The 45,165-nt window shown below is 68.3% G+C and carries 64 protein-coding genes; 51 read left to right on the top strand and 13 right to left on the bottom strand.

The genetic code is table 11. The features are described from left to right. Positions 1-192: 192 nt before the first annotated feature. From AC3EO4_RS52160 to AC3EO4_RS52145, 4 genes are all read left to right on the top strand, one after another. On the top strand, positions 193-1,050 hold the full coding sequence (locus tag AC3EO4_RS52160) for a helix-turn-helix domain-containing protein (RefSeq protein ID WP_431903719.1): 858 nt from the start codon (positions 193-195) through the stop codon (positions 1,048-1,050). Next, positions 1,051-1,251, top strand: coding sequence for a DUF397 domain-containing protein (locus AC3EO4_RS52155; RefSeq protein ID WP_431903717.1), 201 nt, complete (start codon positions 1,051-1,053; stop codon positions 1,249-1,251). 378 nt (positions 1,252-1,629) lie between these two features. Next, positions 1,630-1,947 (top strand): hypothetical protein, encoded by a 318-nt coding sequence (locus AC3EO4_RS52150; protein WP_431903715.1) that lies wholly within the window; start codon positions 1,630-1,632, stop codon positions 1,945-1,947. A gap of 300 nt (positions 1,948-2,247) precedes the next feature. Then, positions 2,248-2,949, top strand: a complete 702-nt coding sequence (locus tag AC3EO4_RS52145; RefSeq protein ID WP_431903714.1) for a hypothetical protein — start codon at positions 2,248-2,250, stop codon at positions 2,947-2,949. Positions 2,950-2,986: 37 nt separating this feature from the next. Here the strand turns inward: AC3EO4_RS52145 and AC3EO4_RS52140 are convergent, their stop codons facing one another. Further along, positions 2,987-3,472: a hypothetical protein gene (locus AC3EO4_RS52140; RefSeq protein WP_431903711.1), complete on the bottom strand. Its 486-nt coding sequence runs from the start codon at positions 3,470-3,472 to the stop codon at positions 2,987-2,989. 241 nt (positions 3,473-3,713) lie between these two features. Here AC3EO4_RS52140 and AC3EO4_RS52135 point away from each other — a divergent pair, with 241 nt between their 5' ends. The 17 genes from AC3EO4_RS52135 (at position 3,714) to AC3EO4_RS52055 (ending at position 13,064) form a co-directional block, all read left to right on the top strand. Then, the gene (locus AC3EO4_RS52135) at positions 3,714-3,959 is read left to right on the top strand and encodes a helix-turn-helix domain-containing protein (RefSeq protein WP_431903709.1); all 246 of its coding nucleotides are present in this window, start codon (positions 3,714-3,716) and stop codon (positions 3,957-3,959) included. Further along, a complete protein-coding gene (locus tag AC3EO4_RS52130; protein ID WP_431903707.1) occupies positions 3,959-4,162 on the top strand; it encodes a MerR family transcriptional regulator in 204 nt (67 codons plus the stop codon). The genes AC3EO4_RS52135 and AC3EO4_RS52130 overlap by 1 nt, the downstream gene beginning before the upstream one ends. A gap of 128 nt (positions 4,163-4,290) precedes the next feature. Then, entirely contained in the window at positions 4,291-4,590 is a 300-nt protein-coding gene (locus AC3EO4_RS52125; protein ID WP_431903705.1) for a hypothetical protein, read from the top strand. Continuing rightward, a complete protein-coding gene (locus AC3EO4_RS52120; protein ID WP_431903702.1) occupies positions 4,587-4,844 on the top strand; it encodes a hypothetical protein in 258 nt (85 codons plus the stop codon). The genes AC3EO4_RS52125 and AC3EO4_RS52120 overlap by 4 nt, the downstream gene beginning before the upstream one ends. Next, positions 4,841-5,386 (top strand): hypothetical protein, encoded by a 546-nt coding sequence (locus AC3EO4_RS52115; RefSeq protein ID WP_431903700.1) that lies wholly within the window; start codon positions 4,841-4,843, stop codon positions 5,384-5,386. Before AC3EO4_RS52120 ends, AC3EO4_RS52115 begins: the two co-directional genes overlap by 4 nt. Continuing rightward, on the top strand, positions 5,383-5,868 hold the full coding sequence (locus AC3EO4_RS52110; RefSeq protein ID WP_431903697.1) for a hypothetical protein: 486 nt from the start codon (positions 5,383-5,385) through the stop codon (positions 5,866-5,868). Before AC3EO4_RS52115 ends, AC3EO4_RS52110 begins: the two co-directional genes overlap by 4 nt. After that, complete coding sequence (locus AC3EO4_RS52105) at positions 5,861-6,103, top strand: hypothetical protein (RefSeq protein ID WP_431903694.1); 243 nt, start codon at positions 5,861-5,863, stop codon at positions 6,101-6,103. Before AC3EO4_RS52110 ends, AC3EO4_RS52105 begins: the two co-directional genes overlap by 8 nt. Continuing rightward, positions 6,103-6,453: a hypothetical protein gene (locus tag AC3EO4_RS52100; protein ID WP_431903691.1), complete on the top strand. Its 351-nt coding sequence runs from the start codon at positions 6,103-6,105 to the stop codon at positions 6,451-6,453. The genes AC3EO4_RS52105 and AC3EO4_RS52100 overlap by 1 nt, the downstream gene beginning before the upstream one ends. Then, positions 6,450-6,662: a hypothetical protein gene (locus AC3EO4_RS52095; protein ID WP_431903690.1), complete on the top strand. Its 213-nt coding sequence runs from the start codon at positions 6,450-6,452 to the stop codon at positions 6,660-6,662. The genes AC3EO4_RS52100 and AC3EO4_RS52095 overlap by 4 nt, the downstream gene beginning before the upstream one ends. Beyond that, positions 6,655-7,476, top strand: coding sequence for a hypothetical protein (locus AC3EO4_RS52090; protein ID WP_431903687.1), 822 nt, complete (start codon positions 6,655-6,657; stop codon positions 7,474-7,476). The genes AC3EO4_RS52095 and AC3EO4_RS52090 overlap by 8 nt, the downstream gene beginning before the upstream one ends. A 28-nt stretch (positions 7,477-7,504) precedes the next feature. Then, positions 7,505-8,179 carry a hypothetical protein gene (locus AC3EO4_RS52085; RefSeq protein ID WP_431903685.1) on the top strand — a complete coding sequence of 225 codons (675 nt, stop codon included), beginning with the start codon at positions 7,505-7,507 and terminating at the stop codon, positions 8,177-8,179. Between the two features lie 100 nt (positions 8,180-8,279). After that, the gene (locus AC3EO4_RS52080) at positions 8,280-8,669 is read left to right on the top strand and encodes a hypothetical protein (protein ID WP_431903683.1); all 390 of its coding nucleotides are present in this window, start codon (positions 8,280-8,282) and stop codon (positions 8,667-8,669) included. Beyond that, the gene (locus AC3EO4_RS52075) at positions 8,666-11,269 is read left to right on the top strand and encodes a bifunctional DNA primase/polymerase (RefSeq protein ID WP_431903681.1); all 2,604 of its coding nucleotides are present in this window, start codon (positions 8,666-8,668) and stop codon (positions 11,267-11,269) included. Before AC3EO4_RS52080 ends, AC3EO4_RS52075 begins: the two co-directional genes overlap by 4 nt. After that, positions 11,266-11,640 carry a hypothetical protein gene (locus tag AC3EO4_RS52070; protein WP_431903678.1) on the top strand — a complete coding sequence of 125 codons (375 nt, stop codon included), beginning with the start codon at positions 11,266-11,268 and terminating at the stop codon, positions 11,638-11,640. The genes AC3EO4_RS52075 and AC3EO4_RS52070 overlap by 4 nt, the downstream gene beginning before the upstream one ends. A gap of 100 nt (positions 11,641-11,740) precedes the next feature. Then, positions 11,741-11,947, top strand: coding sequence for an HTH domain-containing protein (locus tag AC3EO4_RS52065; RefSeq protein ID WP_431903675.1), 207 nt, complete (start codon positions 11,741-11,743; stop codon positions 11,945-11,947). A gap of 44 nt (positions 11,948-11,991) precedes the next feature. Next, positions 11,992-12,213, top strand: a complete 222-nt coding sequence (locus tag AC3EO4_RS52060) for a hypothetical protein (protein WP_431903673.1) — start codon at positions 11,992-11,994, stop codon at positions 12,211-12,213. Then, positions 12,198-13,064: a hypothetical protein gene (locus AC3EO4_RS52055; protein ID WP_431903671.1), complete on the top strand. Its 867-nt coding sequence runs from the start codon at positions 12,198-12,200 to the stop codon at positions 13,062-13,064. The genes AC3EO4_RS52060 and AC3EO4_RS52055 overlap by 16 nt, the downstream gene beginning before the upstream one ends. A 108-nt stretch (positions 13,065-13,172) precedes the next feature. Here the strand turns inward: AC3EO4_RS52055 and AC3EO4_RS52050 are convergent, their stop codons facing one another. Together AC3EO4_RS52050 and AC3EO4_RS52045 are read right to left on the bottom strand one after the other, a co-directional pair. Then, positions 13,173-13,796: a hypothetical protein gene (locus tag AC3EO4_RS52050; protein ID WP_431903669.1), complete on the bottom strand. Its 624-nt coding sequence runs from the start codon at positions 13,794-13,796 to the stop codon at positions 13,173-13,175. Between the two features lie 414 nt (positions 13,797-14,210). Continuing rightward, entirely contained in the window at positions 14,211-14,558 is a 348-nt protein-coding gene (locus AC3EO4_RS52045) for an HIRAN domain-containing protein (protein WP_431903666.1), read from the bottom strand. Between the two features lie 184 nt (positions 14,559-14,742). On the opposite strand from AC3EO4_RS52045, the gene AC3EO4_RS52040 reads away from it, so the two are divergent. The 27 genes from AC3EO4_RS52040 (at position 14,743) to AC3EO4_RS51910 (ending at position 36,143) form a co-directional block, all read left to right on the top strand. Then, positions 14,743-15,234 (top strand): phage terminase small subunit P27 family, encoded by a 492-nt coding sequence (locus AC3EO4_RS52040; protein WP_431903665.1) that lies wholly within the window; start codon positions 14,743-14,745, stop codon positions 15,232-15,234. Continuing rightward, entirely contained in the window at positions 15,212-16,954 is a 1,743-nt protein-coding gene (locus AC3EO4_RS52035) for a terminase large subunit (RefSeq protein ID WP_431903664.1), read from the top strand. Before AC3EO4_RS52040 ends, AC3EO4_RS52035 begins: the two co-directional genes overlap by 23 nt. 7 nt (positions 16,955-16,961) lie before the next feature. Next, positions 16,962-18,371, top strand: a complete 1,410-nt coding sequence (locus AC3EO4_RS52030) for a phage portal protein (protein WP_431903662.1) — start codon at positions 16,962-16,964, stop codon at positions 18,369-18,371. A gap of 3 nt (positions 18,372-18,374) precedes the next feature. Beyond that, entirely contained in the window at positions 18,375-20,126 is a 1,752-nt protein-coding gene (locus tag AC3EO4_RS52025) for a VG15 protein (protein ID WP_431903659.1), read from the top strand. Further along, positions 20,119-20,343: a hypothetical protein gene (locus AC3EO4_RS52020; RefSeq protein WP_431903656.1), complete on the top strand. Its 225-nt coding sequence runs from the start codon at positions 20,119-20,121 to the stop codon at positions 20,341-20,343. The genes AC3EO4_RS52025 and AC3EO4_RS52020 overlap by 8 nt, the downstream gene beginning before the upstream one ends. 95 nt (positions 20,344-20,438) lie before the next feature. Beyond that, complete coding sequence (locus AC3EO4_RS52015) at positions 20,439-21,059, top strand: hypothetical protein (protein ID WP_431903653.1); 621 nt, start codon at positions 20,439-20,441, stop codon at positions 21,057-21,059. A gap of 52 nt (positions 21,060-21,111) precedes the next feature. Continuing rightward, complete coding sequence (locus AC3EO4_RS52010; protein WP_431903650.1) at positions 21,112-22,068, top strand: SU10 major capsid protein; 957 nt, start codon at positions 21,112-21,114, stop codon at positions 22,066-22,068. A gap of 8 nt (positions 22,069-22,076) precedes the next feature. After that, positions 22,077-22,319, top strand: coding sequence for a hypothetical protein (locus AC3EO4_RS52005; protein ID WP_431903647.1), 243 nt, complete (start codon positions 22,077-22,079; stop codon positions 22,317-22,319). Positions 22,320-22,322: 3 nt separating this feature from the next. Next, on the top strand, positions 22,323-22,700 hold the full coding sequence (locus AC3EO4_RS52000) for a hypothetical protein (RefSeq protein WP_431903644.1): 378 nt from the start codon (positions 22,323-22,325) through the stop codon (positions 22,698-22,700). Continuing rightward, positions 22,697-23,086, top strand: coding sequence for a DUF6093 family protein (locus tag AC3EO4_RS51995; protein WP_431903641.1), 390 nt, complete (start codon positions 22,697-22,699; stop codon positions 23,084-23,086). Before AC3EO4_RS52000 ends, AC3EO4_RS51995 begins: the two co-directional genes overlap by 4 nt. Positions 23,087-23,093: 7 nt before the next feature. Then, the gene (locus tag AC3EO4_RS51990; protein ID WP_431903639.1) at positions 23,094-23,483 is read left to right on the top strand and encodes a hypothetical protein; all 390 of its coding nucleotides are present in this window, start codon (positions 23,094-23,096) and stop codon (positions 23,481-23,483) included. Then, positions 23,480-23,896, top strand: a complete 417-nt coding sequence (locus tag AC3EO4_RS51985; protein ID WP_431903636.1) for a hypothetical protein — start codon at positions 23,480-23,482, stop codon at positions 23,894-23,896. The genes AC3EO4_RS51990 and AC3EO4_RS51985 overlap by 4 nt, the downstream gene beginning before the upstream one ends. 56 nt (positions 23,897-23,952) lie before the next feature. Beyond that, positions 23,953-24,285: a hypothetical protein gene (locus AC3EO4_RS51980; protein WP_431903635.1), complete on the top strand. Its 333-nt coding sequence runs from the start codon at positions 23,953-23,955 to the stop codon at positions 24,283-24,285. 11 nt (positions 24,286-24,296) lie between these two features. Continuing rightward, positions 24,297-24,485: a hypothetical protein gene (locus AC3EO4_RS51975; protein WP_431903633.1), complete on the top strand. Its 189-nt coding sequence runs from the start codon at positions 24,297-24,299 to the stop codon at positions 24,483-24,485. 2 nt (positions 24,486-24,487) lie between these two features. After that, positions 24,488-24,973, top strand: coding sequence for a phage tail tube protein (locus tag AC3EO4_RS51970; RefSeq protein ID WP_431903631.1), 486 nt, complete (start codon positions 24,488-24,490; stop codon positions 24,971-24,973). A 17-nt stretch (positions 24,974-24,990) separates the two neighbouring features. Continuing rightward, positions 24,991-25,533: a hypothetical protein gene (locus AC3EO4_RS51965; RefSeq protein WP_431903629.1), complete on the top strand. Its 543-nt coding sequence runs from the start codon at positions 24,991-24,993 to the stop codon at positions 25,531-25,533. A 56-nt stretch (positions 25,534-25,589) separates the two neighbouring features. After that, positions 25,590-25,961 carry a hypothetical protein gene (locus AC3EO4_RS51960; protein ID WP_431903627.1) on the top strand — a complete coding sequence of 124 codons (372 nt, stop codon included), beginning with the start codon at positions 25,590-25,592 and terminating at the stop codon, positions 25,959-25,961. Between the two features lie 143 nt (positions 25,962-26,104). Then, positions 26,105-29,737 carry a hypothetical protein gene (locus tag AC3EO4_RS51955; RefSeq protein WP_431903624.1) on the top strand — a complete coding sequence of 1,211 codons (3,633 nt, stop codon included), beginning with the start codon at positions 26,105-26,107 and terminating at the stop codon, positions 29,735-29,737. A 10-nt stretch (positions 29,738-29,747) separates the two neighbouring features. After that, the gene (locus tag AC3EO4_RS51950) at positions 29,748-29,966 is read left to right on the top strand and encodes a hypothetical protein (RefSeq protein ID WP_431903621.1); all 219 of its coding nucleotides are present in this window, start codon (positions 29,748-29,750) and stop codon (positions 29,964-29,966) included. 10 nt (positions 29,967-29,976) lie between these two features. Then, a complete protein-coding gene (locus AC3EO4_RS51945) occupies positions 29,977-30,450 on the top strand; it encodes a hypothetical protein (protein ID WP_431903618.1) in 474 nt (157 codons plus the stop codon). Positions 30,451-30,509: 59 nt separating this feature from the next. Continuing rightward, positions 30,510-31,004, top strand: coding sequence for a hypothetical protein (locus AC3EO4_RS51940; protein WP_431903615.1), 495 nt, complete (start codon positions 30,510-30,512; stop codon positions 31,002-31,004). Continuing rightward, positions 31,005-31,715, top strand: coding sequence for a hypothetical protein (locus AC3EO4_RS51935; RefSeq protein WP_431903614.1), 711 nt, complete (start codon positions 31,005-31,007; stop codon positions 31,713-31,715). Positions 31,716-31,725: 10 nt separating this feature from the next. Beyond that, positions 31,726-32,805, top strand: coding sequence for a hypothetical protein (locus AC3EO4_RS51930; RefSeq protein ID WP_431903612.1), 1,080 nt, complete (start codon positions 31,726-31,728; stop codon positions 32,803-32,805). Positions 32,806-32,821: 16 nt separating this feature from the next. Then, positions 32,822-34,666, top strand: coding sequence for a hypothetical protein (locus AC3EO4_RS51925; RefSeq protein WP_431903609.1), 1,845 nt, complete (start codon positions 32,822-32,824; stop codon positions 34,664-34,666). After that, positions 34,663-35,067: a hypothetical protein gene (locus AC3EO4_RS51920; protein ID WP_431903606.1), complete on the top strand. Its 405-nt coding sequence runs from the start codon at positions 34,663-34,665 to the stop codon at positions 35,065-35,067. Before AC3EO4_RS51925 ends, AC3EO4_RS51920 begins: the two co-directional genes overlap by 4 nt. 42 nt (positions 35,068-35,109) lie before the next feature. Further along, the gene (locus AC3EO4_RS51915) at positions 35,110-35,373 is read left to right on the top strand and encodes a hypothetical protein (protein WP_431903604.1); all 264 of its coding nucleotides are present in this window, start codon (positions 35,110-35,112) and stop codon (positions 35,371-35,373) included. Between the two features lie 2 nt (positions 35,374-35,375). Then, positions 35,376-36,143, top strand: a complete 768-nt coding sequence (locus tag AC3EO4_RS51910) for a peptidoglycan recognition protein family protein (protein ID WP_431903602.1) — start codon at positions 35,376-35,378, stop codon at positions 36,141-36,143. A 50-nt stretch (positions 36,144-36,193) separates the two neighbouring features. Here AC3EO4_RS51910 and AC3EO4_RS51905 read toward each other — a convergent pair whose 3' ends face one another. Continuing rightward, positions 36,194-36,667 (bottom strand): hypothetical protein, encoded by a 474-nt coding sequence (locus AC3EO4_RS51905; RefSeq protein WP_431903600.1) that lies wholly within the window; start codon positions 36,665-36,667, stop codon positions 36,194-36,196. 92 nt (positions 36,668-36,759) lie between these two features. Between AC3EO4_RS51905 and AC3EO4_RS51900 the strand changes: the two genes are divergently transcribed. Both AC3EO4_RS51900 and AC3EO4_RS51895 read left to right on the top strand, forming a co-directional pair. Beyond that, entirely contained in the window at positions 36,760-37,032 is a 273-nt protein-coding gene (locus AC3EO4_RS51900; protein WP_431903597.1) for a hypothetical protein, read from the top strand. 73 nt (positions 37,033-37,105) lie between these two features. Next, the gene (locus AC3EO4_RS51895; RefSeq protein WP_431903595.1) at positions 37,106-37,366 is read left to right on the top strand and encodes a hypothetical protein; all 261 of its coding nucleotides are present in this window, start codon (positions 37,106-37,108) and stop codon (positions 37,364-37,366) included. Positions 37,367-37,452: 86 nt separating this feature from the next. Here the strand turns inward: AC3EO4_RS51895 and AC3EO4_RS51890 are convergent, their stop codons facing one another. The 8 genes from AC3EO4_RS51890 to AC3EO4_RS51855 form a co-directional block, all read right to left on the bottom strand. Further along, a complete protein-coding gene (locus tag AC3EO4_RS51890; protein ID WP_431903592.1) occupies positions 37,453-38,226 on the bottom strand; it encodes a hypothetical protein in 774 nt (257 codons plus the stop codon). A 7-nt stretch (positions 38,227-38,233) separates the two neighbouring features. Then, entirely contained in the window at positions 38,234-38,893 is a 660-nt protein-coding gene (locus AC3EO4_RS51885; RefSeq protein WP_431903589.1) for a helix-turn-helix domain-containing protein, read from the bottom strand. Next, positions 38,890-39,696: a TIGR04255 family protein gene (locus AC3EO4_RS51880; protein WP_431903722.1), complete on the bottom strand. Its 807-nt coding sequence runs from the start codon at positions 39,694-39,696 to the stop codon at positions 38,890-38,892. Before AC3EO4_RS51880 ends, AC3EO4_RS51885 begins: the two co-directional genes overlap by 4 nt. Positions 39,697-39,852: 156 nt before the next feature. Next, complete coding sequence (locus tag AC3EO4_RS51875; RefSeq protein WP_431903586.1) at positions 39,853-41,187, bottom strand: glycosyltransferase family 2 protein; 1,335 nt, start codon at positions 41,185-41,187, stop codon at positions 39,853-39,855. Next, a complete protein-coding gene (locus AC3EO4_RS51870) occupies positions 41,171-41,335 on the bottom strand; it encodes a hypothetical protein (protein ID WP_431903585.1) in 165 nt (54 codons plus the stop codon). The genes AC3EO4_RS51875 and AC3EO4_RS51870 overlap by 17 nt, the downstream gene beginning before the upstream one ends. A 285-nt stretch (positions 41,336-41,620) precedes the next feature. Beyond that, entirely contained in the window at positions 41,621-42,088 is a 468-nt protein-coding gene (locus AC3EO4_RS51865; protein ID WP_431903582.1) for a hypothetical protein, read from the bottom strand. Next, the gene (locus tag AC3EO4_RS51860) at positions 42,085-42,270 is read right to left on the bottom strand and encodes a hypothetical protein (protein ID WP_431903580.1); all 186 of its coding nucleotides are present in this window, start codon (positions 42,268-42,270) and stop codon (positions 42,085-42,087) included. Before AC3EO4_RS51860 ends, AC3EO4_RS51865 begins: the two co-directional genes overlap by 4 nt. After that, positions 42,263-42,529 carry a hypothetical protein gene (locus AC3EO4_RS51855; RefSeq protein ID WP_431903577.1) on the bottom strand — a complete coding sequence of 89 codons (267 nt, stop codon included), beginning with the start codon at positions 42,527-42,529 and terminating at the stop codon, positions 42,263-42,265. Before AC3EO4_RS51855 ends, AC3EO4_RS51860 begins: the two co-directional genes overlap by 8 nt. 849 nt (positions 42,530-43,378) lie before the next feature. Here AC3EO4_RS51855 and AC3EO4_RS51850 point away from each other — a divergent pair. Next, positions 43,379-43,636 (top strand): GntR family transcriptional regulator, encoded by a 258-nt coding sequence (locus tag AC3EO4_RS51850; RefSeq protein ID WP_431903574.1) that lies wholly within the window; start codon positions 43,379-43,381, stop codon positions 43,634-43,636. 69 nt (positions 43,637-43,705) lie between these two features. Here the strand turns inward: AC3EO4_RS51850 and AC3EO4_RS51845 are convergent, their stop codons facing one another. After that, on the bottom strand, positions 43,706-44,983 hold the full coding sequence (locus AC3EO4_RS51845; protein WP_431903571.1) for a tyrosine-type recombinase/integrase: 1,278 nt from the start codon (positions 44,981-44,983) through the stop codon (positions 43,706-43,708). Positions 44,984-45,165: the final 182 nt, after the last annotated feature.

Below are 45,165 nucleotides of genomic sequence, written 5' to 3'. Positions count from 1 at the left end.
AGCCATCCGCCTTCGAGGCCTTATGGTTTGTGGATCGTAGCTGGTAGCGGCGGACGACGCCAGATGATCCCGGACGAAACTGGATGGTTCTGGAGGTCCCGTTCCCCCATATGGGGGAACGGATGATCTTGGTCTAGGGGTTTTCCGTTAGACCCGCTGGCATCGGTGACGCCAAGCAGGAACAATCCGCCCATGACATCCACAACCGAACGCGTCAGCCCACCTCTCAGGCTGATGCGCCTCGGCCGCACCCTCCACCGCCTTCGGGAGGAGCGAGGCCTGACCGGCGACCAGGTGTGCGCCAAGACGGGCTGGAGCCCGAGCACTCTGAGCCGTTTGGAGCGTGGCAAGACCGCTCACGTTCTTCCGGGCGACGTTCATGTCTTGCTGAACGTCTACGCGGCCGAGAAGTCTGTCCGCGACGAGTGCATCTCGCTCGCCGTCTCTGCCCGGGTCACGCCGTACTGGGCTGAGCATAAGAAGGCCCTAGGCGGCCTGGTCGAGTATGTCGCCTTGGAGACCGAGGCGGAGTCGATCAGCTCCTGGCAGCCCCAGGTGATACCCGGGCTTCTCCAGACCGAGGAGTACGCGCGGACTGTTCTTGAGGCCAGCCAGGTCGAAGCTGACGGGGCGATGGTTCGCCTTCGAGTTCGTGCCCGGATAGCGCGCCAGTGGATCCTCCACTGCGCCGAGCCCGCGCACTTACAGGCCGTGGTCTCGGAGGAGGCACTCCGGCGGGAAGTCGGCGGCAGAGACATCATGCGAGGGCAACTCGATCATCTGCTGGCCGAGCTGGAACTGCCGAACATCGAGATTCGGGTGCTGCCGCGGGCTGTCGCCGTACACCCCGGCATGGACGGCGGGTTCGTGCTGCTGACGCTCCCGGCCATGGGCGAGACCCTGTATCTGGAGGCCGGCCACGATGGCATACTCGACCAAGGTCCTCGGGCGAGCCACTTTCGACGCCGGTACAGCGCGATCCAGGAATTGGCATGGGAACCAGGACCCTCGGCGGCCTTCATCGGCCGCGTTCGGGAGGAGATGGCCTAGGTGCTCTCCGAAGCATGGGTAACCGCATCCGCCGGGGGCGAGTGCGTGCAGGTGCGCCGCGACGGGGCGAACGTCCTGGTGAGACACAGCGAGCAGCCGGACGGCCCTGTCATCTCGTTCACCCCTGGTGAGTGGCGCAGGTTCATCGACGGTGTTCGCACCACCACGATATTTGATCTTGCAGAGTGGGTAGTGGCTTGAAGGTCGTCTGACCGCGGGGGGCGTAGCGCACAGAAAGCGATGGAGTCATAACCCGGAGTGCTGACTGCTGTCTGGTAAGCACTCCGGTTGGAACTCCAATTGTCAAGAAAAAACGTGCACCCCCCCCCCGCGGATTTAGAAATCGCATTACAGGTGACAGTGCCACCTTGCCCGTTCGACCGGCGACGATCCACGTAAACAGGCCCGTATCTATCGAGGGTTGCGCGACGTATGGGTCTGGACCAAAATGACGCGAAGTGGTCATGCGAAATCTCTAGACACAGCACCGACAGGGGCGTTTACAGTGGCACCCCCTGACACCGCAAGTCCGGTCTAGGGCAATTCGAGGTGTCCCCCCCTCTACATCCGGAGTGGCTCATGCACGCCGTCGTGTCCAAGTTCCGCGCTGTGGCCGTCGCCCTGGTCCTCGTGATCGCCGCCTCCGGATCCGTGGCTTACGCCGACCCCACCCCCGCGCCGTCGGCAACGGAGTCCCCCACACCTGCCGCCTCTTCCACGTCGCAACCGGCGCCGGTCGTGACCACGGCGCACACCGAGACGGTGAAAACGGTTACGAACGCCGACGGCAGCAAGACCATCACCAAGACGGTCACCGAGGAAACCGTCACCGTGACCCGCGTTCCTGCCGAGACGGTGCCCCCGTACTCGGCGAACTCCACCACCGGCGGTTACTGACGTGAGCGAGCGGCGAGGCTATGTCTCAATGACGAGCACAGCGGGGGCCGGCGTGCCCCTCGCCGCGAGCGTGGCCCTGTGGCAGAGCCTGATGCTTCTGCGAGCTGGCCGACTCGACCAGTTGGCACGTTCCGCAGCGGCGATGCATCAGGCGCATAGGCTCCAGATGCGACATGCCCGCGCGATCGCGGCTTTCACCGCACATGCACAACGGATCACGCGTTCGACGGGCTGATCAGCACACTCGGGGGAGGACAAGGAAGGTGGGCGCCAACGATGAGTGTGGGCCGTGGGGGCCGCGTGGAACTCGGCGATGCCGCCGAGCTGCCGTTAGACGGCGTAGAGCCGCTCACGCCGGAACAGGCGGCGAAGGTATTCGACAGGCTTGACCTCGCTGCAGAGCGCGAGGTCGCCATCTTCATCACCCGGCCGTTCGCCAAGCTCACCGGCATACATGAGGCGGACGACCCTGCCCGTCAGCGTCCCGATGGGTTCGCAAGGGCACCGCGGAGGCGCCTCATCTACGAGAGCGGCATCCTCGAGGACCGTGACGTCGTGACCGGTCTGCGGAACGCCCTCACAGTGAATACCGAGATCCGGGCGTCGGCGTCCCTGCCTTTCAAGATGATCCTGGCCGACCGGAAGCACGCCCTGATGTCCCGCACGCCGCTGCAGGCCGACGACGCGCGGACTCACCAGTATGTGCAAGATCCGACACTCGTGCACGCGCTCAGCCTGGTGTTTGAGCAGGCGTGGAGCAATCGGGGGACGCTGGCGTTCGACCCGGACCGAGGCGTCTACGACGACCGGATGCCCCCGCTCCAGCAGCGCGACCTCGTCGTGTACCGCGAGCTTATGACCGGCGCCACCCTGGATTCGATCGCGCATACGGTCAAGATGTCCAGGAGCACGGTGCAGAGGACGCTGAGGACGCTGTACGCGCTGGCGGGCGTCGACGACCGCGCCCAGTTCGTCGCCTTCGCGACCAAGCACTGGAACTGATCCTCTCCGGGGGTCGGCCATCCGCCGGCCCCCGGTTTCAGCGTGAGGCCAGCAAGTCGAGCGCCGCCCGGATCGACTGAGTCGCGGCCTCCAGCTGGCCGAGGGCGAACTGGCGCATCTGCTCGCGCTGCTCCTCGGGGACTCCCTCGAGTGCGTCGATCTCGGCGAGCATCTGCCGCTGCATCGCCTGGGCCTCCTCGAGCGCCTGAGTCAGTGATTCCGCGCTCGCCTCCTCCTGGCCGGCTTCCCCGATGGGCTCGACCGCCAGGCCGCCGCCGCGGAGAAAGCCATCGATCGCACCCGCCCGCAGACGATAGGCGCGCTCGACACGCTGGATCGTCTTGGAGTCGTAGTTGCTGCGCGCCCCCCGCTCGAGGTCCCCGATCGTGCGCTGGTCGAGCAGGTGCGCGTCGACGAAGTGTTTGCGGTATCGCCAGCTCGTATCCACCGCTCGCGCGATGTCCTTGCGTCGGGCTTGTAGCCGTTCGCCGAGCCGCTCCCAGTCATGGTGGTTGACAGTCACGCGTTCACTCCTTGGCTGGCCGAGAGGGAAGTCGCCAACCCCGCGACACCAGGTGACGCGGTCTGTGCGCGAGGACGCGCACGGCCCGATCATTTCGTGAATCAAAAACAGGCGTCAACGCCTAGATTTTTCTTCCATTGCTGCAGTTCAGGAACGTAAGCGTACCGGATCCATGCTTACGGCTTGATTCATGCGTGTGTTCGAGATTGCCTAAAGTGGCGTCAGCGCCTAATGTGCCGCCATGGCACATAAGTCGATCTCCCACAACGGCGCCGCCATCAGGGCGCTGAGGATGGCGAAGGGGCTCACCGTGACCGAGCTCGCCCGCCGCGCGGGGACTACCCCTCAGTCGCTGAGCAACCTTGAACTCGAACACAGGCCCGGAAGCGCTCACATGCTGAACCAGATCGCGCTCGGGCTCGGCGTCGGCTTGGACGCCATCTGCCGCGACCGCATCGCCACCGAGCCGATCACGGTTCCCGCCTGATGGCCCCCCGCTCGAGGCGCCCGCTCGTGCCCAACCCGCAGGCTCGGCCGACGATCTCCGTGCCCGAGGCTGGCGAGCTGCTCGGCCTTGGGCGGACCGCCTCTTACGAGGCTGCCAAGCGCGGCGAGATCCCCACCATCCCCGTCGGCCGCCGCCTGCAGGTGCCGACCGCGAAGGTCTTGGCCCTGCTGGGCCTGGTCTGAAGACGAAAGAAGCCCCCAGGAGCCATGCCGGGCTCGAGGGGGCCAGATCCCCGAAGGGACGTATCTCGATGTCCATTCTCTCCCATCCGCAGGAGCTTGGTCTCCCCCGCTCGAGCGAGGAGGCGCCCGTGTCTCGCACGGACGCAAGGATCACCCAGCTGAGCAGGCGCTGGCCGCTCGGAACGGCTGTGCGCCACAACGGCACCGGCCGTCACGGTGTCCTCGTGCTCGCCGCCGACGAGTTCGCGGCGAGGTGGAACGACGGCCGCGAGGGTCACATCGCGCTCATGCCGTACCGCGACCGCGCGACCGAGCTCGGCGCCCTCCTGTACGTCCGCTGGTCCTGCGGTGACGAGTGCTGGACCCGCATCGACGTGCTCGCCGCCGACGCCCCAACCGCCCGCCGTACCCGCAGGAGGGTCGCATGACCACGATCTACGTCGACGGCACCACGTACCGCGCGCGCCGCCTGCGCTGGCCGCACGGCAACCCGCCGCCCACCGACGGCTGCAGGCGCTGCGGGCACCGGCAAGCCGCCCATGACATCGCGCAGCTACACGGCCGCGCCGTCATGCACCCCTACGAGCCGCCGACCCCCGCGCAGCGCAGCAGCCGGGCCGCCGCCCGCGAGGCGCACGCCCCCGAGTCCCGCGGCTGGTTCACCCCGCGGAGGCTTGGATGATCGCCCCGAGCCCGGACAGCTGGCTGGCCATGTGGGCGATCATGACCGCGATCGGCGCCGCCTGCGTCATTGCCGGACTGCTGGCAGGAGCGGCGGCCGCCGATCGGCACCACGACGCCGAGCGCACCATCGGCCAGACGTTCGCAGCCCTGATCAGGCTGCGCAAGCTGCGCCTCGTCCTCAAGCTGACCGAGGTCGAGCAGGAAGCCCAGCGGCTGGAGCGCTCCGCCGGCGAACTGACCGGTCTCAACAAGACGCTCGAGTCCGAGCTGCGGGTCGCGCTGGACAGCGCCCAGAAGGACCGCGACGCGCGCGACGCACTCGAGCAGCGCCTGGCCGTCGAGGTCGATGCGCGCGCTGGCGACGTACGGCGGATCCGCGATCAGGAGGACCGGTACGCGACCTTCTGGACCACCTGCCTGGCTCTCACAGAGTCCTGGGCGAAGGTCGCCCCGCAGGCCTCGGTCGACATGGCGCGACGCGAACTCGCCGAGCTGCTCAACGCCAACCAGCCGCACCAGATCACCAGGGCGGCAGCATGAGCAACAACCGCTCCAAGACGATCGGCACGAACGCCGAGACCGGTCTCGTGAGGTACCTGCAGGCGAACGGCTGGGCGCACGCCGAGAGGCGTGCACTGCGCGGCGAGTTCGACGCTGGCGACGTCACAGGCACTCCCGGCCTGTGCTGGGAGATGAAGGCGGGCGCGCAGTGCGCCAAGCCCTCGGTCAAACAAATTTACGAGTGGATGGCCGAGACGGAGACCGAGCGCCGGAACGCGGGCGCCGAGATCGGCGTGCTGGTGCTGCGCCGCCCGGGCGTCGGGCCTGCGCGAGCTGGGCACTGGCTGACCTACCTCAGCCTGCACGCGGTCGCCACCCTTGCGACCGACGCGCCGCTCCTGGCCGCTCTCGACGGGCCGCTCGTCGTCGCCCCCCTCCAGCTCACCCTGGCGACCACATGCGAACTGCTCGTGGCCGCGGGCTACGGCACGCCCCCCAAGAACGGAATCAACCATGCATGACGGGCCCCACGGCCGCCGCGACCGCGTCTTCGTCTCGATGCAGCGCACCGACGGCGACGGCCGCACGGTCGTCAGCGAGTGGTACGTCTGCGGCCACCTCGCCAACTCGCTGGCCGAGGTCCTGGGCACTCCCGTGCGCTCCGTCCTGCTGTCGGCCGAGGCGCTGCGCTCGCTGGCGGCCGCACAGGAGTCGGTGCCGAAGCTGACCATCGTCAACACCCCCGAAGGAGTCTGATGGCCGAGCCCAAGCTCGACGCCAAGGTGCTCGCCAAGGTCGGCGAGGCACTCGAGGAGCACACCACCAAGATGTTCGACCGGCTCGGCTCCCGCTGGGTCGCCGTGGTCGAGCTGCAGGCGGTGGAGCGTTCCGAACCCGCCGACGACGAGAAGCCCGACACGGTGAAGCTGCGCATCACCGAGCTGGAGCTCGCGACGGGCGAGAACGAGCGTCACGTACGCGAGGTCCTCGCGGCGCTGTACCGGCTGCGCACCACTAAGGGAACGCTCGACGAGGACAGCTCAGCCTCTCGGATCCTGCGCACCGCCTCGGGCGTGCTGCTGACCTCGCTGGACGGTGGCCGGTGAGTCTCGCCGACCTGACCGAGCGGATCCGCGGTGACATCGACCAGGGCGACCAGCTCGCCGACGAGCTCGGCGTCGAGCAGCACGAGCGCGTCGACGTCGTCTACTCCGACCTGGAGGCGCTGCTGCGCGTCGTCGAGCGCCTGGAGCACGACGGCATCATCGATGTCAGCGAGGCCGACGACATCGTTGCCGAGGCGCTCTGTGACTGAGCTCTCGCAGGCCGACTGGCCGAACCTGTACGCGGGCGGCAGCGTCGAGTCGCTGGTAGCCGAGCTCGACTGGATCATCACGGACGCGATCGACAACGCGCCCCGCTCCCTGCAGAAGCGGATCGGGCCGTCCGAGATCGGGATCCCGTGCGACCGTCGGATCGGCTACAAGCTGGCCGGGATCGCGCCCGTCAACGAGCGCGGGATCGCCTGGAAGCCGTTCATCGGCACCGCCGTACACGAGCAGCTCGGCGCCATCATCGACTCGTTCAACGCGAGGGTGCCCGGCTTCAACGAGGCCGGCCCCCGCTTCCTGATCGAGTGGCGGGTGCCCGTCGGAAGCATCAACGGCGACGACATCGACGGCTCGTGCGACCTGTACGACCGGGTGACCGGCACCGTGCTCGACTGGAAGTGCGTCGGCGGCGAGCAGCTGCTCAAGTACAAGGCCAACGGGCCCGGCGAGCAGTACCGCATCCAGGCCCACGCGTACGGCCGCGGCTGGCAGCGCAGGGGCTTCACGGTCTCCAACGTCGCCGTCTACTTCCTGCCGCGCGACCGCGAGTTCGACCGCCGCTACCCCTGGAGCGAGCCGTACGACGAGCAGGTGGCCGTCAAGGCGCTCGAGCGCGTCGACGGCATCGCCAAGCTGGCCGCCCTCGGCCCGGGCGCCATGCCGATGCTGCGGACCGCCGACGCCTGGTGCCGCTTCTGCCCCAACTTCAAGCCCGGATCTACCGACCTGACCACCTCATGTCCGGGGGACGTGGCAGCGACCGCCCCCTCGGACGCCCTTTCATCCCTCATCGCCTAGAGCACAGCGAGCAAAGGAACAGATCACGATGGACGCCAACGACTTCCTGATGGGCAACGGGATCCCCTCCGCCCACGCCTACTTCAAGAACGCCCCCTTCGGCACGACCGTCGGTGGGCAGATCACCATGCAGCCCGAGGTGACTCAGCAGAGCGACCTCGACACCGGCGAGCTGAAGTTCTGGTCGGACGGCAAGCCGATGCAGCAGCTGGTCGTCACGGTGCAGACCAACCACCGCGACTCCGAGGTGATCGACGACGACGGGCAGCGCCGCTTCTACATCAAGGCCAAGATGCTCGACGCGGTCCGCGACGCCGTGCGGCGCTCCGGCGCGAAGGGCCTCGAGGTCGGCGGCACCCTGATGATCACCTACACGGCCGATGGCGAGGCCAAGAAGCGCGCCCACAACCCGCCCAAGATCTACTCGGCCACCTACGCGCCGCCGTCGGCGGCCGCCGTCAACGAAATGCTCACGGGCGCGCCCGCTCCGGCCCAGCCTTCAGGCGGCTTCGTGCCTGCGTCGCAGGGCCCGGCCCCGCAGTGGGCCACCCCCGCCGCCCAGCCGGTCGCCCCGCAGCCTCAGCCCGCTGCGCCCGCGCCTGCCATGCCTGCCGCCGGCGGCGCGGTCGATCCCGCAGCCCTCGCCGCCGCGGTGGCGCAGATGAGCGACGAACAGAAGCGGCAGCTGGGCCTCCCCGTCTGATCCTCCAGCCCGACTGGCAGGCACCCAGGTTCGAGCCCTGGGCGGGCACCGAGCACCACAACGCAGCGCACCGCCAGCACCAACGCAGAAGGGGCCGCATGTGAGATTCGTAGAAGTAGAGGACCCCTTCGATCCCTGGCCCAGCCAGCACGCCGTGCAGCGCCTCATCGCCGAATGCGCCGCCCGTCCAGGCGGGCACGCCTGGACGGTTCAGGGCGACTCAGGCGAGTCACCGTGGCTGGCGTGCGCCGACTGCCCGGCCACCGGCGATGACGCCTACCCGGACATCATCGACATTCTCGACTCCTGCGAGTACGAGCTCGGCGGGCGCACCATCCGCTTCGGCGAGGAGCTGCCGGACGACGACTCCAGCGCTTTCAAGATCCCGGTGGACGTGGAGATCGAGTCGACCCGCTTCGCATGCCCGGACTGGATCGGCTACGAGTACGACGTCGAAATTCACATCACCGACCGCCAGGCGGCCGCGTGACCGGCACGCTGACCATCCCTCCCATCAGCGAGGACCAGGATCCGCTGTCGGCCGCGCTCGCCTACGCGCGAGCGGGCTGGTACGTCCTGCCGATCGACACCCGCACGAAGCACCCCGGCAGCGTGCTGGGCAAGGGCTGGCCCGCCAAGAGCAGCCGCGACCCTGAGCAGATCGTCGCCTGGTTCGCCGGCACCAGCCACGGCCTCGCGCTGCACGTCGGCCGCTCGGGCGCGATCGTGTTCGACGTCGACCGGCCCGACGCGCTGCCTGTTCAGCTGGTCTCGCTCCTCGATGACGCCGCCGTGCCGTACCAGTCCACCCGCACCGCGGTCCCCGGGCGCGGCCACTACGTCTACGCCGTCCCCGAGGGGCGGATGCTGGGCAACAGCAACGGCAAGCTCGGCAAGACGTGGGGAGAGATCCGCGGCCGCAACGGCGTGATCGTCGTCGCTCCCACCGAGCACGAGGCCGACGGCGGCCGCTACGCCTGGCAGCGCACCGGCACCGTGCCGACTCTGCCGCGGCGCCTGGCCGAGCAGCTGCCCGACGCCGAGGACGGCCAAGACGCCGCGACCGACGCCGAGGTGACCACGTTCCTCGCGAGGCACCAGCGCGCCGCACGGCCCGAACTGCTGAACGGCGTGCTGCACCGCCTCGACGAGCAGCTCGCCGCCGGCGAGTCCCGGCACCAGGCCATGGTGACCGCCGCCTGCTGGGCGATGCGGGAGGCCGCGGCGGGTCTGTACGGCGCGCGCTCGGCGGCCGCCGAGCTCTCCCAGGCCTTCGCCGCGGCGATGCGCCGCTCGAGGGACGGCGGCGAGCGCATCCTCTCGGCGCAGGCCGCCGCTGCCGAGTTTGCTGGCATCCTCGCCTGGGCGATCTCGCAGACCGCGCTGGCCAACCCGGCCGAGACCCGCAAGGCCGTCGACGAGCGGACACCGCACGGCGACGAGAATCTGCACGAGCTCATCGTGCCCGCCTCCCCTGGGGCCGCCCCCTTTCTCGGGGACAGCGCGCCGTACAGGGATCAGCCGGACCTGGCCACCGTCCACCAGCTGCCCGTCGACGGCGCCCCCCAGGAGGAGCTGACCGCCGAGGAAGCGCGTCGGCTCGCCTTCGAGCGGCAGGTCGCGGTCGAGCTGCTCCGCCTGCAGACCCGCGAGGAAGCCCGCAGGCGGCACAAGGCCGAGCGCGACGCCGACAAGCCGATCCCCGCGCTTGTCGGCCTCGACGCGTTCCTGTCCGTGCCCGACGAGCCCGCGCGCTACAGGATCGACGGCCTGTGGCCCGTCGGCGGCCGCGTCATGTTGGCCGCCCAGTTCAAGGCGGGCAAGACGACCCTGGTGGCCAACCTGCTGCGCGCGCTGGCCGATGGGGAGGACTTCCTCGGCCGCCACGCCGTCGATCAGCCCGACGGGCGAATCGTCGTCATCGATGACGAGCTTGACGAGCGCATGCTGCGCCGGTGGCTGCGCGAGCAGGGCATCGCCAACCCCGAGCGCGTCGCCGTACTCCCCCTGCGCGGCCGCGTCTCCAGCTTCGACATCCTCGAGGAGGAGACGCGCGCCCGCTGGGCTCAGACGCTGCGCCAGGCCGAGGCGAGCATCGTCGTCCTCGACTGCCTGGCGCCGATTCTGGACGCACTCGGCCTTTCCGAAGATAAAGAAGCCGGGCAATTCCTTACCGCATTCGACGAAATGCTCGGCACCGCGAATGTCGCCGAAGCCGTCGTCGTACACCACATGGGCCATTCCGGAGAACGCACCCGCGGCGCTTCTCGTTTGCGCGACTGGCCTGATGTCGAATGGCGGCTCGTGCGCGATAAAAGCGACGACGGAGAAACGAATCCGGCCGCCCCGCGCTACTTCAGCGCCTACGGCCGCGACGTCGACGTGCCCGAGTCCCGGCTCGAATTCCTGCCGGTGGGCAGGCGACTGGCCATCGCGGGTGGCTCACGCAAGCAGGCCGCCGGCGAGCGGATCATCGACGACATCCTCGAACACCTGTCGCTCACGCCTGGGCGCTCCGGCCGGCAGATCGAGGACGCGCTCGGCGGCGAGCACGCGCGCGAGGAACTGCGCCGCGCCCTCAAGCGAGCCATCGCCGAGGGCCGACTCCGCGTCGCTCGAGGGCCTCGTAACGCCCTCCTGCACTTCCCTGTCCAGACCGAGAGGCCGTCCGAATCGAGTGCGCCGAGTGCGCCGCAGGCCCGCACGCTCACTACCGAGGATCCAGGCGTCAATAACATCGTTGCAGGTCAGATGCCAGATTCGAGTGCGCCGCGCACTCCCCAGTCAATAAACAAGGGAGGCACCGACCACTCCATGAGTGCGCCGAGTGTCCCGCGCACTGAAATTGCAGGTCAGAGCGTTAGTGCGCCGAGTGCGCCGGGAGTGCGCGGCGCGGTGCGCGGTGAGCGCGCCAGTGCGCCCCCCTATAGGGGGGGTAGCGCACTGGCGCACTCCTCACCGCACGGACACATCGACCCGCGTGATCCGAGCGATCTCCTGGTGCCCGACGAACCTGGCTGGGTTGTCGTCGACGGGAAACGCTTCGACCGCACGACCGGGCTCCTCCTCGACATCGATGAGGCGTCATGACCATGCCCGCCTGGCTCCGGCAACGCCTGGGCGAGTTCGACCGAGCCGTGCAGCTGCGCAGCTGCCCCTCCTGCGGAGCGAAGCTCCTCCAGGGCCTGGACAGCGACCGCGCGGGCATCCCCGTCCGCTGCGACCTGGCGCCCGTCGACGAACTCGGTGAAGCGATCGCCGTCCTTACGAATCGCCTCACCTATGACCTCATTCCAGCAAAAGGGCGTCGCGAATTGGAGCGGCGGCGCGCGTGGCACATATCCCAGCCGCGCCGATATTCCGTGGTCGTCGCTCATAAATGCGGCCACCCATTGCCCGAAATGCAAACCGCGCACATCGAAAGGAGTAGAGAGGCGAATGAGGAAGCTCCCCCGTTTTAGAGAATGCGCACGCTGCGAAGAGAGTAAGCCAATCGAAGCGCGCGGGCTCTGCAGGCCGTGCTATCAGCCCCTGTACCGCACGGGGGCGCACGAGGAATGGTTGCCCGAGCACAAGGCGCGTCGCCTCGGCCGGCTCGACGACGTTGAGGAACTCCTCACTCGGGGCGGCCTCTCGCTGGCCCAGATCGCGACCAAGCTCGACGTCACCAGCAGGACGATCAATCGCGCGGTGCGGACCCTCCGCGAGGAAGGGCGCATCCCGTGGACTCAGCACGCGCTCGAGCGCGCCGCGCGGGCAGCTGCATGAGCGCGAGCGTCAGCGCCAATACGATCACCAACGGGAGGACGACCATGGCACACGGCAGAGACCGCATCGACCCCACGCTCGGCCAGCTCGCCGGACGCATCTGGCGCGCCCTCCTCGTCGCCCTGATCGCCTGGGTCGCCTGGCTCACCCTCGAGGCGGGCATGCGCCAGGATGTTGCGCTCACGCTGGCCATGGTGGGCGTGCTCCTGGCCCTGGCCGTCCTTCTACTCGCCTCCAGCATCGTCGCCGTGTGGGGCGGCAGGTGACCCACGTCCTGTGCGAGGTCAACGGGTGCGACCGGCCGTCCCCGGACGGCGCACCCGCCTGCTCCACCTGCGCCCTCACGCTCTACGAGCACCTCGTGCTCGTCAACGGAGACCTCGCCGAGGACCTCGAGCTTGCCCTCGCTCGCCAGGTGCGCTTCGGCGCCGGCGGCCGCCGCGGTGGCGAGACGCCGCTGCCGTTCGGCGAGGAGGCCAGCGAGGCGATCTGGGTGCTGCGATCCGCCATGGTCGGGTGGATCCGCGTCCTCGAGGAGACGACGCCCCCGCGGCCAGCCGGACCCGTCTGCGTCACCTGCAAGCACGGATCCTGCCAGCTGAGTCGGCACCGTAAGCCCCCGCCCGACACGCTCGCGGGCATGGCCAGCTGGTTGACCTGGCGAGTCGAGATGCTCCGACATCACGAGGCCGGCGCCGAAGCCGTCGACGAGCTCCTCGAGGCCGTACGACAAGCACAGCGGACCGTCGACCGGCCCGCCGATCGCATCTACGTCGGCCCGTGCGACGAATGCGGGCAGAGCGTGTATGCCCGGCCTGGACGCCAGACCGGCCGGTGTCGCGACTGCGAGCTCGAGTACGGCGTCGACGAACAGCGTGAGTGGATGCGGGCCCAGACCGAGGACATGGTCGGCAGTGCGGCGTGGGTGGCCAACGTGGCCCGCGGGCTTGGCGTCACCGTCAGCGCGTCCACCGTCCGCTCCTGGGCCAAGCGTGGCAAGCTCACGCCCGCCGCGTACGCCGAGCCGCTGAAACCCGGCGGCGAACCGCGACCGCTCTACCGGGTTGGAGACGTCGTCACGCTGGCCGCTGGAGGGAACCTCGATCCGGCGAGTTGACAGGTGGCACAGGTGCAACGCACCATTGTGATCAGCTGGAGATCTTCAGCGAAAGGCCCGCATCACCGAGCGGGCCTTTCGTGTGTCCGGGACCGCCCGCTGCTGGGCTTAATGGTGGTGGCGAGGGTCATTGTCGTCGTACCACTTCTCAAGCTCGCGCCAGCAACGTGCATAGTCATCCCACTGCTCAGGCAGTGGCTTGTTCAGGCTGGCGCTCGCTAGGCAGCGCAAAACGTGATTACAGATCATCTCTCTCAGGTGAGATTCGGTCATCCCCCCTAGCTCCAAATTGATGCCGAGCTCCAACATCAGGTGCGCCCTAGACAGCTCATTTCGAAGCGCCTCATCGGAGAACCCATCGATGGCGATCCGAAGGTCCAGGAGCAGGTGGTCTCGTTCCTGCCCCCAGGCGTCCACCTGATCGGCGATCTCCAAGTACCTGTCCGCATAATCATCCATCGACAGCGTCCGTCGAGCGCGCTGCCATCGAATCGCTTCCGAAGGATCCTCGCGCAGTTGCATCAGCTTGGTGACTGCCGCATACCCTGCTGCCGCAGCCGCCCTGTTGCGTTCCTCGCTGCGGCTCGCTTGCTCGAGTTGCTCCTGATGGCTCCGCTTCTCCGCCTCCACCTTCGCCTGGTGGCGCAAGGTCATTTTGGTCGTCATGATCGACGTTCCGCTGCCCAGCATCGCGCCAGTAATGACAAGAATCAGCTGCTGCCACCACACCATGACTCGACTGTGCATCAGCAGATCATGCTTGTCATGTGATTGGGGTGCCCATGCCTCGACGCTCACCAACCGCCTGTCCCCGGCCTGGATGCGAAGAGCTCACCTCTGGCGGCCCATGCCCTGAGCACAAGGCGCAGGCAGAGCGGACTCGAGGTACAGCCTCACAGCGTGGGTACGGCGAGGCTCACCGAGGCCGCTTCCGCACAGGCGTACTCAGGCGAGATCCCATCTGCGTGCTGTGCCGTACCGCACCAGCCACAGTCGCTGATCACTGGCCCTTGTCCAGGCGTGAGCTCGTACGGCGTGGCCTCGACCCTGACGATCCGCAGCATGGCCGAGGCCTGTGCGCCAGCTGTCACGGACGGGAGACCGGGCGCCTGCAGCCCGGAGGATGGAACGCTACGTGACCTCAGGTCAGCGGTGCCTCAACTTCGTCAGCTTCAGGTCCTCCCCATCCCCGACCGCCAGCACCACCACGTACGGCGTCGTGGTCGCTCCACCGCCCACGAACACAGCCGAGAACTTTCGTCCCGCGTCCATCTCAGGCGCGAGACGATCGGCCAAGCCTTTCGGCAAGTAGCCCAGCGCAACAGGCTCAGGCCCCATGCTCGGCACTACGCCGAGCACCATAACCGCGTCCTTGTCGTAGGCGTTGTCAGGCTCACGGCACAGCACAAGCTCAGACCCCGCCTTGACATACCGTGCGAGGTCATCCTTGTATTTCGCACCCCTGAGCTTGACCGCTGTGTATTCGACATGCATGCCAGACAGCACAGCATGGGAGCGGTTCAGGCATTGATCCATTTGGGGAAACTGTCCACATTTGGACAGCTGTGGCCCCTGGGGCTCCACCCCTGACCGGTCAAATAGAGGACCGCGGGGGAGGTCTGCGGCCTGTGCCGCAGCTGAACGAGTTTGCGCGAGAGCACCGAGGGGGTGATTGGGCATGGCTGACCCCCACCGGAGGCGCCCCGCGCTGCAGGTCGTGCGAGAGGGCAACCCTGGCAAACGGCCGATCGAGCCGGGCGTCACGCTGCCCGTCGGCGACCTCGCCGAACCCGACTGGGCCGAGGTCTTCCCGTCCAGCCAGCAGACCCAGGGCGAGATGCGGCGCGCCCGCAACATCGCCCGTGGCGAGTGGCGGCGCGTCGTGCCGGTGCTCACCCGCACGGCGGGCCTGGCCGACGTCGACCTGGCCGTGCTGCGCGACTACTGCGTGTGCGTCGCCCGGCTGGACCAGTGCGAGCGGGCCATGGCCCGCGAGGGCCTGCTCATGCAGGGCGAGCGGGGCTGGCAGAAGAACGGCCACACCACGATCGCCTCGCAGTATCGGGCACAGCTGAAGATCTACGTACGCGAGCTCGGCCTCTCGCCGTCGGCCCGGGCGGGCATCAAGCCGCCGGGAGACGAGGGCGATGACGACGACGTGTTCGACTGACGTACAGCTGCCCGTCCCCCGCGACGCCCTGCTCGAGCTCGGCCTGACCGAGGCGCAGATCGACCAGGCCGCCGCGGCCGCGCCGCTCGTGGTCGCTTTCCAGGCAGACCAGCAGGAAGGCGCCTGGTTCGACGTCGAGCGTGCCCGCAAGGCACTGCGCGCCCTCGCCAAGTTCCGCCACACGAAAGGCCGCTGGGCTGGCCAGCCGTTCCAGCTCGGCCGCGGCCTGGACCCGTGGCAGGTCGTATGGATCCTGGCGCCGATCTTCGGATGGGTGTTCTTCGATGAGGAAATCGGCCGCGTCGTCCGTGTGATCCGTACGGCGTGGATCGAGGTCCCGAGGAAAAACGGCAAGAGCACGATCTCCTCGGGGATCGCGAACGTGCTGCTGCTCGCCGACGGCGAGGTCGGAGCCGAGGTGTACGCGGCCGCCGGCAGCAAGGACCAGGCGGGGCGCGTCTTCGAGGACGCCAAGCGCATGTGCCTGACGTCCAAGGCCGCACGCTCCCGCGTGGACGCGCTGGCCGAGGTCATCCGCGTCCCGCGCACCGGCGGCATCCTGCGCGCCCTGTCCAAGATCGCCGAGACCGCACACGGGCTCAACGTGTCCGGCGGCGTGATCGACGAGATCCACGTTCACAAGAAGCGCGACCTGGTCGACGCGATCGAAACCGGCACCGGCGCCCGCGACCAGCCGCTCATCATCTTCATCACCACGGCGGATGAGGCCGACGAGGGCACGATCTACGACGAGAAGCACTCGTACACGCGCAAGGTGGCCGACGGCGTCATCGAGGACCCGTCGCACTACGGCGTGATCTGGGCCGCCGGGGAGACCGACGACCCGTTCGCCGAGTCCACCATGCGCAAGGCCAATCCGGGCCTGGGCGTCTCGCCGACGCTGCGGTACCTGCGCAAGGAAGCTGCGAAGGCGCGGACCACGCCGAGCTACTTCCCGACGTACTGCCGCCTGCACCTGAATCGCCGCATGCGCGACAGCTCGCGCCTGGTCGACCTACGCACCTGGGATGCGGTCGCCGGCGATGTCGACCTCGAGGCGCTGGCGGGACGTCGGGCCTGGGCGGGCCTCGACCTGTCGGCGGTCAGTGACCTGACCGCGTGGTGGATGGGCATCGAGTCGCCCGATCCGGGGATCGAGCTGGAGTTCGCCTGGCGCTTCTGGGTGCCTGGCGACCGGGTCGCGGACCTCGAGCGCCAGCTGCAGGTGCCGCTGTCCCGCTGGATCGAGCAGGGCTGGATTACCGCGACCGAGGGCGACGTCATCGACTACGCCACCGTCCAGACCACAGTGGAGGCCGACTGCCGCGCGCTCGATATGCAGCGCATCGGCTACGACCGGATGTTCGCCGGCCAGATGGTGCAGGAGCTCGACGCAGCCCTGCGTGGCGTCGACGTCGTGCCGATCGCGCAGACGTTCCTCGGCCAGTCGCCCGCGGTAAAGGAGCTGCAGCGCCTCCTCGGCCGCTCCGGCGAGCAGGCTGGCCCCGGCCGGATCCGCCAGGGCGGCAACCCCGTAGCCCGCTGGATGGCCTCGGTTGTCGAGGTGAAGGACGACGGCCAGGACAACCTGCGCCTCGTCAAGCCCGACCGGCGCAAGAGCCAGGCCCGCATCGACGGCATGGCCGCCTGCGTGACCGGCCTGGACGGATACCTGCGCAGGCCAAAGAAGAAGTCGTCGAAGATGACCGTGATGGGGTGAGGTGAGCATGGCTGATGATCTGACCCCGCTGGAGTGGGCCGTACGGCTGAAGCGCCGACACGAAGCCGAGCTCGACAAACTCCGGGCCCTCGACGCCTACTACGAGGGGATCCAGCCGCTCGCGTACATGCACCCGGAGCTCATGGCCGAGCTCGGGGATCGCATCAAGGCGGTGGTCGTCAACTGGCCGCGGCTCGTCGTCGACGCTGTCGAGGAGCGTATCGACCTCGAGGGCTTCCGCCGTGACAGCGACTCCGAGGCCGACAGCAAGCTGTGGGAGTTCTGGCAGTACAACAACCTCGACGAGGGCTCACAGCAGGCGCACGTCGACGCGATGGTGATGCGACGGTCCTTCGTGACGGTGGGCGCGAACCCGGACGAGGACGCTCCACCGCTGATCACGGTGGAGTCTCCCCTGCAGATGTACGCCGACATCGACCCAGCCACTCGCAGAGTTCGTGCGGTGTTGCGCCGGTGGTATGACGACAAGTCCGCCGACGAGGGCGTCGAACGAGAGCAGTTCGCCACGCTATATCTGCCCAACGACACCTTCCACTACAAGATCGACGGCGAATGGGAGGAGGGGGACCACGACGAGCACAACCTTGGCGTCGTGCCCGTGGTGCCCCTGGTCAACCGTCCCCGGCTGATGGAACCGCTCGGCGTCTCGGAACTGGCAGACGTGATGCCGCTCAGCGATGCCGCCTGCAAGGTCGCCACCGACATGATGGTGGCCGCCGAGTACCACGCCGTGCCCCGCCGCTGGGTGTTCGGCGCTGACAAGAAAGACTTCGTCGGCCCGGACGGCAAGCCGCTGACGACATGGCAGCAGATCATGGGCAGGCTATGGGCCAACGAGCAGGGGCCTCAGGACATCGCCGCCGGACAGTTCCCCGAGTCGGACTTGTCCAACTTCCACAATACGATCAACGCCCTCGCCCGCCTGGTCGCCTCGCTGACCGGTCTGCCGCCGCACTACTTGGGCTACTCCACGGAGAATCCGGCGAGCGCTGACGCGATCCGCTCGAGCGAGGCACGCCTCGTCAAGCGGGCCGAGCGGAAGATGCGCGCCTGGGGAGGTTCGTGGGAGCAGGTGATGCGCCTGGCCGAGCGGATCCGCGACGGCAAGTGGAACGACAAGTCGCGCGGCCTCGAGGCGATCTGGCGCGATGCCTCGACGCCCACGGAGGCCGCGAAGGCCGACGCCGTGGTGAAGAAGGTCCAGGCGCAGATCATCGACGCAGAGCAGGCCTGGGAGGACCTCGGCTATACGTTCGCGCAGCGCGAGCGCATGCGCGAGCGGAAGAAGGCCGCCGAGGAGTCCATGGCCCGCGTCATGTCGGGCGACCTGGCGGCCACCGTGGGCCCGAAACCGGAGCGCGACGGGCAGCCCGTCGACGACGAGCTCGAGGAGTAGCCGGTGGCGGTCGACGACATCGCGGCCGCCCACTACCGGGATCAGCAGCGCCTGGCCCGACAGATCGCCGAGCAGGCGCAAGGCCTGTGGGGTGCGGTCGAGCCGACCAGGGTGCTGGACTCGTGGCTTGCCGTGCTGCAGGAGATGCTACGGCTCCTGGTGGGTGGGCAGACGGCGGCCGCCGCGATGGCCCAGCCGTACCTTGACGCTCTGGCCGCCGAGCAGGGCCTGGCGGCCGCCGAATCAGTGGTGAGTGCGTCAGCGCTGGCGGGTGTCGCCTCGGACGGCCGCACGCTAGCCAGCCTCCTCATGCAGCCGGCTATCCGCTCGCTTGCGCTGAAGACCCGCGGTGCCGATGACGAGACCGCGCTCAGGTCTGGTCTGGCGTCGCTTACGCAGATCGTGAGCACGCAGATCGCGGACACGTCGCGCGCCGCCGACCAGGTCGGCATCACCGCTCGGCGCGAGTGGGTGACTTACGTCCGGCACGTGTCGCTGCCCGCGTGCGGGCGTTGCATTGTCTTGGCCGCCCGCACCTACTCCTGGTCGACGGGCTTCCAGAGGCATCCGCGGTGCGACTGCACGATGGTCCCGCACCGTCAGGGTGACGACCCGCCGCCCAGTCCCGCCGACCTGATCGAGCGCATGAGCCTGCGCGAGCAGGCCAAGGCGTTCACGATCGCGGGCGCCGAGGCGATCCGCCTCGGCGCGGATCCGGGACAGATCGTCAACGCTCGGCGCGGCATGCAGACCGCGATGGGCGGGCGCCTCGTGACCACTGAGGGAACGACGGTGCGCGGCATCGCTGGCAAGCGCATGGGCGACCTCGCCAAGCGGCCTGGGGAACGCTACCGCCGTTCGCGGAAAGTACGGCCGATGCCCGAGCAGATCCTCGCCGACGCTGGCGACGATCGGGAGCGTGCGCTCGAGCTGCTGGAGCAGTACGGCTACCTGCTGAACCGGCCGACGTCCCCGCAGCGGGAGCAGGCGACAATCGTGCTGGCACCGGCCGTGCCTACGGCGGCCGCGCCGTACCACCGCCAACTGGGCGGCCTGGAGCAGCTCGCGGCCGCCGTACGGCGTGTGGACGGCAGCGCTGAGCGCCGCCGCCTGGCGGGCGGCCAGTCCGCAGCCACCGAGATGGTCATCCTGGACGACGGCACCCGGCTCGTGTCCAAGGTCGGAATGGACTGGGGCGATCCCGACGAGGTCGCCGCGTCCATCCGCACCCAGGCCGACGCCGAGCAGCTCGCCTCCCTCCTGGGACGGGCCATCGGGGCGCCAGTGGTCGGCGTCTACCGCCAGGATGCCGATCGGGTGTGGATGGACTGGGCAGAGGGCCGCGTGATCGGCGACCTCGCTGACCAGGACGCGGTGATTGCTGGACGCGACGGGCAGATGCTTGGCCTGCTGGATCACCTGATCGCGAACGCCGACCGCAACAGCGGCAACATCATGGTCAACGGCGGCCGTCCGGTCGGCATCGACCATGGGTGGGCGTGGGCCAGCCTCGATGAGATCATCGGTCCCGCCATCCAGGACGGGCCAGGACGGCCCGCCTCCCACTACGCCGCCGATGGCCAGTGGACCCCGAACCCGCTTACAGTGCGGGACGTGGACCGTCTACGCGATCGTCTCCAGGCGCTCAGGGGCGACTTCGAGCTCCTCGGTCGAGGCGACTGGCTGGACTACAGCCTGCGCGTCCTGGACGAGCTCGGCGCCCATGCGCGTGGGCAGGTCGATCTCATTGCCTGACCAGATCCTCTTCCACGCTGTCACGCGCGAAGGAACACCCGGAGAGGTGCTGGGCAGCTGCACCCTCGACGAGGGTGTGGTGAGCAGCACGCCGGGCGTGGCCGCCGACACGATCGCCATGCTGGCGCGTCGGTTCGGACGGACGGAGGTTGAGATCTTCGCCCTGGTCCGCGACCGTGGCTGGTCCAACGGCCATGTGATGACAGTGCGGTCCTAGACCCGTTTCTCCGAGCCCCGACCACTCTGGCCGGGGCTTTCGCATGTTCACAGCCCAGCGCCGCGATGGCGCCGGCAAGCACGAAGGAGGCCGCGATGGCCGACGACACCAGCACCACGACCGATCAGGACACCACCGACGGCAGCGACCAGGACCCGCCCGCGACGGGCACCTCCTCGAGCACCGCCGACGACGGCCTGGGCGACGGCGGCAAGAAGGCGCTCGACGCCGAACGCGCCGCCCGCAAGGAAGCCGAGAAGCGAGCCCGCGAGGCGGAGAAGAAGGTCAAGACCTTCGAGGACGCCAGCAAATCCGACCTCGACAAGGCGACCGGCCGCGCGGATGCGGCCGAGCAGCGCGCCCAGGCGCTCATCGAGCGCACCGTGCGAGCCGAGATCAAGGCGGCTGCCGCCGACGCTTTCGCCGACCCGAGCGACGCCGCGGCGTTCCTCGCCGCTGAGTCCTATGTCGGCGACGACGGCGAGATCGATGCCGAGCAGATCAAGAAGGACTTGGCCGATCTGCTGGAGCGGAAGCCGCACCTGGCCAAGGCGAAGCGGAACGGCCCGAAGCCGGACCCGTCGCAGGGCGCGAAGCCCGGCGGCACGCCCAATCTGGCTACCCAGATCGCGGAAGCGAAGGCAAAGGGCGACTGGCGACTGGCGATGCGGCTGGAGAACTCCAAACTCGCCGCAGCTGAGGCTGCGATCAAGTAGACGACGGGCAGGCCTGGCGCCGCGCCCCATGACCAGACAGGAGATGTGACCCATGGCTGGGATCACCGCGCTGGGCACTACCTACAACCTGCCGAACTACACCGGCATCCTGCACCAGCTCACCCCGGGCGACACCCCGTTCTTCTCTGCAATCGGCGGCCTGGTCGGCGGCGGCCAGACCGATAGCGTTGACTTCGAGTGGGAGACCTTCGACCTTCGCGCCGCCGCGCAGACGACCCGCGTGGAGGGCGCGGACGCCCCCGCCGAGGAAGAGCGGGTTCGCGGCAGTGTCAACAACCTGGTCCAGATCCACCAGGAGACTGTGGGCGTGTCCTGGACCAAGCTCGCCGCCACGCAGCTGAAGTCGGGCATCAACAACGCCGAGCGCAACCCGGTCGGCAACGAACTCGACTGGCAGGTCGAGCAGATGCTCAAGCAGATGGTGCGCGACGTCGAGTTCTCCTTCATCCAGGGCGTCTATCAGAAGCCGGTCGACAACACGACCCCTCGACGCACGCGCGGCCTGCTGGGGGCGATCAGCACCAACGTCATCGCCAACGGCACCGCCGCAGCACTGACCGAGGACATGGTCATGGACCTGCTGCAGATGGTGTGGGAGAACGGCGGCATCCAGGAGTCGGAGACCGCCACCCTGATGTGCAACGCCTTCCAGAAGCGGATGCTCACCAAGATCTTCATCACGGACAAGAACTACCAGGAGGCCAGCCGCACCGTCGGTGGCGTCCGCGTGACGATGATCGAGACAGACTTCGGCACGCTCAACATCATGCTTAACCGTCACATGCCAGCTGCCCAGCTCGCGGTCGTCTCCCTGGAGCACTGCCGACCGGTCTACCAGGAGATCCCGGGCAAGGGGCACTTCTTCGCCACGCCACTGGCGCAGACCGGGGCCAAGGACAAGACCATGCTCTACGGCGAGGTCGGCCTGGCCTATGGCAACGAGAAAGCCCACGGCAAGATCACCAACCTGACCATCACGGCCCCTTAGGAGCCCTGTTGCCCACCTTCACCACCAGCCGGTACCGGCAGCTGCAAGTTCGCACCTCTTCCGGCACGGTGCGCTTCGACAACGGCCACGCCATCGTCACCGACGAGCAGGCCGAGGTACTGCGCGCCATGGACCCCGACTACGCACTGGTCGAGACCGCCGATCTGCCCTCCGATGACCAGGAGGACGACGGCGGGACAGCTCAGGCCAAGGCGCCGGCCAAGCGACCTGGTCGCAGCACGAAGGAGTAGCTCGTGGCCACCTTCGCGACCCTCCAGCAGTTCAAGGACCGGTTCGAGCGGCCGCTCACGGTAGCCGAGGAGACCCGGGTCGGCGCGCTGCTGGAGGACGCGGCCGACATCATCCGCGCCCAGGTTCCTGGTCTGGTCGACCCGGGACCGAGTCTGGCAGTCGGCGTCTCCTGCGCGATGGTGGCCAGGGTCATCCGCAACCCCGAGGGCAAGGTCACCGAGCAGATCGGCGACGACTACGGCTTTCGGCGGGACGATGCCGTCGCGTCCGGCGAGTTGCACCTGACCGAGGTTGAGCGTGACGACCTGATCGCCGCGGTGAACCCCGCCACGGCGTCAGGTGCGTTCACGATCACGCCCGTCTACCCGGCGACGTCATGAGCCTCCAGGACGCGCTGGCGGCCGCCCGAGCCCTACTCCCCCGCTTCATGGAGGAGCAGTGCGTCGTCGAGCGGTACGGCGGCCGCGTCTTCAACGCCACCACGGGCAAGTACGACGAGGTGTGGACGCCGATCTACACCGGGGCCTGCGCCGTGAAGCCCGTAGCCGCAGGGCGAGACACCGAGCTCGGCGAGATCGAGGTCGTACTGCGCCGCTACCGGGTCTCGATCCCGTTCGGCGCAGCCGTACCGATCAAGCCCGACGACCGGACGACCGTGACCAGTTCGGCAGATCCGTGGCTGGTCGACCGGCCGCTGCGGGTCGTCGACGTCTCCTACTCGGCCACTTCGGCCAGCCGCAAGTTCTTCGTCGAGGACCAGAGCTGAGGTGACCATGGCCGACGAGATGCTCGACGCCAGCGAGCTCCTGGCCCTCGCTGGCGAGATCGACGGGGCGGCCGAACAGGTCGTCGCCGAGGCCTTCCCGCTCGTCAAGCGCCACGCCCTCGAGCTGCGCAACCAATGGCGAGACAACGCGCGCGAGACCGCTCGACGGCACGGCAAGTACTACCCGCGCAGCATCACCGCCGAGCAGATCCCCGACGCGGCCGCGGTCGAGTGGGAGATCGGGCCCGACTCCAGCCTCCCCCAGGGCGGCATGGGCAGAGGCTTCGAGTACGGCGGCGCACGGCAACCGCCGCACTGGGACGGCGCCCGGGCGACCCGGGCCGTCGAGCCCATCTTCAACGCTGACGTCGACGCCTTGATGCGGAGGTTCATGTGACGCCGGCGCCCGTGCCGACGCTGCCGCTCGTCGACGGGATCCTGGCTGTCCTGCGAGCCGCCGTTCCTGAGGACGTTGTCGTGGGCTGCGCCGGCGTGCCGCCCGGAACGGAGCCGCCGTACGTCGTGCTCTACCCCGATACCGGCAACGAGGCCCGCGCCGAGGAGACGCTCGACGGCGCCACCCCGACCGACCTGTACTACCAGCTGACCTGCGTCGGTTCGGGCCCCGAACAGGCGATCTGGCTGGCCAACCTGACCACGATCGCCCTGCTCACCACCATGCCCACAGTGGCCGGCCAGCGGCCGCGTCTCGCCCTGCGCGAAGGCTCTCAGCCCGTGCAGCGCGACGACGACGCGGGCGGCGTCTACATCGCGACCGCCCAGTACCTGACGCGGACGCAGCCTCTCTGACCTCGCGCCCCGACCTCCCTGTACGGCGAGGCGCTCCATCGACCTTGGAGGAGCCCATGGCTACCCGACCAGCACAGGTGATCGGCGTCGAGGGTTCGACGCCCGTCTACCACTCCGCTACCGCGACCACCGGCGACAAGGTCAAGCCTGGCCCGCGGACCTTCATCACCGTGAAGAACGCCGGCGGCGTGTCGACGCAGGTGGTCCTGTCCGGCGTCGGCAAGACCTCGTATCAGGAGGACCTGCCCGACAAGGACTACACCGTGCCCACCGCTGGCGAGATGGACATCCCCATCAAGCCGGAGTTCGCCAACCCCGATGACGGCGGACTGGCGACCTTCGTCTGCACCCCGGCGGCGTCGGTGACCTTCGCCGTCCGGCAGATCTGAGGGAGTACGGCATGGCGATCGAGTTCATCGAGGTCCGCCACCGGGAGACCGGTGCCACCACGCGCATCGGCCGCCAGGCGCTGCGCCACTTCCCCGACTACGAGCCCATCGACGGCCAGGCGGCCGCTCCTGAGGCCCCGACCACCCCGCCGGACAAGCCGCGCAAGCGCCCGGCGTCCGAGAATACGAAAGAGGACTAGCTATGGCTGGCGCTGATCTTCTGGGAGATGGCAACGTCAAGGTGACCTACTGCCTGACTCTGTCGTCCACCTCCAACCCGCTGGCGTCCGAGCTCAACGCTGGCATCGACCTGCAGATGCTGCTCACCAAGGACGGCCTCGGCATCGAGCCCGAGCAGGCTCCAGTGGACAACACGGCCCTCGGCAGCCGCAGCGAGACCGAGCGCGGCGGGACGTCCAAGTACGCCATCAACCTGATCTACAAGCGCAAGAAGCTGGTGGCCAACGACACGGCGTTCACCGCTCTGGTGCCCAAGCAGGACGGTTTCCTCGCGGTCAGGCGGGACCGGGACCACGAGATCCCCTGGACGGCGGGCGACCCCGCGGAGATCTACCCGATCGAGTGCGGGATCCGGAAGCGGCAGCCTCCGGTGCTGAACGAGCCTCAGCGGGTCGCTCAGCAGATGTTCAACCACGAGGACTCCGACACCGAGGCGGTAGTGGCCTGATGCCGAAGAGGGCCCCAATGGAGAACACCCAGTACCTCGAGGACATCGACGAGTTCCTGGACGGCTACACCGTTCCCGAGACCGAGGTCCCGATCGTCATGCGTGGCGACCTGCAGCTGCGTTTCGAGGAGCTCGAGCGCCGCCTGGAGGCCGCCCGCCGCGCCCCGGCGGCCGACTCGCTCGTCGGCAACGGCGGCGAGGTACGGAACCTGGCTGAGCAGATCGAGACCGTCAGGCAGGAGATGCAGGCCCACGTCAGGGTGTTCAAGCTCCGCGCGCTCGGCAAGAAGGCCTGGTCCGACCTGGCCGCCAAGCACCCGCCGCGCAAGGAGGATCTGCCCGCCGACCACAACAGGGAGACCTTCCCCCTCGCGGCGCTGGTTGCCTGCTCGGTCAAGCCGCAGCTCACCACGGAGAAGGCTGAGAAGCTCGTTGAGTTGATCACTCAGGGCCAGTGGAACGCGCTGTGGAACGCCATCCTCGGCCTGAACGGAGATTCCGGCGCCGTCCCTTTCTCCGCCGCGGCCTCCGCGATTCTCAGCGGCACCAGGACGAGCTGAGCCTCGCCCGCACCTACCGCATTCCGCGCTCTCGGCTCCTCGGGCGTGAACCCCGCATGGTCACGACCTATGAGTACGACGAGGAGAGCGGGCGGCTGGTGCGGGCGATCACCGTTCGCGAGTCCGAGTGGCTGGAAGACGACCGCGAGTGGGCGCAGGCCCAGGAGGAAGAGGAGCGTGGTAAGTGCCCTGGCTGCAAGCTCCCGCTGGACGAGACCACCGACCCCACCAACGCGGGAGCCTACGAGGCGTCGCACCCCATACGTTGCGCAGCCTGCGCCGCACGTGGAAATCGTCAGCACGAGCATCGTAACGACGCCGACCCCCACGGGCTGCTCTACCCGGTTCGGAAGGTGGGCTCAGCCCCTCTTGCCGCGCGTACCGATCCGAACGCCGATGGCGACGGCGGCGACTACTACGCCGAATAGCACGAGGCCGATCAGGATCTGCGGCAGGGCGATGTTCATGGCGAGCTCTCCTCGATCGTGGGGCCCCCGAGCGGAGCGATCATGCCACGTTCCAATACCCCCAGACGCCCCAAGTGCCCCATTCGTGATGTCGGAGGTGAGCTATGGCTGATCGTGTGGTGACCGCGCGCCTCCGCCTGGCGACCGGGGAGTGGACGGCGGGCAAGACGGCGGTTACCCGCGACCTGCGAGACCTCAACCGCAAGTTCGCAGAGTCGGCCGGCGCGGCCGCGGGCTTCCGAAAGAAGATCGAGGAGGCAGCGGCCCGGCTACCAAAGTTCGAGCTGGACGCGAACTCGAGTGCCGCCGAGGTGAAGCTCCAGCAGCTCCGGTCTGAGCTCGAGAAGCTGGCCAAGCAGCGCGTTGGCATCGACATCGACGCCCGCGACGCACTGGCCGAGATGTCTCGGCTCCAGGCGGAGCTGGCGGCGCTCGAGGGCGGCGCCTCGTTCGAGGTGCGCGTCGCCGCTCAGCAGGCCCTCGAGGACCTGGCCCACGTGGACGCCGAAGTGGCGCGCCTTGATGGCCGCGACGTCCGCATCACCGTGGACGCTGACACTCGCGCGGCGCTCGGCAGTATCGGCAAGGTAGGCCTGGCGCTCGGCGGGCTGAGCGTGGCCGTCCCCACCGTGGCCACTCTGGCAGCTGGAGCGGGCGCTCTGGGCAGCGGCTTCGTCGCGGCTGGCGCTGGGGCGAAGGCCTTCGGCGTGGTGGCCGCAGCGACGTTCGAGCGAGTCCAGGACGCGGTCGATAAGCAGGACTACAGCAAGCTGAGCCCGCAGGAATATCAGCTCGCCCAGCAGTGGCAGGAGTTCAGCGACGTCTACCTCAAGTGGCAGCAGTCGCTGAACCCCGACGTCATCCCTGCCATCAGCGGCGGCCTCGGGCTGATGGAGAGAACACTCCCGAGGATCAGTCCGCTCGTGGCCGGCACCGCGCAGTCGTTCGTCGGGCTCGAGCAGCGGGCCGACGCCGCTCTCAACGGCCCGTTCTGGACGAGCTTCCTGAATCGCGCTGGCCGCGAGGCGCCCGCCGCGGTGACCGGGCTCGGCAACTCCTTCATCAACGTCACCACTGGTGTCGCTGGCGTGATCAACGCGTTCATGCCGTGGCAGGGCACCGTCGTCGGCGGGATCGAAGACGCCACCAAGCGATTCTCAGAGTGGGGCCAGGCGCTCGACAGCAACCAGAAGTTCCAGGCGTTCATGTCGTACGTCGAGGAGCACGCGCCGCAGGTGTGGGCGCTGATCAAGAACGTCGCCAGCGCGCTCCTCAACATCGGCGAGGCGATCGCCCCCATGGGGGTCGGCAGTATGGCCGGCCTCAACTTGCTCGCCTCGATCGTCGCTGGGATGGACCCGCAGCACATCCAGCTCATCGCGGGCGCCATCGTCGCCATCAAGCTTGCCCAGTCCGGACTGGCGGTAGCGTCGTTCTTCACCGAACTCCCGGGCAAGCTCGACCGGGTGCGCGACGGCTTCGACCGCGCGAAGGGTAAGGCGACCGACTTCGCCGGCTCACTCGGCAGCGTCGAGGGCAAGCTCGGCGCGGTCGCCAGCGTGCTCGGCGGCGCGGCCGTCGTGGGCGGACTGTTCCTGCTCGAGCAACGCTTCGCCGACGCCGCCACGGCGGCGAACCGCTACACCGAGAAGGTCACCGCGGCCGCCGGGAACAGCCTCGACAAGCAGATCGCGGCCGTCAACGCCGAACTGCAGAAACAGATCGACCTGCAGGGCCCCAACATCGGCGAGTGGATCTACTTCACGTCGATGAGCACCGAGACCGCCGATCGCGTCGACGCCCTACGTGAGGAGCTCGCGAAGCTCACTCACCAGAAGGACATCGCGGCGATCAAGGCCAAGGCCGCCGGCGACGCCGTCCAGACCTCCGGCGGGCAGATGGCCGCCATGGGCCAGCAGGCATCCACGGCCGCTGTGGATATCGACCAGCTGCGCGGATCGCTCGGCCAGCTGGTCGGCCTGACCACGGGCGCCATGACTGCGGAGATCAATTTCCAGCGCGCGCTCGACAACGCCTCGGCCGCCGCGAAGGAGAACGGCCAGGCGATCGAGACGAACACCGAGAAGGGCCGCGCGAATCGTGAGGCTCTGATCAACCTGGCCGAGTCGGCGAACAGCTACAGGCAGGCCCTCGTCGACCAGGGCACTCCGCTGGCCGAGGTGGAGGCCAAGCTCGGCTCTCAGCGGGCAGCGTTCGTGAAGGTCGCCGAGTCGATGGGCTTCAGTAAGAAGGAAGCCAAGGACCTGGCCACCCAGCTCGGCCTCATCCCTGGCAACGTGAAGTCCAAGGTTGAGACCCCGGGCGGCAAGGAAGCGCTCGAGCTGATCAAGGAGTACGAGCGCAAGCTCAACGCCTTGGACGGCAGGACCGTCACCACGGCGGTCAACCAGGTGATCAGGTACTCACGCCAGCAGATCATCGACAAGAACAAGGAATCCGGCGGGATCGAGCGGTACGCTTCGGGCGCGGTCCGCCGCTCGTCGCCGCCGATGATCGCCAGCCGTCCGACGATCCTCTTCGGAGAGGGCAACGGCGACGAGGCCTTCATCCCCTACGATCCGAAGTATCGCGATCGCGCGGTTGCGCTCCTCGGGCAGGTAGCCAACGATTTTGGGCTAAGCCTGTTCAACAAGGAGGCGGCCAAGCAGGCCCAGGATCTCCAGGGCGGCCTCAGGGAGGCCAACACAGGGATCAGTGCCGGACTGTCCCGGGCGACGGCCACGCTGGACGCCACGATCGGCTCGGCCGGCTCCCTGACAGGAGCGATCGTCAGCGTGGGCGACGTCGGCCATGACCTCGCCGCCGGGTGGGTCGACGGCTCGGCCGCGCTGGGCGAGTCCGTCACCGACATGGGTACGGCCGTGACCGACGCGGGGACTGTCGTCTCAACGGCTCTTGGCGACCTCGGCGCGACGGTGCAGAGCCTCGCCGCGGTGATCGGGGAGGCCGTCTCGTCGACGTCGGCCGCCCGCGAGTCGGCCGTACGGGGCACGATCCCGCGCGCCGGCAGCAAGACCGCGAACGCCAACGCTGTCCGGTCTACGCGGAAACTGAAAGCACCGCCCGGCTATGTCGGCGACGCTGCAGGGCCGACAGACGAGGAGATCCGGCGCCGCCTGGCTGCGCAGGTTCCGGGCGGGTCGCTGAAGGAAGCGGCCTTCGCGTCGGGGGGTCTCGTATTGGGGCCGACGCGTGCTCTGATTGGCGAGGCCGGCCCCGAGGTCGTGATCCCGCTCGGGTCCCGCTACCGCGACGAGGCGCTCGACCTGCTGTCACAGGCAGCGACGAGGCTCGGCGTCGGGCACTCGCTGACTCGCGGGACCATTCCCCGCAGAGGCAGCGGAACCCACACCGCGATGCGAGGCACCATCCCGCTCAATGCGAGCGCGATCAGATCCACGCGCTCCCTGGGCGCTGTCGTACCGGGTGGGTCACTGCGTGACGCCTACGAAGGCGGCATGCCAGGGGTGTCGCCGACCCCGAACACGGCGAGGGTGGCGAGCCCTCAGCCGAGCTACCTGCCACGGACGTTCGCCGGGGTATACGCCATGGCCGACCGGGGCCAGCCCGGCGGCAGCTCGACTCGGCCTGGCCAGGGGGGCGGGCAGCCGGTCATCAACGTCGACATGTCCAACAGCGTGATCCGTGAGGAGGCCGACGTGCGGCGGGTCGGCGCCGAGTTCGGATTCGAGTACACCGCGCGAGCGGGAGCGTGAGGAGAACAGCATGTGGGATCCCGCGAGCGGCGAAACCTTCGGCGAGTACGCGCGGCGCAAGAACCTCCAGGTCCGGCCTGTGGGCTGGACCTGGAGGACGCGCGACCAGGTGTCCACCGGCCGACGCGAGGACGGCGTACCGTTCGAGCGGCGCGTCGACCAACTGGGCAACGAGACGCGCGAGCACTCCGACGGCCGCCGCGACGCCATCATCAACCTGGCGATCTGAGGAGCTGAGCGTGGCCATCACCAGAGACATCTTTTTCGTAGACACACAGGTCAAGGCCCTAACGAACCAGATCGCACTCAACTTGGGCGACACCTCGGCCGGCGCCTTCAAACTGGCCGTCTTCAACGACACCGTCACCCCCGATGCCTCGCAGGTGGACCCGGCCTACGGCACCGCGCCGCTCAACACGGGTGAGGTGGTGGGCGCCGGCTACACCGCTGGCGGCCTGGCCCTCACGAGCGTCGTGTACGAGGAGCACCCCTCTCAGCCAGGATTCATGAGATGGAAGTGCGCCAACATCTCCTGGTCGAGCTCCACGATCCCGAACGCCAAGGGCGGCCTCATCTACGCGCCGGGGCTGAGTAACCGGGCGGTCGCGTTCCGTTCCTTCATCCAGCAGTACAGCTCGCAGGACGGCACGTTCGCGATCAACTTCCACTCCGACGGCGTGGTCAAGCTGGGCCTGCTCGGTCCCATCCTCTAGAGCACCGACCTCTGACGCCCCGCCCGGTGCGGGGCTTTCTGCTTGAAAGGGGGCCGTTCATGGCTCTGTACTGGGCTGCCAACGGGGCGATGGCCACGACTGCGCCACTCACCCCGGTTACCACGACCACGGCGATCAAGACGCTGCTGCAGATCGCCACCCCGTCCACGCGGTCTATCAAGGTCGTGGAGTGGGGCATCTCGTTCGACGGTAGCTCCGCCGCCGCGCCCATCCGGTGCGAGCTGATCCAGACCGATGTGGCCGCCACCGTCACCGCGCACGTCGCGGCCGGCGTGCAGCCGTACGACGACCCCAACGCGCCCGCCTCGCTGATGACGCTGGGCGCAGCCGCGACCGGCTACACCGCGACCGCCGAGGGCGCGATCACGGCGACACGGACGGGCGACGTCCAGCTCATCGCACCCACCACGCAGTTCGTCCGCCAGTTCCCGCTTGGGCGTGAGTTCCGGGTGCCGGTGTCGAAGTTCCTTCGGGTGCGGGTCCTCGCGGCAGCGGCGGTGAACGCGTACACGTACGTGGTGTGGGAGGAGTAGATGGCGATCGCCATCCACAACTCCACCCCGGCGGTCGTCTCTGGCGCCTCAGCCACGCAGACGACGGCGAGCTTTTCGCCGCCAGGCGGTTCGCTGCTGGTGGCGTGCGTCGGCTGGGAGCGGCTGGCCGAGCCAGCAGCGGCAACCACGATGTCCAACACCGGCAGCCCGTTGACGTGGACGCAGCGTGTCATCCGCAACGATGAGGACGCTACTGGCTTCAACGCCTACGCGACGATCCTCACAGCGCCCAACCCGGCCTCTCAGACGATCACCGTCACCGCCACAAGCGCCCGCGCTACCGACACCGGCGGCATGAAGATCTTCGTTGTCACCGGCGCCGACCTGGTGACGCCGGTGGGCGCCATTGGCGAGGACTCCAGCACCACCCAGAACCTCACCGTGACCGCCTACACCTCCACAAGGGCAGCAAGCCGCGCATTCGGGTGCGCCACTGACTTCCTCGCTCGCGGGGTCCCCACCTCGTCCGACACCGGATTCGGGTGGGATGTCGCCACGAAGGTGTCCGGAATCGCCGTCCACAAAGCGGCCGATACCGCGCTCGCGGGCTCCTCGGTGACCTTGAACTTCGCCGCGGCGGCGGCGAACCCCTCATGGAACTGGGTCGCCGTCGAGATCCTCCCCGAAACTCCGCTCGCGCCGCGCCCCTACGTGCTGGGCCAGGCCGTCCAGCGCGCAGCCACCTGGTGAAGGAGGCCTGATGGCCCGACTCGGGCGTAGCCAGCCGATCCCGGTGACGATCGGCGGGCGCCGCACCTACCACCAGGCGGACGTCAGCCTCGGCGTCTTCACGCTCGGCTGGGAGTTCCCGGCGCTGACCGTCACCTCTCCGTCGGTGACGATCCCGCTCGGCGTGTTCACGCTCAACTGGGAGTTCCCGAGCATCACCCCGTCGATCGGTCTCGGCGTCTTCACCCTCAGCTGGTCTTTCCCCAGCCTGGCGGTGGACGTCCCGATCAATCCGGGCGACGACCTGACCGGGCCCGGGCAGATCTCGCTCAACGGGTTCAAGATGGGCGACGGCACTCCGTACCGGATCACGGAGCTGATCGGCGCCGACATCGACATGCCCGGCGTCGACAACGGCAACGTCGCCAACCCGTCCAGCCACGGCGCCATGTCTGGGCGGAAGCTCGCCCAGCCCCGCATCATCACCTCCTCTTTCACCATCAAGGTGCGGGAGGAGGAGATCCGCGAGGTGATGGAGACCTTCCGCAACCAGACGCCGATCGCCGACGCCGACGAGGAACTCTGGCTCGCGATCCAGGTCCTCGACACCATCTACGTGACCCGTGGCGCGGTCACCCGCCGCTCAGCGCCGATCAACTGGCGATACCTGGTGGGCGAGACCACGGCTGCCCTTCAAATCGAGTGCAGTGATCCCCGCCTGTACGCCCGCCAGCTGTCCAGCGTGGAAGTGCCCGACGGCGGCACCGTCGAGGTGTTCCACGCCGGGAACACGACCACAAAGCCGCTGCTGCGCTGCGCGGGCCCGGCGACCAACCCGCGCCTGCAGATCACCCGCACCCTCACCGACGGCCGCCAGGACGCCCGCGTCGTCGAGTTCGACCTCACCCTGGAGGCGGGCGAGCAGCTCGTCATCGACGTCGCCAACGAGACGGCCACGATCGACGACGTCTCGCAGATGCGGCATCTGACCGGGGCCAGCATCGGCGTGGTCGACTTCGTGCTCGGCCGAGGTGCTTCCCAGATCAGCTACACCACCAGCGACGGCGACGCCCCCAACGCGGTCGTCCTGTGGCGGCAGGCATGGATCTAGAGGAGGTGTCGAGTCGGTGACTGCGTTCGTTCGTGACGTGTCCGTGGGCGCCTCGGAGGCGTCGATCCCCTCATGGACGATCAACCCGCCCCAGGCGTCCGAGGGCATGATGATGCTGGCGTTCCTGGCCGCGGACAACGGCATCGGCCAGCTCATCTCGATCAGCGGCGGCTGGACGCTCCTGGCGAGGATTTTCGGCCCCGTCGGCACGCTCAGCGCCGTCGACGTCTGGCACAAGGTTGCCGGCGCCAACGAGCAGCCGTACACGATCACGCAGGCGGCCACCGCTGACGGGGTCGCGGTCATCGTGTCCGTCGGCGGCGCCGCGGGCGGCCTTCCGCAGGTCGAGCCGGGGTTCCTCTACAGCGGCACCTCATCCGTCACGACCCCATCGATCACGCCGACCAAGGCGACCGGTCTGGAGCTGCGCTGGTCGGGCGGCGTGCCGCCGCCGCCGTTCACGAGCGTGTCGTGGACGCAGCCGCCAGGGTTCACCGAGGTCGCCGACGTCCAATCCCAGAGTGTCGTCACTGGGTCGCTGTGCTCGCGACAGATCGTCTCCAGCGCCGACACCGGCCAGCAGATCCAGTCCTCCAGCGCGCTGCTGCAGTACGCGGCAGGGATCACGGTCGTCATCGCCTCGGCCGAGGTCCAGATCCCCGACCCGCCCACGTTCCCATCCGTCACGCCCGCGCGCGGCGAGACCCGCATGCGGTACACCGTCCACGACCTGCTCACCGGGGCGTACCGGGGCGACCTCAAGCCGTTCGGCGTGGTGCTCGACCGGCGGCTCGGCGAGCCTGGCACGTGGCGCGGCCGCCTCTCCCTGGTCAACACGAGCGAGGCCAGGAAGATCGGAGAGATCTTCCCCGCCGACCCGCTCGACCTTCTCTCTGGCCCGGGCAGGCTCGTCGTGCACACGTGGCGATCAGGCGTCCTGTGGGGGATCCACTGGCTGCACACCATCGTCACCAGTAAGGATCAACGCGGCAGCGTCTGGATGGACGTGCAGGGATCCACGCTGGACGCGTACCTGATGCACGTGGCGCTGGAGCAGGACGTCGCCTTCAGCGGCGACCAGATCACGGCCGCCCGCCAGCTGATCGCCCACATGCAGGCCACCGCCAGCTCCAACGTCGGGCTCGCCCTGCAGACCGGAACCTCGGGTGTGAACAGGCTGCTCACCGCCAAGGCCTCCGACAACACCACGTATGGCCGCATCTTGCAGGACTACGCGCGGCAGGCCGCCGGGTTCGAGTCGGTCGTCAACCCGCGGGTGGTCGACGGGGTGATCTTCCGGTCGTGGGAGTGGGGATCCCCGAAGATCGTCGGCTCTGGCGTGCACGTCTTCACCGAAGGCCAGGAGGGCGGCGACATCACCACCTGGCGGGAAGAGCGCTCGGCGCTGCGGGGCGGCACCCGGTGGCGCGTCATCGGCGGCACCCCCCAGCAGGACGACGCGACCACCAGCTCGACCGCGATGCGCTCCGTCCTGGTGGCGACGCCGCACCTGGCGGAGGGCTGGCCGATCATCGACCAGCGGCCGACCCACCCCGGCCAATCCACCGACCAGACCACGCTCGACGACTACGCCGCCTACTGGGCCAGCCGGGCACCGGGCGCCCCGCCGGTCTTCTCGGCGGACGTGGTGATCGGCAAGTCCACCACCTTGGACCCGAACGGTCTCGGCGACTCCATCACCTACAAGCTCAACAACCCGCGCTGGCCGATCACTGCGGACGGGGCGGCGAGCTTCAACCGGACACAGCGACTGATCGGGTGGGAGCTCACCCCGGCCGAGCGGACCAGCGGCGGCAAAGACAAGGTGAAGCTGATCACCGAAGCGGAGGTGCCCGCGTGAGGTACGACGAGTTCGGCACCGACCAGACTCGCATCATCCGCGACCTGGAGCGGCGTATCGAGGTGCTCGAGGCGCAGGCGCGCACCCGGCCCGGCGCACCCGTCACCCAGGCGTCCGGACCACTGTTCCTGCCCAACTCCTCGACGCCGGCGACTCCGTCGGGCGGGTGCGCGATCTACGCCGTGTCCGGCGGTTTCCGGGTGATCGACTCCAGCGGCACAGTCCGGCAGATCACGGCCGGGGCCGCGGTGTCCAACCCCACGCTGGTGATGGGCGACGCGCCCGGCAGCTACACCACCGGCTACGCGAACACGCAGAGCGCAGCGATCAACGAGCTGAACAACCGGCTCACGGCGCTGCTCACCTCGCTGCGCAACGCCGGCGTCATCAGCACCGTCTGACCCTTCCACCGCGGCGCGAGCCGTACAACGAACGGAGCTCTCGTGACGCAGCTCGACCCTCTGCCCGGAGTCCAGATCGGAGCACGTGAAATTTACGACGAGCTCAAGACCGTCGGCGGGAAGGTCGACAAGGTCGACGGGAAGGTTGACCAGCTCGACTCCAAGGTGGACGGCGTGGTCGCTGAGGTGGCTGACCACGAGACCCGCATCCGCGTCCTTGAGCGCGCCCGGTGGCCGCTTCCCTCGATTGCGGTGCTGATCTCGGTTGCTGGGTTCGTGGCCACGTTCGTCATGAAGGGAGGTTGACCGTGGACCTCGTCACTCGAGCCGAATGGCGAGCCCGCAGGCCGCGCAGTGAGCTGACCGCGCTCCCGTCGGCGCGCGGCACGAAGCTCCACTACGTCGGGTCGTTCGTCTCGCCCGACCTCGCCAAGAGCTGCGCCCGCTGCCTCGACACCGTGCAAGGCATCCAGGCCTACCACCAGGACAGCAACCGCTGGACTGACATCGCGTACAACCTGCTCGTCTGCCCGCACGGCAAGGTGTGGGAAGGCCGGGGCGCACGCGTCCTGTCGGCCGCCAACGGCCCGGGGCTCAACTCTGGCCACTACGCCGTCTGCGCGCTCCTGGGCGACCGTGGGCTCGTGCAGCCCACCGCGGCGATGCTGCGCGGCATTCACGACGCGATCGGCTACCTGCGGGCGCGCGGCGCCGGCGGCCAGGTCCTTGGCCACCGCGACGGCTACTCGACGTCCTGCCCCGGGCCCGTTCTGTACGGGTGGCTGCAGCGCGGCATGCCTCTCGGCGGCCAGCGCGACGACACCACACCGATCCCGCGGCGGCCTGCCGTACCGCGCTGGCCTGGGCGCTACCTCGAGTACCGATACGGCAAGGCGATGTTGCGCGGCCAGGACGTCGCGGCCTGGCAGACCCGGTGCAAGCAGTTGAAATACACCATCACGGTCGACGGCGCGTACGGACCCACCTCGGCCGCGACGACCCGCGTCCTGCAGCGCGCCCTGGGCGTGGCCGACGACGGCGTGGTCGGTCCGAAGACGTGGGCGGCCGCCTGGTAGCCGGACAGCAGAAAGGCCCGGGAGTCCCCGGGCCTGAACCTTGCACGATGTCAGCGGAGACCGATCGCGATGTAGTGCTTGGGCTGGTCGCCGAGCACGAGTGCGGCCGCCCTGTCCTCGGGCCTGAGCGCCTTCTGGTTGTCTTCGGGCACGATGACCACGTCGCCCTGGCGCAGCATCTGCCGCAGGGTCGCGTCCATCTCGGCGCGGGGCACGTCGGCCAGCATGGGCCGTAGGTCGGTGAGGCTGACCCACCCGCTGCGTGCCTGAAGCGACGTGTAGGCGGCGCGAATCCGGGCCTCCGTGCTCAGGGCGACCGGGCGGGCGGCCGCCTGCAACTCGGCGACGTCCTCGGGGCACACGATCGTCCACGTGCTACCGGTGCGGACGGCCACCACCCCCGCGCGGGCCTGCAGGCTGCCATCCGTGATCCACCGGCGCACCGTGCTGGCGCTGACACCCAGGTCCTCGGCGGCCGAGGTGACGCTCTGGCTGGGGATCCGACGGGCGGTGGTGGTGGTCATCCTGTGCTCCCTGGCGGCTACGCTTCAACCTTGTGGCTACACAGTAATCAGAAACCGTGTAGCCACACAAGTAGTTGTGGCAAGATTTCTCTGTGGCTACAAAGATTCAGACGTCTGCCAGCGACGCGACCCACACGCCCGTCAAGAAGTTCCGCGTCCCTGACCTGCTGTGGGACGCCTACGAGACCGTCTGCAAGCGCGAGCTCGGCCGCGACCGCAGCGAAGACCTCGTGGAGCACATCCGCGCCGTCGTACGCGAGCACGGCACCGCGGCGGAGCTCGAGCTGCTCGACCAGGCCGAGGCCGAGCTCGAGGCGCGCCGCGCACGCAAGGGCGGCCGCCCTCGGAAGGACGCCGCCGAGTAGCTCGCTCCCTCCCTCGCCAACAGCCCCAGGTCATCCCGACCTGGGGCTTCGTCGTTTCTGCAGAAGGGAAGCCATGAAGATCGAGACCAAGCGGACCCTCAGGACGGGCCTCCAGACCGCGGTCGGCTTCGCCGTCGCGCTGCCGGCCATCGTCGACGCCTCCGGCATCCCGGAGACCCTGCCGTGGGTCGCGGGCGGCCTGGCCGTCGCCGGCGGCTTCGCCCGGGTGATGGCCCTGCCCAACGTCCAGGCGCTGCTGCCCGGTTGGCTGCGCACCAGCGAGGAGCCCCCGGCCGAGCCGGAGACGGAGCTGCCGTACCCGCACAGCGGGTGAGCGAAGTACGCCCAACAGCAAATGGCCCCGCCCTGTCTTCCCAAAGAGGACAGGGCGGGGCCATTTGGCCTCAAGTGGCGAGGTCGCTAACTCTTGTAGCGGAAGCGGGCTTCTCGGTACATATCCCGCCGAAGGGATGAGTGCGAGCTCACTGTCTTGAGTGTCGCTCTGCGAGTTGTCTTCGTAGCCTCAGCAGGCTCTGCGTCCGCCTCCGAGGGAGTCTCCAGGACGATCTCTTGATCCAACCAGTCCTGAAACTCCTCCCCCGCAGAGATGCGCGTGGAGTTGAGGAGACCTTCCGGTACACCGTCCAGTGCGATGTCCAACCACTCCTCTTGCAATTCCGTCTCCGCAAAGACCGAGCGGTTCTCCTCATGCAACGCACTGAGTTTGGCCGCCAGGCGTGTGTCACACATGATCAGCCGCTGCTGAAGCAGCAGGATGCCGTCGTCGCTCAATGCTGCAACCCTGTGACTCAGGTCGAGGCTGCTCGAACGCACAGAGATACGTTCGGTTAGATCAGTCAGGAAGTCCCCCTTGCCCGCCCCGAGAAGACTGGGCAGGGGCATCGCCTTCTTACGGCTCAGCCACGCGGAGTCGCCGAGCCGCGTCGTGGAATTGACAGGGGAGACGACGATCCGCTTACGAAGGCGCCCCCCGGCGATGTCCATGTTGCACGGATGCATGACGATCTGGATGTACGGCGGCTGCTCGTCGTCGTCATAGTCAGGCAGGGCGATGCCGGTGAAGACATCGCCCTGCATGAGAGGTCGGCTGATGGGTGGGAGGCGCCCCCAGTCGCGGTAGACGCTCTCCGATGATGCGGGCTTCGACAGGTCCTGCTGGTCTCGCACCGTCACCTCGGCATCAGGAGTCCCGGAATCTGAGCGCCGGGTGGCCGTCCGACGCGATGTAGACCTCCAAGGTACTCCTCTCCGAGTCTCGCCAAGTCGGATCTATCCCATCGAGCACCTGAGCAGCATCACGATGTCCGCGCGCGATGTCGAGCAGCTCCGACCGATAGCCCTGCACGTAGAGCTCGACCGGCCTGATGAAGTAGCCCGCGGGCAAGTCCAAGGTGACCTCCATCCAGCTGGCGGGGTCCTCGACGCCGAACTCGCCCAGGAGGTCAAGGAAGCTAGCGAGCCGAGCGAGTTCCTTACGATTGTCTGGCGTAGCTTGCCCGCCTGTGCGCCATTTCCTTACGGCCGAGATACTGACATTCACGAGCCGAGCGATGTCTGACCACGACATTCCGCGCTCGATGGCTAGATGTTCGAGAAGGCTGGGAACACCCATGCGCGCTTTGACAGCGCCCCTCTTCCTAAGATCTTCCTCAATATCGCCACGAAGGATCTGGTTTGCCTTCTGGTAACTATCGTATGCAGTCTCTCTAAGCCAATCCGATCGGATTAGCGATGACTGCGTACTGTCGGACGAGTTGCCCGGATAAATGTCACGGATAATGTCGTCGGCGGTGGGGCGGATGCGAGCTGATTTCTTTTGAATCTCCTGCTTGGCCATCATGAACCATCACCTCTGAAAAGTTGGCGTGCCTTCTCGGTGATTGAGCTCTGGAAGCGCGTTCCGGTTGGAGCGTGCAAGGCAGAGTAGAGCCGGGCCACTTCCTTTACATCCGCGTCGAGAGCCTGGTCTGCGGTCGGGGCCTGCCAGTAGCTATCTATGTCCAGCAAGAAGAACGGCCCTGGCTCGACATCTCTCCTGCGGCGTAGGGCGCCGTCTGGGGCAATGACGCCAGGGCCATTTGCTGCCCCGTAGCGGAAATTCAGCGCCATGTCCTGGCCTGTTGCGTAGGACAGCATGCCTTGAAAACCGATGGGAGACATTGCGCCAGCCACACTGGTAATTGGCGCCATCAGATCGGCAGCAATCCAATCCGCCCAATCGGTCAGATTGTCGATAGGGCCAGGCACTCGAATCTCGTCAATATATCGCAGGCCAAGCCGCTCAATTGCAGGGATTGCTCGATGCTCTACGATAGCGTCAAGAACGCCAGTGATGAGAGACAGGAGGTCGGCAAACTCTATATATCGAGTTGTTTCGACGACAGTCCTGTCGGGACTAATAAGTGCCGAATGCGTGCCCGCACGGTCTACTAGACGAAATACTTCTGTTGTCTTCTGCGTTTGACCTTCTGGCGTTATAGCGAATTCGACTAGTTGCTGGTTTCGTCGAACAGGCAGCACTTCTTCGAGGGCCAACTGGATCGCGTCACACACGTCCGGCTGCTTGAGGCGAGGGGCGAAGGGGTAACGGATCTCCGCCACTACCAGTTCCAGGGGTGGTTGGGGGTAGATCTCCCTATGCACGTACACTGCCCCACTCCCAATCGATCGAGCCGTCTGTGCGCGGGGATGCACCGGAACGCACACCCAAACAGTAACTGTATTCTGCACCGGCGTCACCGGAGGGGGGCGGCATTCTACCTTCAGGACCTGACAAAGATGCGTACGAGAGTCGGGCAGTCACCGTCCGATAGGGGCAAAGAGGCCCACGCGCTCCTTCCTCCCCGGCATGGTCGGTTGTGCAGCAGTGGCTGCCACACTGCTTCCTCGGGTCACCCATCCCGTTTGGCGGGCCTGGACGAGGGCCTGCCACATCGCGGGCCGGATCACGAGCAGCTGCAGGAGCATGAGCAGCGGCGTGCCGAGCAGCCAGATCATCAGCCGCTCGCCCACCGGCGCGGACGGATGGCGCAAGACGTACCGGATGCCGACGGCGTAGGACAGGCCGAGCCAGTAGGCCAGGCCCTCCCACACCAGGCCCTGGCCGAGGATGGGCGCGACAAGGAACGCCCACAGCAGCGCGATCGGCGCGAGGAACGACATCACCGTGGCGTACACCCGCCACAGCATGGGCAGGCGGCGCAGGTGGGCGACCTCCCACAGTGCATACAACCAGTAGGAGCGGTACCAGCGGACACGCTGCCGGTAGAAGCCCTTCATGGTGTCGGGCATGTCGGTGTAGACGTGCGCCTCGTCGACGGCGACGGCCTGGCCGCGCTGCAGCGCGTAGTGCGTGAGGCGCCGGTCGTCGCCGGCCGTGCCGCTGGCCACATAGTCGTCGAGGTTGTCCATCACGAGCTCGGCGCGGTAGAGGCTGAGCGCGCCTGAGCAGGGCGCGACCACGCCCATGCGGGAGCGGGCGGCGCGCAGCGTCAAGCACGCCGACACCATCTCGAGGTCGACGAGCCGCGTGATCCAGTTCGCCCGCCGGTTGCGCACGAGCGGCAGGCCGGTGGCGGCCTGAACGCGCGGGTCGGACATGGCGCGCAGCAGATGCCGGATCGCCCGGCGGTCGACGACGCTGTCGGAGTCCACGGTGAGGATGAAGTCGGCACGCCGCCGGCCGTAGGTCCGCTCCTGGTCGCGCAGGTAGTACAGGACGAGGGCCTGCGCCTCCCGTTTGCCCGCGTTGGCCTGCCGGTGCCAGAACACGTTCGGGTGGGCGAATTTCGTGGCCCAGACGGCCGAGCCGTCGTCGACGACGTGCACCTCGTCGGGCGGCCGCGAGCTGTTGAGCAGCGCGGCGATCGTCGCGTTCAGGGCGGCCTGGTCCTCGTTGTAGCTGGGCACGATCGCGACCACGCGGCCGCGGGCGACCTCGAGGCGGCCGAAGGTGCGCGGCCAGGCCGTCAGGATCAGCATCACGACGAGCACGCCCGAGGTGAGCAGGTAGACGCCGGCAGCCGAGCTGGTGCCGGCGGCGAGTCGGTAGGCGGCGATCCAGCTGGCGGCCACCAGGAGCGTGACGATCCCGGCGGCCGCCGCCCGGCCGACGCCTTTACCCCTGGCGCGCACGCCGCCGTCCCCGCGTGGCGATCCGGTAGAGGGCCAGGCCGCTGATGATCAGCACGGCGCCCGCGGTGAGGAGCCACGGCAGGCCGATCGTGTAGCCGGCCACCGCGATGCCCCCGGCACCCGTGAACGGTAAGTAGTCGTCATACATCGGATTTGTCCTCTCGGAGGGGTAAAGAAGGCGCGCCGACTGGCGCGCCGATCTGGTGAGGGCGGGTGGCGCCTCCCGCGTGCCTTGCGTTGTGCGCAGGAGGCGCCACCCTTCGCGGCCGACGCCACCGGTTTCCCGGCCCTCTCGGCGTACGACCGCTGACCGTCCGCGGGGCCGCGAGCAGGAGGTCTTGCCCAGCCCGCGCGGACGGATCTTGTGGCACGGCGGCGAGACGGGGGATGAGGCCCGAGGGGTTGTTGGGCCAGTCGCTCGCCACCGCGCTGTCTATGGGGGTCGAGGATCGTCGCGGTGGATCTCGGCCCACTCGTCATCGGTCAGCCGTGCCACGCCCAGCTCGTCGGCCGCCAGGTCCACGTCGGCGCGCGACATCCGCCACCGACAGATCAGCTTGGCCACCCGTGTCTGTGGCGTCGCCATCCAGCGCAGCACCCAGCGCTCGTCGACCTCGCCGCGCAGGTGGGCGCGCTCGAAAGCCCACATCTCGGCAGCAACCGCGATGTGCTCGCGCAACTTCTCCCGCCAGCGGCCTACGCGATCGCCTCGCGTCACGCTCCGCACCGTCACCGTGCCGAAGTTCGGGTGAACATCGCTGCCAACGTCGACGCTGACGACCTCCAGCTCGGCCAGGGCGCCGAAGTACCGGCGGGCGATCGCCAGCGAGCTGGCACGCAGGTCCCACTCGTCTTCACCACGAATGGTGATCTTGATGACGTTCGGCGGCAGGCCCGTCATGAGGCGCACCCCTGCTCGTCCTCGTCAGGCTCCTGTCGAGTACCCGAGCCCTGGAGCCGCTCCAGCGTCTCCCGGATTCGCTGCATGGCGGCCAGACCGAGAGGTCCAACGTCGGTGCCGTCGGGCCACTGCTGCTTGCCGTCTGGCAGGCGACGGCGACGCTTCGGCAGGTCCTCAGGCATGCACTCTCCTCCGCTGCGGACGGCGGGGACCGGGAACCAGGTGCAGCCTCAGCTCCCTGATCAGCCCGCCGGGGGTGGGCGCGGCCAGCGTGCGGACGCACCCGCACGTGGGATCGGGGCACCGGCCGATGGCCCACCACGTGCCGTGCGACCGCTGGATCATCCAGCCCGGGTACGCGCGGCCGATGAGCGCGGCGATGTTGGCGGACTGCTGCTCGGTAAGCCGCGATCGCTCCGCGGCGCAGGCGGCACAGCACATCACGCTGCCACCTCCGCACCGCTCCGCCCACGGTCCGGGGAGCGGTCACCCGGCGGAGCCCCGCGTGTGGCAGCTTGCCGAGGTATGCCGCGGGCGTCTCCGCCGCGTCGGCGATGCACTGGACCGGCGGGCGCCGCTCGGCCATGCTCGGCGGCCGCCACTCGATGCCCTGCGGTGCCCGCGCCTGGCCATGGCTGGCGGTCGCTCGACGGCAGAGAGGCCGGGCGAGTACGGCACGCCGCAGCCAGGGCCTGGTCGATGGGCGCGGCCGCCGTCGTCTCGACGAGCTCGAGGAGTCGCTCCGGCTTCGTGGCCGGAGCGACCGGGGCGACCTCGGCTGGGGCCTCGGCCTCGGTGGACTGCTCGACGGGCTTCGTGGCGCACTCGACCGGCGGGAACCAGTCGGTCGCCGGCATGTGTCGGCCCTGGATGCCCGCCGCGCGAATCAAGTCCCAGCGGGCGGCGACAGCCTCAGCGCTCGGCGTCACGTACGCGTGCGCGGGCACGTGGCCGCAGCCGGACTCGCCGTGCTCGTAGGGGGCATGACCGCAGACGCCGCAGCCCAGCGGAAGGGGCGGCCTCGAGGTGCTGAAGCACGGGCCGTAGGCGGGTCGAGGAGCCGTTTGTACGGCTGTGGCCGAGTGTGGGGCGGGGGGTCTAAGGTTCTCCACAGGTCGCACTCCGATGCGATCTAGGGCCCGGAGTTACAGGCGTTCCCGCGCCTGCCGGGCCCGTTTTGTTTCTTGCAGCATACGCAGACCTCACTACCCATGACTACTCTTCACGGCCGTAGACGATACGGACGCCCCGAAAGGTGTCGGATACGGACGGCTCCTATCGTGTTGTTCTGTGATCGAGTTCCGGCCCGACCAGCCAAAATACGAGCAGGTAGCCGCAGAGATCCGGCGGCGCATCGCTGCCGAGATCTATCGCCCTGGCATGCCGATCCCGGGCGAACCGCGCCTCGCGGAGGAGTTTGGCGTCGCTCGACGAACCGCGCGGAAGGCCTTGGAGCTCCTGATCGCTGCTGGCGACGTCTACACCGTCCGCAGCATGGGCACCTTCGTATCCCAGCCGAAGGAGGCCCAGGAGCAGAGTGGCGAGTAGGCCCGCAGAGACGTCAGGAGCCCGAGACCAGTAGGGGTGGTCTCGGGCTCCTGCATGTGTGGTTCTCGGCTATGCCGTCTCCTCCAGCGCGGCCGCGAGCTTGCCAGTCATGGCGCGGTCGATGCTGTCGGCGGCGCGCTGGTCGGCCTCCGGCGCCAGGTGGCTGTACAGGTTCGAGGTGACAGCGATCGACTTGTGGCCGAGCCGCTTGCTGACGGTGTCGAGGCTGACGTTCTCGGCCAGCAGGTGCGTGGCGTGCGCGTGCCGGAAGTCGTGCAGGGTCGCGTCGGTGGTGATGCCCCGCGTCTGGGCCACATCGACGACCTTCGCCCAGATGCGGGACCAGCCGTTCGTGTGCAGGATGCCGCCCTTCGGCGCAGTGAAGAGGAGCTCCTGAGCGTCGAGGCCCTTCGCATGACGCCTCAGCATGAGCACGACGCTCTCGGGGATGCGAATGGTGCGCAGAGCAGAGTCCGTCTTGCCGTACGCCACGATGACCATCCGCCGCGGCTCCTCTTCCTCCTTGACGGCCCGGGCCACGGTGAGCAGCTTCCTCCTCGTGTCGACGTCGACGGGGCGCAGCGCGGTGAGCTCGCCGAAGCGCAGGCCCGTTCCGAACGCCAGGGCGACCATGTCGCCAGCGAGCTGGCTGACGGAGTAGGCGCAGGCGATCCACTCGGCGATCTCCTCGCCGGTGGGCACCTGGTCGAGCGTCACGGTGCGTCCTGGCTTACTGGGCAGGCGTACGCCGATGGACGGGTTGGCCTCGAGAAGGCCCTTGCGGGCGGCGTAGGCGAGCGCGGGAGCGATGACGCCGCCGTGGACGTTGTGGATCGTCTTGGGGGCGTACGGCACCATCTCGCCGCGAAGGGGTCGCCTCCGCTTGGTCATCCAGTCCACCCACGCCTGGTCGACGTCGCTCGTGATCGCAGTGATGGGCAGGCCGCCGAGTGGGCCGACGCGCGTGCCGTCCTCCATGGTGACGATGGCCGTGCGCACGTGCCGATCGAAGAGGCGGCGGTAGTTGATGAGCTGGCGCGGTTCTGCCTTGGGGTTGGGCTGGGCCAGGTAGCGCTCGACCACCTCGGCGAAGGTGGGCGCGTCCGGCGCCAGCTCGGATGCGGGCTCGGGTTCGGCGGGCGCGAGGGCCAGGCCGCGGCAGCCCTTCGGGTATCCCTCGGGCCGGTGTTCGCCGGCCGACTCGACGAGGGCCTTGAACCTGCGGGCGATGGTCTTGCTGTCGCAGGTCTCGCTGTCGCGCTTGCCGCCGCGGCGGCCGCCGGCGACCCAGGCGACCCGGTAGGTCGTGCGTCCGCTCGCGTTCGTGCGGGTCTCGATCGATGCCAACGTGGTGATCCTTCCGATTCGGAAGGCGAACGGCCACCGCCACCGGGTATCGCATTTACAAGATCACGGGGGACGCCGTTCCCCCATGGTTCCCCCATGATCTTGATATGCGTAGGGCCCCTGAACTGTTTAACCAGATCAGAGGCCCTTTTTAGTGGCGGTGGTGGTGGGATTTGAACCCA

The organism is Nonomuraea sp. bgisy101, assembly GCF_057708945.1.
Note: the sequence above shows the minus strand (reverse complement) of the source record. Positions and strands in the feature narration are given on the sequence as shown.

Excerpts from the sequence above, each read along its gene's own strand:
- AC3EO4_RS52160 (WP_431903719.1), top strand. The coding sequence starts at position 193 with ATGACATCCACAACCGAACGCGTCAGCCCACCTCTCAGGCTGATGCGC.
- AC3EO4_RS52150 (WP_431903715.1), top strand. The coding sequence starts at position 1,630 with ATGCACGCCGTCGTGTCCAAGTTCCGCGCTGTGGCCGTCGCCCTGGTC.
- AC3EO4_RS52135 (WP_431903709.1), top strand. The coding sequence starts at position 3,714 with ATGGCACATAAGTCGATCTCCCACAACGGCGCCGCCATCAGGGCGCTG.
- AC3EO4_RS52130 (WP_431903707.1), top strand. The coding sequence starts at position 3,959 with ATGGCCCCCCGCTCGAGGCGCCCGCTCGTGCCCAACCCGCAGGCTCGG.
- AC3EO4_RS52120 (WP_431903702.1), top strand. The coding sequence starts at position 4,587 with ATGACCACGATCTACGTCGACGGCACCACGTACCGCGCGCGCCGCCTG.
- AC3EO4_RS52115 (WP_431903700.1), top strand. The coding sequence starts at position 4,841 with ATGATCGCCCCGAGCCCGGACAGCTGGCTGGCCATGTGGGCGATCATG.
- AC3EO4_RS52110 (WP_431903697.1), top strand. The coding sequence starts at position 5,383 with ATGAGCAACAACCGCTCCAAGACGATCGGCACGAACGCCGAGACCGGT.
- AC3EO4_RS52105 (WP_431903694.1), top strand. The coding sequence starts at position 5,861 with ATGCATGACGGGCCCCACGGCCGCCGCGACCGCGTCTTCGTCTCGATG.
- AC3EO4_RS52100 (WP_431903691.1), top strand. The coding sequence starts at position 6,103 with ATGGCCGAGCCCAAGCTCGACGCCAAGGTGCTCGCCAAGGTCGGCGAG.
- AC3EO4_RS52085 (WP_431903685.1), top strand. The coding sequence starts at position 7,505 with ATGGACGCCAACGACTTCCTGATGGGCAACGGGATCCCCTCCGCCCAC.
- AC3EO4_RS52070 (WP_431903678.1), top strand. The coding sequence starts at position 11,266 with ATGACCATGCCCGCCTGGCTCCGGCAACGCCTGGGCGAGTTCGACCGA.
- AC3EO4_RS52060 (WP_431903673.1), top strand. The coding sequence starts at position 11,992 with ATGGCACACGGCAGAGACCGCATCGACCCCACGCTCGGCCAGCTCGCC.
- AC3EO4_RS52050 (WP_431903669.1), bottom strand. The coding sequence starts at position 13,796 with ATGGTGTGGTGGCAGCAGCTGATTCTTGTCATTACTGGCGCGATGCTG.
- AC3EO4_RS52045 (WP_431903666.1), bottom strand. The coding sequence starts at position 14,558 with ATGCATGTCGAATACACAGCGGTCAAGCTCAGGGGTGCGAAATACAAG.
- AC3EO4_RS52040 (WP_431903665.1), top strand. The coding sequence starts at position 14,743 with ATGGCTGACCCCCACCGGAGGCGCCCCGCGCTGCAGGTCGTGCGAGAG.
- AC3EO4_RS52035 (WP_431903664.1), top strand. The coding sequence starts at position 15,212 with ATGACGACGACGTGTTCGACTGACGTACAGCTGCCCGTCCCCCGCGAC.
- AC3EO4_RS52030 (WP_431903662.1), top strand. The coding sequence starts at position 16,962 with ATGGCTGATGATCTGACCCCGCTGGAGTGGGCCGTACGGCTGAAGCGC.
- AC3EO4_RS52015 (WP_431903653.1), top strand. The coding sequence starts at position 20,439 with ATGGCCGACGACACCAGCACCACGACCGATCAGGACACCACCGACGGC.
- AC3EO4_RS52010 (WP_431903650.1), top strand. The coding sequence starts at position 21,112 with ATGGCTGGGATCACCGCGCTGGGCACTACCTACAACCTGCCGAACTAC.
- AC3EO4_RS51995 (WP_431903641.1), top strand. The coding sequence starts at position 22,697 with ATGAGCCTCCAGGACGCGCTGGCGGCCGCCCGAGCCCTACTCCCCCGC.
- AC3EO4_RS51990 (WP_431903639.1), top strand. The coding sequence starts at position 23,094 with ATGGCCGACGAGATGCTCGACGCCAGCGAGCTCCTGGCCCTCGCTGGC.
- AC3EO4_RS51980 (WP_431903635.1), top strand. The coding sequence starts at position 23,953 with ATGGCTACCCGACCAGCACAGGTGATCGGCGTCGAGGGTTCGACGCCC.
- AC3EO4_RS51975 (WP_431903633.1), top strand. The coding sequence starts at position 24,297 with ATGGCGATCGAGTTCATCGAGGTCCGCCACCGGGAGACCGGTGCCACC.
- AC3EO4_RS51970 (WP_431903631.1), top strand. The coding sequence starts at position 24,488 with ATGGCTGGCGCTGATCTTCTGGGAGATGGCAACGTCAAGGTGACCTAC.
- AC3EO4_RS51965 (WP_431903629.1), top strand. The coding sequence starts at position 24,991 with ATGGAGAACACCCAGTACCTCGAGGACATCGACGAGTTCCTGGACGGC.
- AC3EO4_RS51960 (WP_431903627.1), top strand. The coding sequence starts at position 25,590 with ATGGTCACGACCTATGAGTACGACGAGGAGAGCGGGCGGCTGGTGCGG.
- AC3EO4_RS51955 (WP_431903624.1), top strand. The coding sequence starts at position 26,105 with ATGGCTGATCGTGTGGTGACCGCGCGCCTCCGCCTGGCGACCGGGGAG.
- AC3EO4_RS51950 (WP_431903621.1), top strand. The coding sequence starts at position 29,748 with ATGTGGGATCCCGCGAGCGGCGAAACCTTCGGCGAGTACGCGCGGCGC.
- AC3EO4_RS51940 (WP_431903615.1), top strand. The coding sequence starts at position 30,510 with ATGGCTCTGTACTGGGCTGCCAACGGGGCGATGGCCACGACTGCGCCA.
- AC3EO4_RS51935 (WP_431903614.1), top strand. The coding sequence starts at position 31,005 with ATGGCGATCGCCATCCACAACTCCACCCCGGCGGTCGTCTCTGGCGCC.
- AC3EO4_RS51930 (WP_431903612.1), top strand. The coding sequence starts at position 31,726 with ATGGCCCGACTCGGGCGTAGCCAGCCGATCCCGGTGACGATCGGCGGG.
- AC3EO4_RS51905 (WP_431903600.1), bottom strand. The coding sequence starts at position 36,667 with ATGACCACCACCACCGCCCGTCGGATCCCCAGCCAGAGCGTCACCTCG.
- AC3EO4_RS51895 (WP_431903595.1), top strand. The coding sequence starts at position 37,106 with ATGAAGATCGAGACCAAGCGGACCCTCAGGACGGGCCTCCAGACCGCG.
- AC3EO4_RS51885 (WP_431903589.1), bottom strand. The coding sequence starts at position 38,893 with ATGATGGCCAAGCAGGAGATTCAAAAGAAATCAGCTCGCATCCGCCCC.
- AC3EO4_RS51870 (WP_431903585.1), bottom strand. The coding sequence starts at position 41,335 with ATGTATGACGACTACTTACCGTTCACGGGTGCCGGGGGCATCGCGGTG.
- AC3EO4_RS51865 (WP_431903582.1), bottom strand. The coding sequence starts at position 42,088 with ATGACGGGCCTGCCGCCGAACGTCATCAAGATCACCATTCGTGGTGAA.
- AC3EO4_RS51860 (WP_431903580.1), bottom strand. The coding sequence starts at position 42,270 with ATGCCTGAGGACCTGCCGAAGCGTCGCCGTCGCCTGCCAGACGGCAAG.
- AC3EO4_RS51855 (WP_431903577.1), bottom strand. The coding sequence starts at position 42,529 with ATGTGCTGTGCCGCCTGCGCCGCGGAGCGATCGCGGCTTACCGAGCAG.